The organism is Streptomyces sp. DT190 (genome assembly GCF_049846985.1).
Taxonomy (GTDB): Bacteria; Actinomycetota; Actinomycetes; order Streptomycetales; family Streptomycetaceae; genus Streptomyces.
On the sequence record NZ_JBNCNM010000005.1, the window covers coordinates 234,521 to 290,358 of the forward strand.

53 protein-coding genes (2 of these 53 running past the window's edge) are annotated in these 55,838 nt (G+C 71.9%); 16 read left to right on the forward strand and 37 right to left on the reverse strand.

Annotation, left to right across the window (positions count from 1 at the left end):
* Positions 1-626 carry the 3' end of an ABC transporter permease gene (locus ACPXCS_RS12450; protein ID WP_425946605.1) on the forward strand. 1,711 nt of this gene lie to the left of the window's left edge, so the window shows 626 of its 2,337 coding nt (coding positions 1,712-2,337); its start codon lies beyond the left edge, outside the window; it ends in the stop codon at positions 624-626.
* 25 nt (positions 627-651) lie between these two features.
* Here the strand turns inward: ACPXCS_RS12450 and ACPXCS_RS12455 are convergent, their stop codons facing one another.
* Positions 652-1,596 (reverse strand): LysR substrate-binding domain-containing protein, encoded by a 945-nt coding sequence (locus tag ACPXCS_RS12455; protein ID WP_425946714.1) that lies wholly within the window; start codon positions 1,594-1,596, stop codon positions 652-654.
* A gap of 139 nt (positions 1,597-1,735) precedes the next feature.
* Here ACPXCS_RS12455 and ACPXCS_RS12460 point away from each other — a divergent pair, with 139 nt between their 5' ends.
* Complete coding sequence (locus tag ACPXCS_RS12460) at positions 1,736-2,290, forward strand: peroxiredoxin (protein WP_425946606.1); 555 nt, start codon at positions 1,736-1,738, stop codon at positions 2,288-2,290.
* Between the two features lie 3 nt (positions 2,291-2,293).
* Positions 2,294-2,827, forward strand: coding sequence for an alkyl hydroperoxide reductase (locus ACPXCS_RS12465; protein WP_383324390.1), 534 nt, complete (start codon positions 2,294-2,296; stop codon positions 2,825-2,827).
* 73 nt (positions 2,828-2,900) lie between these two features.
* Here ACPXCS_RS12465 and ACPXCS_RS12470 read toward each other — a convergent pair whose 3' ends face one another.
* From ACPXCS_RS12470 to ACPXCS_RS12485, 4 genes are all read right to left on the reverse strand, one after another.
* Complete coding sequence (locus ACPXCS_RS12470; RefSeq protein ID WP_425946607.1) at positions 2,901-4,208, reverse strand: AI-2E family transporter; 1,308 nt, start codon at positions 4,206-4,208, stop codon at positions 2,901-2,903.
* Positions 4,209-4,346: 138 nt separating this feature from the next.
* A complete protein-coding gene (locus tag ACPXCS_RS12475; RefSeq protein WP_425946608.1) occupies positions 4,347-5,066 on the reverse strand; it encodes a transglycosylase SLT domain-containing protein in 720 nt (239 codons plus the stop codon).
* A 398-nt stretch (positions 5,067-5,464) separates the two neighbouring features.
* On the reverse strand, positions 5,465-6,790 hold the full coding sequence (locus tag ACPXCS_RS12480; RefSeq protein ID WP_425946609.1) for a PhoH family protein: 1,326 nt from the start codon (positions 6,788-6,790) through the stop codon (positions 5,465-5,467).
* A gap of 386 nt (positions 6,791-7,176) precedes the next feature.
* Complete coding sequence (locus ACPXCS_RS12485; protein WP_425946610.1) at positions 7,177-7,950, reverse strand: isoprenyl transferase; 774 nt, start codon at positions 7,948-7,950, stop codon at positions 7,177-7,179.
* A gap of 748 nt (positions 7,951-8,698) precedes the next feature.
* Between ACPXCS_RS12485 and ACPXCS_RS12490 the strand changes: the two genes are divergently transcribed.
* A complete protein-coding gene (locus tag ACPXCS_RS12490; protein ID WP_425946611.1) occupies positions 8,699-9,934 on the forward strand; it encodes a winged helix DNA-binding domain-containing protein in 1,236 nt (411 codons plus the stop codon).
* Positions 9,935-10,012: 78 nt separating this feature from the next.
* Here the strand turns inward: ACPXCS_RS12490 and ACPXCS_RS12495 are convergent, their stop codons facing one another.
* The 5 genes from ACPXCS_RS12495 to ACPXCS_RS12515 all read right to left on the reverse strand — a co-directional run bounded on the left by ACPXCS_RS12495 (position 10,013) and on the right by ACPXCS_RS12515 (position 14,265).
* The gene (locus ACPXCS_RS12495; RefSeq protein ID WP_425946612.1) at positions 10,013-10,840 is read right to left on the reverse strand and encodes a class I SAM-dependent methyltransferase; all 828 of its coding nucleotides are present in this window, start codon (positions 10,838-10,840) and stop codon (positions 10,013-10,015) included.
* 150 nt (positions 10,841-10,990) lie between these two features.
* A complete protein-coding gene (locus ACPXCS_RS12500) occupies positions 10,991-11,455 on the reverse strand; it encodes a GNAT family N-acetyltransferase (protein WP_425946613.1) in 465 nt (154 codons plus the stop codon).
* 148 nt (positions 11,456-11,603) lie between these two features.
* The gene (locus ACPXCS_RS12505; RefSeq protein ID WP_425946614.1) at positions 11,604-12,494 is read right to left on the reverse strand and encodes an LLM class flavin-dependent oxidoreductase; all 891 of its coding nucleotides are present in this window, start codon (positions 12,492-12,494) and stop codon (positions 11,604-11,606) included.
* Between the two features lie 98 nt (positions 12,495-12,592).
* Positions 12,593-13,558, reverse strand: a complete 966-nt coding sequence (locus ACPXCS_RS12510; RefSeq protein ID WP_425946715.1) for a hypothetical protein — start codon at positions 13,556-13,558, stop codon at positions 12,593-12,595.
* Between the two features lie 47 nt (positions 13,559-13,605).
* Positions 13,606-14,265, reverse strand: coding sequence for a hypothetical protein (locus tag ACPXCS_RS12515; protein WP_425946615.1), 660 nt, complete (start codon positions 14,263-14,265; stop codon positions 13,606-13,608).
* Between the two features lie 256 nt (positions 14,266-14,521).
* On the opposite strand from ACPXCS_RS12515, the gene ACPXCS_RS12520 reads away from it, so the two are divergent.
* Positions 14,522-14,905 carry a DUF192 domain-containing protein gene (locus ACPXCS_RS12520; protein ID WP_425946616.1) on the forward strand — a complete coding sequence of 128 codons (384 nt, stop codon included), beginning with the start codon at positions 14,522-14,524 and terminating at the stop codon, positions 14,903-14,905.
* A 31-nt stretch (positions 14,906-14,936) separates the two neighbouring features.
* Here ACPXCS_RS12520 and ACPXCS_RS12525 read toward each other — a convergent pair whose 3' ends face one another.
* The 16 genes from ACPXCS_RS12525 to ACPXCS_RS12600 form a co-directional block, all read right to left on the reverse strand.
* On the reverse strand, positions 14,937-15,659 hold the full coding sequence (locus tag ACPXCS_RS12525) for a hypothetical protein (protein WP_425946617.1): 723 nt from the start codon (positions 15,657-15,659) through the stop codon (positions 14,937-14,939).
* A gap of 41 nt (positions 15,660-15,700) precedes the next feature.
* Positions 15,701-18,256, reverse strand: coding sequence for a hypothetical protein (locus ACPXCS_RS12530; protein WP_425946618.1), 2,556 nt, complete (start codon positions 18,254-18,256; stop codon positions 15,701-15,703).
* Between the two features lie 247 nt (positions 18,257-18,503).
* A complete protein-coding gene (locus ACPXCS_RS12535; RefSeq protein ID WP_425946716.1) occupies positions 18,504-19,085 on the reverse strand; it encodes an OmpA family protein in 582 nt (193 codons plus the stop codon).
* Positions 19,086-19,159: 74 nt separating this feature from the next.
* Positions 19,160-19,741, reverse strand: a complete 582-nt coding sequence (locus ACPXCS_RS12540; RefSeq protein ID WP_425946619.1) for a hypothetical protein — start codon at positions 19,739-19,741, stop codon at positions 19,160-19,162.
* A gap of 16 nt (positions 19,742-19,757) precedes the next feature.
* On the reverse strand, positions 19,758-20,381 hold the full coding sequence (locus tag ACPXCS_RS12545) for a pilus assembly protein TadG-related protein (RefSeq protein ID WP_425946717.1): 624 nt from the start codon (positions 20,379-20,381) through the stop codon (positions 19,758-19,760).
* A complete protein-coding gene (locus ACPXCS_RS12550; RefSeq protein WP_190195693.1) occupies positions 20,381-20,614 on the reverse strand; it encodes a hypothetical protein in 234 nt (77 codons plus the stop codon). Before ACPXCS_RS12550 ends, ACPXCS_RS12545 begins: the two co-directional genes overlap by 1 nt.
* A 145-nt stretch (positions 20,615-20,759) precedes the next feature.
* Entirely contained in the window at positions 20,760-21,713 is a 954-nt protein-coding gene (locus ACPXCS_RS12555; protein WP_425946620.1) for a response regulator, read from the reverse strand.
* 26 nt (positions 21,714-21,739) lie between these two features.
* Positions 21,740-23,503, reverse strand: a complete 1,764-nt coding sequence (locus ACPXCS_RS12560) for a sensor histidine kinase (protein WP_425946621.1) — start codon at positions 23,501-23,503, stop codon at positions 21,740-21,742.
* Positions 23,504-23,518: 15 nt separating this feature from the next.
* On the reverse strand, positions 23,519-24,406 hold the full coding sequence (locus tag ACPXCS_RS12565; RefSeq protein WP_425946622.1) for a DUF5936 domain-containing protein: 888 nt from the start codon (positions 24,404-24,406) through the stop codon (positions 23,519-23,521).
* Positions 24,407-24,424: 18 nt separating this feature from the next.
* Positions 24,425-25,369, reverse strand: a complete 945-nt coding sequence (locus ACPXCS_RS12570; protein WP_425946623.1) for a type II secretion system F family protein — start codon at positions 25,367-25,369, stop codon at positions 24,425-24,427.
* A 9-nt stretch (positions 25,370-25,378) separates the two neighbouring features.
* On the reverse strand, positions 25,379-26,716 hold the full coding sequence (locus ACPXCS_RS12575) for a CpaF family protein (RefSeq protein ID WP_425946624.1): 1,338 nt from the start codon (positions 26,714-26,716) through the stop codon (positions 25,379-25,381).
* Between the two features lie 26 nt (positions 26,717-26,742).
* Positions 26,743-27,099: a TadE family protein gene (locus tag ACPXCS_RS12580; RefSeq protein WP_425946625.1), complete on the reverse strand. Its 357-nt coding sequence runs from the start codon at positions 27,097-27,099 to the stop codon at positions 26,743-26,745.
* Between the two features lies 1 nt (position 27,100).
* On the reverse strand, positions 27,101-27,427 hold the full coding sequence (locus tag ACPXCS_RS12585) for a pilus assembly protein (RefSeq protein ID WP_425946718.1): 327 nt from the start codon (positions 27,425-27,427) through the stop codon (positions 27,101-27,103).
* 148 nt (positions 27,428-27,575) lie between these two features.
* On the reverse strand, positions 27,576-28,826 hold the full coding sequence (locus ACPXCS_RS12590) for an AAA family ATPase (protein ID WP_425946626.1): 1,251 nt from the start codon (positions 28,824-28,826) through the stop codon (positions 27,576-27,578).
* 6 nt (positions 28,827-28,832) lie between these two features.
* Positions 28,833-29,540 (reverse strand): Flp pilus assembly protein CpaB, encoded by a 708-nt coding sequence (cpaB, locus tag ACPXCS_RS12595; protein WP_425946627.1) that lies wholly within the window; start codon positions 29,538-29,540, stop codon positions 28,833-28,835.
* 70 nt (positions 29,541-29,610) lie between these two features.
* Entirely contained in the window at positions 29,611-30,444 is an 834-nt protein-coding gene (locus ACPXCS_RS12600) for a hypothetical protein (RefSeq protein WP_425946719.1), read from the reverse strand.
* A 385-nt stretch (positions 30,445-30,829) separates the two neighbouring features.
* Between ACPXCS_RS12600 and ACPXCS_RS12605 the strand changes: the two genes are divergently transcribed.
* Genes ACPXCS_RS12605 through ACPXCS_RS12625 form a run of 5 tightly spaced genes read left to right on the forward strand, consistent with a single transcriptional unit; the run spans position 30,830 to position 35,513 of the window.
* A complete protein-coding gene (locus ACPXCS_RS12605) occupies positions 30,830-32,389 on the forward strand; it encodes a hypothetical protein (protein ID WP_425946628.1) in 1,560 nt (519 codons plus the stop codon).
* A gap of 20 nt (positions 32,390-32,409) precedes the next feature.
* Complete coding sequence (locus ACPXCS_RS12610) at positions 32,410-32,970, forward strand: hypothetical protein (protein WP_425946629.1); 561 nt, start codon at positions 32,410-32,412, stop codon at positions 32,968-32,970.
* 2 nt (positions 32,971-32,972) lie between these two features.
* Positions 32,973-33,404 carry a DUF3592 domain-containing protein gene (locus ACPXCS_RS12615; protein WP_425946630.1) on the forward strand — a complete coding sequence of 144 codons (432 nt, stop codon included), beginning with the start codon at positions 32,973-32,975 and terminating at the stop codon, positions 33,402-33,404.
* Entirely contained in the window at positions 33,404-33,793 is a 390-nt protein-coding gene (locus tag ACPXCS_RS12620; protein WP_425946631.1) for a hypothetical protein, read from the forward strand. The genes ACPXCS_RS12615 and ACPXCS_RS12620 overlap by 1 nt, the downstream gene beginning before the upstream one ends.
* Positions 33,794-33,824: 31 nt before the next feature.
* Positions 33,825-35,513 (forward strand): chitinase, encoded by a 1,689-nt coding sequence (locus ACPXCS_RS12625; protein ID WP_425946632.1) that lies wholly within the window; start codon positions 33,825-33,827, stop codon positions 35,511-35,513.
* Between the two features lie 16 nt (positions 35,514-35,529).
* Here ACPXCS_RS12625 and ACPXCS_RS12630 read toward each other — a convergent pair whose 3' ends face one another.
* The 4 genes from ACPXCS_RS12630 to ACPXCS_RS12645 form a co-directional block, all read right to left on the reverse strand.
* Entirely contained in the window at positions 35,530-36,843 is a 1,314-nt protein-coding gene (locus ACPXCS_RS12630) for an Nramp family divalent metal transporter (RefSeq protein ID WP_425946633.1), read from the reverse strand.
* Between the two features lie 157 nt (positions 36,844-37,000).
* A complete protein-coding gene (locus ACPXCS_RS12635) occupies positions 37,001-37,483 on the reverse strand; it encodes an ATP-binding protein (RefSeq protein ID WP_425946634.1) in 483 nt (160 codons plus the stop codon).
* Between the two features lie 80 nt (positions 37,484-37,563).
* Positions 37,564-38,466, reverse strand: a complete 903-nt coding sequence (locus tag ACPXCS_RS12640) for an anti-sigma factor RsbA family regulatory protein (RefSeq protein WP_425946635.1) — start codon at positions 38,464-38,466, stop codon at positions 37,564-37,566.
* A 40-nt stretch (positions 38,467-38,506) separates the two neighbouring features.
* A complete protein-coding gene (locus ACPXCS_RS12645) occupies positions 38,507-41,086 on the reverse strand; it encodes an ATP-binding protein (protein ID WP_425946636.1) in 2,580 nt (859 codons plus the stop codon).
* 272 nt (positions 41,087-41,358) lie between these two features.
* On the opposite strand from ACPXCS_RS12645, the gene ACPXCS_RS12650 reads away from it, so the two are divergent.
* Positions 41,359-42,711, forward strand: coding sequence for a M14 family metallopeptidase (locus ACPXCS_RS12650; RefSeq protein ID WP_425946637.1), 1,353 nt, complete (start codon positions 41,359-41,361; stop codon positions 42,709-42,711).
* Here ACPXCS_RS12650 and ACPXCS_RS12655 read toward each other — a convergent pair.
* From ACPXCS_RS12655 to ACPXCS_RS12675, 5 genes are all read right to left on the reverse strand, one after another.
* Positions 42,708-43,265, reverse strand: a complete 558-nt coding sequence (locus ACPXCS_RS12655) for a hypothetical protein (RefSeq protein ID WP_425946638.1) — start codon at positions 43,263-43,265, stop codon at positions 42,708-42,710. The genes ACPXCS_RS12650 and ACPXCS_RS12655 overlap by 4 nt on opposite strands.
* 65 nt (positions 43,266-43,330) lie before the next feature.
* On the reverse strand, positions 43,331-44,809 hold the full coding sequence (locus ACPXCS_RS12660; protein WP_425946639.1) for a GntP family permease: 1,479 nt from the start codon (positions 44,807-44,809) through the stop codon (positions 43,331-43,333).
* A gap of 115 nt (positions 44,810-44,924) precedes the next feature.
* On the reverse strand, positions 44,925-45,335 hold the full coding sequence (locus ACPXCS_RS12665; RefSeq protein ID WP_425946640.1) for a RidA family protein: 411 nt from the start codon (positions 45,333-45,335) through the stop codon (positions 44,925-44,927).
* A complete protein-coding gene (locus ACPXCS_RS12670) occupies positions 45,332-46,093 on the reverse strand; it encodes an IclR family transcriptional regulator (RefSeq protein ID WP_425946641.1) in 762 nt (253 codons plus the stop codon). Before ACPXCS_RS12670 ends, ACPXCS_RS12665 begins: the two co-directional genes overlap by 4 nt.
* Complete coding sequence (locus ACPXCS_RS12675; RefSeq protein WP_425946642.1) at positions 46,090-47,160, reverse strand: sugar kinase; 1,071 nt, start codon at positions 47,158-47,160, stop codon at positions 46,090-46,092. Before ACPXCS_RS12675 ends, ACPXCS_RS12670 begins: the two co-directional genes overlap by 4 nt.
* Positions 47,161-47,294: 134 nt before the next feature.
* Between ACPXCS_RS12675 and ACPXCS_RS12680 the strand changes: the two genes are divergently transcribed.
* Both ACPXCS_RS12680 and ACPXCS_RS12685 read left to right on the forward strand, forming a co-directional pair.
* The gene (locus ACPXCS_RS12680) at positions 47,295-48,572 is read left to right on the forward strand and encodes an amino acid deaminase (protein WP_425946643.1); all 1,278 of its coding nucleotides are present in this window, start codon (positions 47,295-47,297) and stop codon (positions 48,570-48,572) included.
* A 13-nt stretch (positions 48,573-48,585) separates the two neighbouring features.
* Positions 48,586-50,199: an N-acyl-D-amino-acid deacylase family protein gene (locus ACPXCS_RS12685; protein WP_425946644.1), complete on the forward strand. Its 1,614-nt coding sequence runs from the start codon at positions 48,586-48,588 to the stop codon at positions 50,197-50,199.
* A 22-nt stretch (positions 50,200-50,221) separates the two neighbouring features.
* Here ACPXCS_RS12685 and ACPXCS_RS12690 read toward each other — a convergent pair whose 3' ends face one another.
* Positions 50,222-51,145 (reverse strand): S1 family peptidase, encoded by a 924-nt coding sequence (locus ACPXCS_RS12690; protein WP_425946645.1) that lies wholly within the window; start codon positions 51,143-51,145, stop codon positions 50,222-50,224.
* Between the two features lie 664 nt (positions 51,146-51,809).
* The gene (locus tag ACPXCS_RS12695; RefSeq protein WP_425946646.1) at positions 51,810-52,589 is read right to left on the reverse strand and encodes a hypothetical protein; all 780 of its coding nucleotides are present in this window, start codon (positions 52,587-52,589) and stop codon (positions 51,810-51,812) included.
* 126 nt (positions 52,590-52,715) lie between these two features.
* Here ACPXCS_RS12695 and ACPXCS_RS12700 point away from each other — a divergent pair, with 126 nt between their 5' ends.
* The 3 genes from ACPXCS_RS12700 to ACPXCS_RS12710 form a co-directional block, all read left to right on the forward strand.
* Complete coding sequence (locus tag ACPXCS_RS12700; protein ID WP_425946647.1) at positions 52,716-53,927, forward strand: pyridoxal phosphate-dependent aminotransferase; 1,212 nt, start codon at positions 52,716-52,718, stop codon at positions 53,925-53,927.
* A gap of 111 nt (positions 53,928-54,038) precedes the next feature.
* Positions 54,039-54,455: a hypothetical protein gene (locus tag ACPXCS_RS12705; RefSeq protein ID WP_425946648.1), complete on the forward strand. Its 417-nt coding sequence runs from the start codon at positions 54,039-54,041 to the stop codon at positions 54,453-54,455.
* 411 nt (positions 54,456-54,866) lie between these two features.
* On the forward strand, positions 54,867-55,838 hold the start of the coding sequence (locus ACPXCS_RS12710) for an RHS repeat-associated core domain-containing protein (RefSeq protein ID WP_425946649.1). The gene runs 2,313 nt beyond the window's last position; only the first 972 of its 3,285 coding nucleotides appear in the window; its start codon is at positions 54,867-54,869; its stop codon lies beyond the right edge, outside the window.

Here is a 55,838-nt window from a genome sequence, read left to right on the forward strand (position 1 = left end):
AGGGCATCCGGCAGGCCGAGTCCCGCGAGGACCCGACCGGCACCGAACGCGGCGGCATCCTGATCACACCGGGCGCCGACTCCGCCCGGCTCGCCTCCCTCGCCCGCGACGAGCTCTACCTGAGCCTCTCCCCGAGCGAACCGGACGCCTACGAGTACGTGCGCAACACGGCGGCCCGCATCGACCCCACGGTCGACCCCGTCGTCTGGCACGCCGTGGAGCGCAACGAACGCTACGCCACCATCCGCACCGGCCTGTTCGTCGGCGCGGCGGCCGTACTGGCGCTGATCGGGGCGAGCCTGCTGGTCTCGCAGCTGGAGCAGTTGCGCGAACGCCGCAAGCTGCTGTCCGCGCTGGTGGCCTTCGGCACCCGGCGCCGCACCCTCGGCCTGTCGGTGCTGTGGCAGACGGCGGTCCCGATCGGGCTCGGCCTGCTGCTGGCCGCGACGGTCGGCATGACCCTGGGCGCGGTCCTGCTGCGGATGGTGAACGCTTCCGTGCGGGTGGACTGGCCGAGTGTGCTGTCGATGACCGGGATCGGCGCGGGCGTCGTCCTGGTGGTGACACTGCTGAGCCTGCCGCCGCTGCTGAAACTGATGCGACCGGACGGGCTGCGCACCGAGTAGGCCCCGCGGACGGACCGGGGCGGCGTCAGGCGTCCCGGTCCAGGACCCGCACGGGCAGTGGCCGCAGGGCCTGGCGGAGGGCGGCGGACAGTTCCTCGTACTCCGCGGCGCGGGCGGCCCCCGCCCGCATCGCCAGGGCGACCCGGCGGGTGGGGGCCGGATCGGCGAAGTAGCCGGTGAGGAGCTGGTTGCTGCGCGAGGTCTCGACCTTGACGGCCGTGCGGGGCAGCAGCGTGACCCCGAGCCCGCCCGCCACCAGCTGCACCAGCGTGGACAGCCCGGCGGCGGTCGTGGTGACGGGCACGTCGTCGCGGCCGGCCTCCCGGCAGATGTCCAGGGCCTGGTCGCGCAGGCAGTGCCCCTCGTCCAGGAGCAGCAGGTTCAGCTCGCGCAGTGCCTCGCGCGGGATGCCCTCGCGGCCGCCCAGCCGGTGGTCGAGCGGCGTGACGAGCACGAAGTCCTCGTCGAACAGCGGAAGTTCGACCATCCCCGGCACGCCCAGCGGCACGGCGAGCAGCAGCAGGTCGAGCCGCCCCCCGGCGAGGCCGTCGAGCAGGTTGGCCGTCTGCTCCTCGTGCACCTGCAGATCCAGGTGCGGGTAGCGCTCGTGGACGAGCCGCAGCACGGTCGGCAGCAGATAGGGCGCCACCGTCGGGATCACCCCCAGGCGCAGCACGCCGGTGAAGGGCGCCCGGACCGCCTCGGCCTCCTCCATCAGCGCGCCCACCTCGGCCAGGACCGCCTTGGCCCGTACGGCGATCCGCTCGCCCTCGGGCGAGAGCAGCACCTTGCGCGTCGTACGCTCGAGGAGCGTCACTCCGAGTGTCTCCTCCAGCGCCGAGACCGCGCCCGACAGGGCGGGCTGGCTCATGCCGATCGCTCCGGCCGCGTCCCGGAAATGAAGGTGCTCGGCGACGGCCGCGAACGCCCTCAGCTGCGCGAGGCTGGGCTGCCTGCGCTTACTACCCACCGTCACTGATAACTACCTCCGATCAACCCGACCGAGTGTAGCTATTTCCGTAATCAATCGACGCTGTGCCAACATCAACACCGTCCAACCCATGGGAAACGCCCGCAATCCGGGTGTTTCTTCGCTGCAAGGAGAGCGTGTGCTCACTGTCGGTGACAAGTTCCCCGAGTTCGACCTGACCGCCTGCGTCTCGCTGGAGAAGGGCAAGGAGTTCCAGCAGATCAACCACAAGACCTACGAGGGTCAGTGGAAGGTCATCTTCGCGTGGCCCAAGGACTTCACCTTCGTGTGCCCGACCGAGATCGCCGCCTTCGGCAAGCTGAACGACGAGTTCGCCGACCGCGACGCCCAGGTCCTCGGCTTCTCCGGCGACTCCGAGTTCGTCCACCACGCCTGGCGCAAGGACCACGACGACCTGCGTGACCTGCCCTTCCCGATGATGGCCGACTCCAAGCACGAGCTGATGCGCGAGCTGGGCATCGAGGGCGAGGACGGCTTCGCCAAGCGCGCGGTCTTCATCGTGGACCAGAACAACGAGATCCAGTTCTCCATGGTGACCGCCGGCTCCGTCGGCCGGAACCCCAAGGAGGTCCTGCGGGTCCTGGACGCGCTCCAGACGGACGAGCTGTGCCCCTGCAACTGGTCCAAGGGCGACGAGACCCTGGACCCGGTCAAGCTGCTGGCCGGTGAGTGAGGCATGTCCCTCGACTCCCTGAAGTCCCGCATACCGGACTACGCCAAGGACCTGAAGCTCAACCTGGGTTCGGTCATCGGCAACTCGGACCTGCCGGCCCAGCAGCTGTGGGGCACCGTGCTGGCGACCGCCATCGCCTCGCGCTCCCCGATCGTGCTGCGCGAGCTGGAGCCCGAGGCGAAGGCGAACCTGTCGCCCGAGGCCTACACGGCGGCCAAGGCCGCCGCCGCGGTGATGGCGATGAACAACGTCTTCTACCGCACGCGGCACCTGCTGTCGGACCACGAGTACGGCACCCTGCGCGCGGGCCTGCGGATGAACGTCATCGGCAACCCGGGCGTCGACAAGGTCGACTTCGAGCTGTGGTCCTTCGCCGTCTCGGCCATCAACGGCTGCGGCATGTGCCTCGACTCGCACGAGCAGGTGCTCCGCAAGGCGGGCATCGACCGTGAGGTCGTCCAGGAGGCGTTCAAGATCGCGTCCGTGATCCAGGCGGTCGGCGTGACGCTGGACGCCGAGGCGGTCCTGGCCGAGTAACCCCCGGCTGTACGCCCGTCGTGACAGGGCCCCGTTCACCCACCGGTGGACGGGGCCCTGTTCGTCGTGCGGGCTACTCCCGCGGCGCCTCGGGGGCCGGGTCGGCGCTCACCGCCGTGGCCCCGCGCGGCGGCACCGCGTGCCGCACGGCGGCCTTCCGCGAGTACGCCCGCAGGTATCCGGCGACGGTGTTCGTCACGGCCACCAGCGGCACGGCGACCACCGCGCCCCCGATCCCGGCCACCATGCCGCCGCAGGCCACCGCCAGCACCACCGCCAGCGGGTGCACCCGCACCGCCCGGCCCAGGATGAACGGCTGCAGGATGTGCCCCTCGATCTGCTGCACCGCCAGCACCACCACCAGCGTCATCACGGCCGTGAACACGCCCTGCGTGACCAGCGCGACGACCACCGCGAGCGCCCCGGAGACCACCGCACCCACCAGCGGGATGAACGCGAACAGGAAGATGAACACCGCCAGCGGCACGGCCATCGGCACGTCGAGGAAGTAGATCCCGAGCCCGATGAAGATCGCGTCGATCAGCGCGACGATCACGGTGCCCCGCACGTACGCCGTCAGTGTCCGCCACGCCGCCGGCCCGGCCCCGGCCATGCCCGGGCGCGCCGCCGCCGGCACCAGCCTCAGCGTCCACTCCCAGATGCGCTTGCCGTCGTAGAGCAGGAACAGCGTGCAGAACACGGCGAGCAGGATGCCGGTCAGCGCCTCGACGACGACCGTGACGCCTTCGAGGCCGGCGGAGGTGATCTGGTCGGTGTTCGCCCCGACCGCCTCCCGCAGGTTCTTGGCGATCTCGTTGATCTGCTTGTCGGTGACGTGGAAGGGGCTGTTCAGCAGCCAGTTCCGCAACTCGTCGATGCCGTCCTGGATCTGGCCCGACAGGTCGTCGATGTTCTCCATGACCTGCCAGGTCACGAACCAGCCGATGAGGCCCATGACGACGAACCCGAGGATCGCCGTCAGCGCGGTGGCCGGTCCGCGCGGCACCCCGTGGCGCCGCAGCCGCGCCACCGTCGGCTGCAGCATGGCCGTGATGAGCAGCGCGATGACGAACGAGAGCACCACCAGCTGGACGGCGCTGATGACCCGCATCAGCACCCAGAGCGTGCCCGCGAGGACGAGCAGCCGCCAGCCGGCCTCCGCCGCGACCCGCACCCCCCACGGCACCGCGAGCGCCGGATCGGGCCGGGCCGGGACGTCGGGGGCGTAGTCGGGGGGCGGCGGCACGTACTCGTCGGCCCGGGGGACGGACTCGGCGTCGTCCTGCTCCCGTTCGGCCGCGGCACGGCGTTCGTTGTACCGCTCGCTCATCTCGGTCAGTCCGGCACCGAGCCGGCCGAGCCACCCTGGCACTCGCGACATGATCCGTCCTCTTCCCCCGTCCGTGCGCACCACTCCCCCCGGGAGCCGTCCGCGTCCGACCGTACATGGCGCGAGCCCCGCACCGTACGACGGTGCGGGGCTCGTGCGAAGGAGAGGATCGGCCGTGGGCCGGTCGGCTCAGTACCAGTGGTTGGCCTGCCAGAACGACCAGGCGTCACACGGGCTGCCGTAGCGGTCGTTCATGTAGTTCAGGCCCCACTTGATCTGGGTGGCCGGGTTCGTCTGCCAGTCGGCGCCGACGGACGACATCTTGGAGCCGGGCAGGGCCTGGAACAGGCCGTAGGCACCGGAGGAGGGGTTGACCGCCTTGTAGTTCCAGTCGGACTCGTGGTCCACGATGTTGCTGAAGCACTGGAACTGACCCGCCGGCACCATCTGCCGTGCCATCGCCTGGATCTGCGCGATGGAGTAGGAGGACGCGACGGGGAAGTCGGAGATGTCCTTGGAGCGGGTGGCCGCTGCCTTGGCCTCCGCGCGCTCCTTGGCTTCCTCGGCGGCCTTCTCGGCGGCCTCTTCGGCGGCCTTCTTCTTCGCGATGGCCGTCTCGGCGGCTGCCTTGCGGGCGGCCTCCTCGGCGTCCTTCTTCGCGCTCACGTCCGCCGCGATGGCCTGCGCGTCGGCCTGCTGCGTCAGGGACGCGGTCTGCACCTGGGCCTGCTGGCCCGCGGGGATGTCCGCGAGCAGCGTGGCGCCGCTTGCCGTCGCTTCCGCGTCGTTGTTCTGCGCGGTGCTGCCCGAGGCAACGCCGACGACGCTTCCGACAGCGGTGACCGCCGTGGCCGAGGCCACTGCGAATCCCCGGACCGAGATCCGGCTCACACGGTTTCCTTCCAGCATCGCCCGCTTCGGTGACCCTCGCGGACGCAATCGTGCCCCTGGCACTGGCCTCCCCAACTGCGGGGTCACGGGAGGCGCGGGCCCGGTGGGCAACTCCCGCGAGGGGAGTGCCGCGTGGTGCTCGGGCGGCATACGACATCGCTATGGAGTTGGTGCTGTGCTGTGGTGCCGTACCGCTGGGGGTACAGGTGTGTCGTATGCGGGGCCTGACAGGAGTGAGACTCTGCCGCAAGCCGACGGGGCAAGGCAATTCTGTGCTGCGTGTGAAAGCTCACATCCCGTTTGGCGCGGGAGATTCACAGGAAAGGCCACACGCGAAGGCGCCGCCCGGCTAGGCTCTTCGCCTTTCCGGACGGCGCCAACTGCCGCCTGTTTCCCCCCTTGTCAGGGCGGGACGGTCACATCTGCCCGTCTTCGAGCATTTCGGTCACAAGGGCAGCGATCTGTGACCTCTCGGACCGGGTCAGGGTCACGTGCGCGAAGAGCGGATGACCCTTCAGTTTCTCCACGACGGCGACGACACCGTCGTAGCGGCCGACCCTGAGGTTGTCCCGCTGGGCCACGTCATGGGTGAGGACCACCCGCGAGTTGGCCCCGATCCGGGACAGAACGGTGAGAAGTACGTTCTTCTCCAGGGACTGCGCCTCGTCCACGATGACGAACGCGTCGTGCAGCGAGCGTCCGCGGATGTGCGTGAGCGGCAGGACCTCCAGCATCCCGCGCGCGGTGACCTCCTCGATGACCTCCCGGCTGGTGACCGCGGACAGCGTGTCGAACACCGCCTGCGCCCAAGGGCTCATCTTCTCCGCCTCGGTACCGGGCAGATAGCCGAGCTCCTGCCCGCCCACCGCGTACAGCGGACGGAAGACCATCACCTTCTGGTGCTGACGGCGCTCCAGCACGGCCTCCAGGCCCGCGCACAGCGCCAGCGCCGACTTGCCGGTGCCGGCCCGGCCGCCCATGGACACGATCCCGATGTCCGGATCGAGCAGCAGGTCCAGCGCGATGCGCTGCTCGGCGCTGCGGCCCTTGATGCCGAACACCTCGCGATCCCCGCGCACCACCCGGACGTTGCCCTCGGGTGTGACCCGCCCGAGCGCCTTGCCGCGCTCCGACTGGATCATCAGACCCGTGTGCACCGGCAGATCGGCCGCCTCGGGGACGTGGACCTGCCCTTCCTCGAAGAGGATGTCCACCTGCTCGCCGGGCAGGGTCAGTTCGGACATTCCGGTCCAGCCGGAGGAGTCCGTGATGGCGAGTTCCGCGCGGTACTCCTCGGCGAGGAGTCCGACGGAGGACGCCTTGATCCTGAGCGGGAGGTCCTTGGAGACGACGGTGACGTCGAACCCCTCGGCCTGCAGGTTGCGGGCGACCGCGAGGATGCGGGAGTCGTTGTCCCCCAGGCGGTAGCCGCTGGGCAGCACGCTGGGGTCCGAGTGGTTGAGCTCGACACGGACGGTCCCGCCCAGGTCTCCCATGGGGATGGGGGCGTCGAGGCGGCCGTGCCGCACCCGGAGGTCGTCGAGCAGGCGCAGGGCCTGCCGGGCGAAGTAGCCGAGTTCGGGATGGTGCCTCTTCGCCTCCAGCTCCGTCACCACGACGATGGGCAGCACGACCTCGTGCTCGTCGAAGCGGTTCAGGGCGTTCGGGTCGGCCAGCAGGACGCTGGTGTCGAGGACATAGGTGCGCCGGTCGGGCTTGTGGCGCTTTGTGCTGGTCACCACGGAAGGACGTACCCCCTCGGATGAGGTCGGGGAGCGACGGAGTGGAGCTGGACCGGTTGTCGGCCGCCCTGCACGGGCCGAGAACCGGCCCTCCGCCTGCGTCCGTGCTGTGACCGCACGATCGGGCTGGTGCAAAGGGCCTCCCGGGCGGACGGCCCCGTGCCGTCCGCTGAGATCCGACACCCGTGGTTCGGGCGTCGACCTGACTGGGTTATGCCCTCGAACGAGCGTCGCCATGCCACGGCATATGACGGCGCGCGGGTGAACTCCGTGTGACGTGCGTCTTCGGTGGGGTACCAGGGAGAGTTACGACGTGGGACGTCCGGCGTCCGGGCCCGTCCCCGCGGGCGTGCCCCGGACCGTCGCGTGATGTGTGCTCGGCCTGCTCAGCCGCCGTAGCGGCGGTGGCGGGCGGCGTAGTCACGCATCGCGCGCAGGAAGTCGACCTTGCGGAAGGCCGGCCAGAACACGTCGCAGAAGTAGTACTCGGAGTGCGCGGTCTGCCAGAGCATGAATCCGGACAGCCGCTGCTCGCCGCTGGTGCGGATGACCAGGTCGGGGTCGGGCTGGTCGCTCGTGTAGAGGTGACGCCCGATCATGTCGGTGTCGACGGCCTCGGCGAGCTCCTCCATCGAGGTGCCCTTGTCCTGGGCGTCGAGCAGCATCGAGCGGACGGCGTCGGCGATCTCCTGGCGGCCGCCGTAGCCGATGGCGACGTTGACCAGTATTCCCTCGACGTGCGCGGTGGCCTCCTCGGCCTCCTTGAGGACCGTCTGCATCCCGGAGGGCAGCAGGTCGGGCGTGCCCACGTGGTGGACGCGCCAGCGGCCGTCGGCGGCGAGGGTGCGCACGACGTCCTCGATGATGCCGAGCAGCGGGACGAGCTCGTCCTGCGGACGGTCGAAGTTGTCCGTGGACAGCAGCCAGAGGGTGACGACCTCGACGTCGGTCTCGGTGCACCAGCCGAGGAACTCCTCGATCTTCTCGGCACCGGCCCGGTGTCCGTGGACGGTGCTGGATCCGGCGGCCTTCGCCCAGCGCCGGTTGCCGTCCATGATGACGCCGATGTGCTTGGGCACCTGAGCGTGGTCCAGGTGGCCTTCCACCCGGCGTGCGTACAGCCTGACCAGCAGGCCACGCAGCTTGTCGCGCAGGTTCACGTGATTGTCAGCCCCTCCGTACGGATCGGACAGGCCGCGGCGTGCGGCCCGGTCGTGGCCGCGGGCGGTCCCCGCCCGTTGGCAGTCCCCGGAGGCGAAGCCTACCCCCGCCGCCGCCCTGGGCGACCCTTGGGTGCGGAACGTAAGGTTCCGGCCGCTGGTTCGAGCCGCCCGGCGGGAGAAGGAAAACGGGCCGGTCCGTGGGGGGGGAGACGGACCGGCCCGAGGGGGGGGGTTTCCACCATAACCCTTTGTAAGTGATGCTGCGTGCATCGGCGTGCCACAACTACTCTCCGGAGCCGTCCGGCGACGCGGCGATGACAGCGGAACCTCAGATTCACGGCTCACGCCTGGCCGAAACGCGGCCTGTACGCAGGGGATTCGGGCGATCTGGGGCAGGATCCGCAGGATTTGCCGCGGCTTGGGCGCCGTCCGGCGACTTGTCCGGCCGTCCCCCTGACGGGTGAACCCGGCCGTGAACGCCCGCTTGACCTCCCACACCCTCTTCGGGGAGAGGTTCTGGCACCGCGCAGCCCCCTCCACTGCGCGGTACCGCCCGCGCAGCTTTGCTCACGCGAATTACCTTGGTCCGAACTTACGCGATGGGGCGTCCCGGAAGCGAGCCGGGGTCGATAACGATGTGAAAACCCTGGTCGTGCGATGCGCAAGAGATGTGAGTGGACGGAGTGGCACGGCACGCGACCCGAAGAGGACAGGATCTGTCCTCGTTCCCTCCTACGGTCACATCATGACGAACACCGTGAGCATCACTTGGGACGCGGCGAGCGCGCGGCGGGCGCAGCGGCAGTTTCCGGCCGGGGCGGTGGAGACCGGGTCGACGGCCGGGTCGAGGACCGGGTCGGCGGAAACCGGCGGCGTGGCCGAGGTGCGTGACGCGGCCGACGTGGTCGACGTGGTCGCCGCGATGAGGGGGGCGCATGCGCAGGTGCTCTCCGCCGCCGAGGTGTCCGTCGGGATCCGGGCGGCGGGCGGGGTGACGCGGACGGACGTGCGGTCCGCGCTCTGGGAGGAGCGGTCCCTCGTCAAGACGTACGGCCCGCGCGGCACGGTCCACCTCCTGCCCGCGCGCGAACTTCCCCTGTGGTCCGCGGCCCTGACGGCCGTCCCGGCCGGCCCGAGTCCCTTCCCGCCCGACGTGCGGCTCACCGACGAGCAGGCCGGGCAGGTGGTCGCGGCGATCGGCGACGCGCTCGACGGCAGGTGCCTGACCCTGGACGAACTGACCGAGGAGGTCGTCGCCCGTACGGGCCCCTGGGCGGGTGACCGGGTCATGCCCGCGTTCCAGGACATGTGGCCGCGCTGGCGCCAGGTGATGCACCGGGCGGGTTGGGCGGGCATGCTGTGCTTCGGCCCGAACCGGGGGCGCAAGGCGACGTACACCACGGACGCCGGCGGGGCCGGGGTGGGGGGAACCCGGAGGGCGGAGGAGGCGCTGTCCGACTTCGTCCGCCGTTACCTGCACGCCTACGGACCGGCGACCGCGGCGCACTTCGCGCGGTGGCTGGCGACACCGGCCGGCTGGGCCGCGCAACTGTTCCGGGAGCTGGCCGCGGCAGGGGCCGTCGAGGAGGTCGCCTTCGAGGGCGAACCGGCGTGGGTGGCGGCGGGTGACACCCGGTTTCCCGAGGGTCCCGCGCGGGGGGTGCGGCTGCTGCCCTACTTCGACGCGTACGTGATCGCCGGGCAGCCCCGGGAGCGGCTGTTCCCCGGAGAGGCGTACCGGCGCGCCCTCGCCGGCGGCCAGGCCGGCAATCACCCCGTGCTGCTCGTCGACGGGGTGGTGGCCGGGGTGTGGCACCAGCGGCGCCGGGGCCGTCGTACGACCGTCACCGTCGAGCCGCTCGTCCGGCTGACGGCACGGCAGCGGCGGGAGCTGGGCGAGCAGGCGGAGCGGGTGGGCGAGGTGCTGGAGGCGACGGCGGAGCTGGTGCTGGGGAAGGTGACGGTGGGGCCGCACGCGTGAACGCCGGGGCCGCACCCGTGAACGCCGGGGCCGCACCCGTGAACGGTGGGGCCGCACGCGTGAGTGGGCCGCCGCTGATCACGCGGGAGGTGCCGGCCGGCCCGGCTTGCGTGCCTCGACGAGGTGGCGGGTGCTGTGCGCGACGAAGGGCCCGTCGGCCAGGATCCGCTCGTGCAGGGCCCGCAGGCGCGGTTCGTACGCCTCGACGGTGAAGCCGGGGACCATCCACACCACCTTGCGCAGGAAGTGCACGACCGCGCCGATGTCGTGGAACTCCATCCGCAGCCGCTCCGCCCGCAGATCGACGACCTCCAGTCCGGCGGCCTCGGCGTCGGCCCGTTCACGCTCGGGATGACGGCCGCCGCGCACCTCCTCCGGCTGGGGGCCGAGGAAGTACTCGACGAGTTCGAAGACGCTGGCCGGGCCGACGTGCTGGGCGAAGTACGTGCCGCCCGGCCGCAGCACGCGGGCGATCTCGTCCCAGTGCGGCCGGACGGGATGACGGCTGACGACCAGGTCGAAGGCGCCGTCGGCGAAGGGCAGCGGGGCGTCCTCGGCGGCGGCCACGACAGGGACGCCGTGCGGCCCGAGGAGGGCGGTGGCCTGGGCGACGTTGGGCGGCCAGCCCTCGGTGGCGACGGTGAGGGCGGGTCGCGTGCTCGCCTCCGCCAGGGCGAAGGCGAGCACTTCACCACCGCCGGTCTGCACGTCCAGCACGGCACTCGCCCGGCTCAGCCGCCCGGCCATCGACACGGCGTACCCCCACGAGGGCCGTGCCTCGGTGGCCCGCCCTTCGAACCAGGAGAAGTCCCAGCCTTCCGTGGGCACGGAGGCGCCTTCGGCGAGAAGGGCTTCGAAGGAGGGGGGCGTGGAGGACTCGGGGGGTGGGGTGCGGTGCTCGGCCATGGGGGGATGGTGACAGGGCTGGGGCCGGGGAGGCGCGGCATTTTCGCGTGTGGGCGGGGGTGCTGCCGCATGGCTGCGGCTGGGGTTGCGGCTGCGGCTGCGGCTGCGGCCAGGACTGGGGGTCGTGGGCGCCGGCCGCTTGCGGGGGCGTCAGTGGAGGACCAGGAGGATGTGCGTGTCCTCGCCGTGCCGGATGGTGCCGCTCCGCTGGAAGCCGGTCTTCTCCAGGAGCCGTACGGAGCCGGTGTTCCCCTCGAAGGGGTCGGCGTACAGCGGCCGGTGCGTCTCGCGCTCCAGGAAGAGGCGCAGGGCCCTGCCGCCGATGCCGCGTCCCCAGTACGGGCGCCCCAGCCAGTAGCCGATGAAGCGGCGGTCCTCGTCCCACCAGGCGACGAAACTGCCGGCGACCTCACCGCCGTCCACGGTCACCGTCTGCACGAGGTTGGCGGGGTCGCCGAGGACCGTGGTCCGCCAGTGCCGCAGGAACGCGTCGCGCGGGCGGGGCGTGAACCGCGAACGCCGGGCGGCCTCGGGGTCGTGCTCGAAGGCGAGGAAGAGCTCCAGGTCGGCTTCCACCACGTCACGCAGGCGTACGTCCAGATCGTCATCGCTCATGCCGCGAGTGTGGCAGGGACCACTGACAGTCGGCCCTGCCGCACACCGGGGGGCCTCTGCGACCCCGGTGCAGCCCCCTGGGCCGACGCGGCCGTCACGCCTGGCCCGCCCGCGCCGGCCCGGTTCCGCCCGGGGTCTGCCCGGGGCCTCACCCGACCAGGGGACGCACCTCCTCGGCGGCGAACCGTACGAAGCCCTCCGGGTCGGGCTCGTCCCCGGTCGGCTGCAGCACCACCGTGTCGGCTCCGGCCTCGGCCAGCCGCGCGACGGCCTCGGCGACGGCACCGGCGTCCCCGGCGACTCCCAGGCCGGGGACGGAGGCCACCCCCTCGGCGGCCAGTTCGGCGCGCAGCCGCGCCTCGGCGCCGGGCCCGGTGGCGGCGAGGAGGTACACGACGACGTGATGCGGCTCGGCCTCGCGCCCGGCGGCCTTGCGCCCCTCGTGGACGAGCTGCCGCGCCGTGCGCACGCCGTCGGCGTCGGTGTTGGCGGTGAGGATGGTGCCGTCGGCGGCCTCGCCGGTGAGGCGCAGGGAACGCGGCCCGGTGGCCCCGGCGAGCACCCCGGTCCCGGCCGCGCTGCCCATCTCGATCGGGGGCCAGTCGAGGGCGACGTCGTCGAGCGTGACGTACCGCCCGCCGGTGGTGACCCGCTCCCCGCGCAACAGGGCACGCAGCGCGAGGAGATACTCCCTCAACAGCGTGACCGGCGACTCGACCCGGGCCCCGACCTGCCCCATCCAGTCCTGCACGCCGTGCCCGACGCCGACGACGGCCCGCCCCGGGAACATCCGGTGCAGCGAGGCGACCTCCATGGCGGTGAGGGCGACGTTCCGCAGGGGCACGGGCAGCAGCCCCACCCCGACCCGCACCCGCTCGGTCCAGGCGAGGGCGGCGGCGGCAGTGGAGACACCGCCCTCTCTGAAGCAGTCCTCCCACAGCCAGAGTTGTTCGAGCCCTGCGGCGTCGGCGGCTTCGCAGACGGATCGCAGGCGTTCGGGGGCCAGTTGGGGCCGGAACACGGCGCCTAGTGCGGTCATGGGAAGTTCCTACCCACGTCCCCGGCCGCCGGACAACACCTTTTGCGGGTCGTCGTCGCGCGGGCAGGGGCCGCCACCCGGCGCCCCCTGCCCGGGTGTCAGCGGTTGACCGCCTGGATCTCCTGCACGACCACGTCCTGGGTGGCGCCGAACGTGCCGTCGGGCAGGTCGCCGCCCGCGCCGCCCGTGCCGGTCCAGTCGATCTCCCAGGTGACGGTGGCCTGGAGCGGGTACGTGCCGTCACCCGAGGAGCGCAGGTAGCGCACTCCGCAGGGTGGGGTCCGGTCCGCCTTGCCCTTGGCGTAGGGCTCGCCGATGCGGCCGTCGTCGATCTGGCAGACGCCGGACGCCGGGTAGGTCACGGCGTCCTCGGTGCCGGGCTGGATCCTGAGCGACACCGGCCGGGCCGTGGCGGTCGCGCTGATGCCGATCACCGGTACGGACGCGGTGACGGACACCGGCTTGAAGTCGGCGGCGTCCAGCCAGGCCCAGGTCGGCAGGTTGACCTTGGTCGCGGCGGCGGGGGCCAGGGTCACCTTCGTGCTGGGGACGCGTATCTCGGCGTAGGCGAGTTCGGCGAGGATCTCGGGCGTGACGGCGTTCTCGATGTCGGCGGGCGGCGGGTCGCCCTGGTCGACCCAGAAGGGGGGTTCCTCGCAGGAGTCCCAGCCCGGGGGGAAGTCCTCGTTGACGAACGAGTCCCAGAAGTAGCCCTCGCCGGTCTTGTCCTTGTTGAAGTCCTTGTAGGGCTTGCCGTTGACGTAGCGGTCGCGCTGCGCGGCGTCCCACTCGTATCCGGTCGAACCGGCGTCCCAGATGGGCTCCAGCTCCTTCTGGAGCTGCTCCGGCGTGTACTTCGGGGCGTACCAGCAGGGCGGGGGCGTCCAGGACGTGGCGGCCGTGAGCGCGCCCGCGGAGTTGCCGCTGCCGTTCTTCGAACGGTCGAAGACGACGCCGCCGACGGTGACGGAGACGGTGCCGTCCTTGCCGGATTCGGCCTCCTGCGTGGCACCGTCGGTGCCGCCGAATCCCTTCTCCGCGTGAGCGGGGCCGGCGGTGGCCAGGACCGCGGCGAGAAGGCCCGACGTGAGCAGCAGGTACCTGGAACGGATCAAGGCCGGCACTTGGCACTCCCCCGCTGCGAGATCAGTCGCTCGGTGACCCAGACGCCCTTGTCGTTCTTGCGCAGGGTGCCCGCGTAGACGACGTAGCTGTCCTCGGTCACCGGCGTGACATCCGTCTTACCGGTCTTCAGGAACTTGTTGAACGCCTTGCTCTGGTCTTCGCAGTACACGAGAGCTGCCGTGCCGTCGTCCTTGACGGTCACGTTCTCGTTGTAGAAGCGGGTCAGTCCCGTCGTCCGTGCCTTGTGGTCGACGAACTCCTGGATGTACTTCTGACTGGCGGCAGCGGCCGTGCCGTCCGAGTAGAAGCGGTAGGCCTTGTCGAGCGGGTCCTGCCGTGCGATGGCCATGTCGACGGCCTTGATGCGCTGCTCGGCGTCACCGAGCACGGCGTCTTTGTCGGCGTCGCCGGTCTTCTTCCATTCGAACCTGTAGGTCACGTCCGAAGGCAGCTTGATCGTGGGGCGGTCGCCCGCGTCCGCGGCACTCGGGGTCGCCGAGGCCGATGCCTTGTCTCCCGTGTCGGCTCCCGCGATCTTGTCGCTGTCCGTGGCCTTGGAGCTGTCATCGCTCCCGCACGCGGACAGCGTCAGGGCCGCAGCGGCGGTCAGCGTGAGCGCTGCGAGGAGGGTGGGGCGGCGGTTCACGGTCGGCTCCCGGTCAGAGGCGAGGCTTCTCTTGAGCGAACCCAAGCTATCCAGCGGTGTGGGGCGATACCAGGGCGAAGCTTGTGAACGGGCGGGGTGTATGGGGAGGAATCGGTGGCCTGTCGACCGGTTCGAGCCGTAACGGTTGCGTAACACGTATGCCGGTTCGTCAAGTGCCACCCGGCCGCGGGCGTTTCAGTCAGGAAGCAGCAAAGGCAAGAGCCTCGATGGTGAAGGGGCCGGGACGGGAGGGCCGATGGGGCGGCGGTGGCGGGACGGGCGGGGCGAACTGGTGGTGCACGCGGAGGGGCGGGCCGCCGTGCGCGTGCCCCTGGAGATCGCCACGTCCTATCGGGCCCGGACCCGGGGGCTGCTGGGGCGGGAGTCCCTCGACGGGGCGATGCTGCTCTCCCCCGCCGGCAGTGTGCACACCTTCCGTATGCGCATGGCCATCGATGTCGCCTACCTCGACCGTGACCTGAGAGTCATCGCCGTGCGCACCATGCGGCCGGGCCGGCTGGGCATGCCTCGGCTGCGGTCGCGGCACGTGGTGGAGGCGGAGGCCGGGGTGATGGGTGGGTGGGGGGTGCGGGACGGGGTGCGGGTGGAGGTCGTCGTCAGCTCGGGCGGGGCCGGGTAGGCGTCCTCGGCCCGGACTGCGGCGCCTCCGGTCAGCGGGGCGTGTCCTCGCCACCCAGCTCGAAGAGCACGCTCTGCGCCGCCTCCGCGTTGTCCCAGCTCGCCGGGCCGTCCGGCTTCGCCGACAGGCGCTCCAACGCCGCCCTCGCCGTCCTCGTGCGCATCGCGCCCAGCAGTTCGAGCGCCGAGTCGGCCCCGATGTCCTCCGTGACGCAGCGCTCGGCCAGGTCGACCGCCCACTCGGCGAAGCGACCCGGGTCCGGGTCGAGGGCCAGCCAGCGGAAGACCGAGTCGGCGATGTCGTCCCGCAGCGACGGGATCAGGGCCAGCATCGCCGCCTCGACGTGCCGTACGACGTGCCGCTGCAGCGGATACAGCCTCGGCCGGTCCTGCCACGCGCGGACCAGCTCGTCCACGCCGGACCACGTGACGTCGCCCGTGCGGGGCATGCTCTCCCCCACGGCTCGGTGGAAGTCCTCCCAGACGTGCCACAGCAGGCCGGGCGACGGCGGCCGGGGCACGCGGGGAGACAGTTCCGGGTCTTCCAGGAGGACGGTGACCACCCTGCGCGCCTCGGCCAAGCGGTCTTCGGTACGGGGCAGTTCCGCGATCCGGCTCCAGTCGCCCGCGTCCCAGGGGTGCGGCAGGGACCGCAGAGCGCGGGGCAGGACGTAGTCGCCCTCCGGATCGTGCCACCGCGGCACCTGTGGGTCCCACCGTTCCTCGGCGCCCGGCTCCCTGTCCGGCTCGGTCATTCCCGCCGTCCCGTCACGCTCGTGCCTCCGTCGTCGTCCGCTCAGCCGATCCCGAGGTACGCCTTGGCGCTCTCCGGGTCCTTCATCTTCGCCCAGTCCATGGTGCCGTTCGCGGACCGTTCGTCGATGGCGCGCTGCATCCTGCCGAGCTCGTCGGCGGACAACCCCTGGCCGGCCACCCGCACGTCGACACCGTTCTTGGCCATCTCGCCGGCCGCCGTCCTGGTGTCTTTCGCCGGTTTGCCGTTCCGGGCGGGCTTGAACTCGCTGAAGATCGACGTCCAGCGCTCCGTCGTCTCGATCTCCACGGTGGCCTTGCGGCCGGGCTCCTTGCCCGCCCACTTCTTCAGCCGTTCGACCTGGTTGGCGAAGTCCGCCTTGCGCGTGGCCGAGCCGGCGTTCTTGACCTCCTTGACGTGGACGGTGCCGTTCTTGTCCTTGTAGACCACGTCGGCGTCGGGGATCTCGTCGAGATTCACCTTCTCCCCGTTGCCCAGGTCGGCCTCCTGCCGGTTCATCTTGCCGCCGACACCGGCGTCCACCGTGGTGCCGGGGGCCGCGTCGTCGGCGGCTCTGCGTACGGCGTTCAGCTCCGCGCGCGCTTCCGCCAGCTTGTTGGCGTCGGAAGCGTTCACGACCTTGCCCTGCAAGGCCGCGGCGGCATCGCGGTTGACGTTGCCGCGGCGGGCCAGGTCGGTGATCTCGTCGAGCGCGTCAGCCGCGTCCTTCCTGCTGATCTCCCCCTTGTTCGGATCCGGGTTCTCCTTGGCCCGGCCGACGAGCCCGTCGATCTGGTCGTCGGGAACGGAGGAACCTTGCTCCCGCAGCGCTGCCTTCGCGGCCTCGGCGCGGGCCTCGAGCGTTTGCAGCTCCGCCTCGTCGGCCTTCTTCCGCGCCTCCTGAGCCTGCTGCTTGGCCTCCTCGTCACAGCCGTCGGCGGCGAGCACGACGTACGGCGTGCCGTCGGCGCGTACGACATGCCCGGCCGGCAGGCCGGCGGCCAGGACCGTGGTGCCCGTGCCGGAGGAGCCGGTGAGAGGCGCCGGGGCGCGCGTGGTGCCGCCGCCGTAGGGGGTGCCGCCGTCGTACGGGGTCCTGCGGGGCGGGGCGGCGATGGTGCAGCCGGATTCGCGCGCTTTCCGCTCGGCCTCGTCCGCCGCCTCGTCTGCCTCCTTCGCGGCCTTCTCGGCGCCCTTGACGTCGCCCGCCTTGGCGGCCTTCCCGGCGTCCGCCGCCGCGTCCGTAGCCTTCTCGGTGAGCTTGCCCAGATCGCCCAGTTTGCCGAGCTTCCCCAGCTTGCCGAGTTTCCCTGCGAGCTTGGCCTCGCCGTAGCCGGGGATGAAGAGGGAGCCGACGTTCCAGACGACCGTGGTGACGGCGCGGGTCTCGTTGCCCTGGTTCCACTGGTCGCGGACGTCCTCCCCGATGAACACGTCGTCGAGGACCTTGCCGCCGGAGTTCAGGGTGGCGCCGCCCCAGTCGGTCACCGCGTCCCAGTAGTCGCCCTCGGCCCACTTGTCGCCCGCGTCCTTGGCGTCCTGTGACCACTGGTCGGCGATGACACCGCCGTAGTCCTTCAGGCCGTCCAGGGTGTCGAGCGGGCTGGTGACGGTGTCCCACATGCCTTTGAGGTCGCCGCCGATGCCGTCGACGACGAGACCTTCGCCGACCTGCTTCAGCTGGTCGCCGGTGCAGCCGAAGAAGGCGCCCACGCCGGAGAAGCAGCCGTCGTCCGCGTCCTTCTTCTCGTCGCCGGCGGCACCCTCGTCGGCGGTGTCGCCCCGGCCGCCTGTGCCGTCCTGACCGTCGGCCTCCTCCTCCGTGGTGTCGTCTTCCCCGGCTTGGCCTTCCGTGCCCTCGGGGCGACCGTTCTCACCCGCTTCGGGCCTGGGTGCCGGGCCGTCCGCCGTGTCCGGGCGGGTGGCCGTGACGTCCGTGTCACCACCGTCGGCGGCCGGGGCCGAGCAGGCCGTGCCGGTGACCTTGCAGACCGCGGACTGCAGGCCGCCGAGGATCTGGGCGCCCAGGCCGCTGACCAGGAGGGCGGTGACGACCGCCGCGACGACCGCGATCAGGCCCGCGTACTCCACCGCCGTCTGGCCCTCGTCGCGCCGCCAGCGGATCATCCGGGACAGGGAGAAGGGGCGGCGTTCGGCGCGGTCCGGGGCCGGGAGGCGGTACCAGGCGCGGCTGTCCTCGCGGGTGAGGAAGTAGAGGACGAGGAGGGGGAGGAAGAGCTGGGTGAAGCCGCGCGGCGACCCGCCGGCGATGTTGGATACCGAGCCGGCGATCAACCAGGCCTGTACGGCGATCAGGCCGGCGAGGACCCTGGTGCCGCCCTGCCAGGTGCGCCGGGCCAGCCACCAGCCGAGGACGCCGGGGGCCGCCGCGTAGGCGGTGAGGGCGAGGAGACCGCCGTCGACGGCGTCGTACGAGGACGCGGTGAGCAGGACGCCGAGTCCGCCGAGGACCGTGATCGCGAAGAGGGTGTGGACGAGGACCAGCGCGGTCGCGAGCGAGCCGGGCAGGGGCCGGCGCTCCCTGCCGCCCGGCGGCCACCCGAACCCGGCTCCCGGCACTCCGCCGATCGAGGTCATGCCCCCACCTCCGCCCTCGGTCTACGACACGGCCCGAGGGTAGGGAGGGACGGGCGGGGCGGGATGGGTCCCTGGCCCCAATTCGGGGCCCAAGTGCGGGGCCGCACGTCTCAACGGCAGGCGGTGTGGCCGTGGTGCCGCGCACCGCCGGGTTCGGCCTCTGCGGCCGGGTCCGGCGGTGCGCGGTTCCGTCGTTGTCCGGTCACGGGGTCTGCCGCCCGCGACCGTCGGCCGGGCCGGCCGTCCCTCAGCTCTCCGAGCGGGGGAAGGAGACTTCGACCCGGCGGTTCTTCTTGCGGCCGGACTCCGTGGAGTTGTCGGCGATCGGGTACTGCTCGCCGTAGCCGCGGACCTCGTACGTGACGTCGGCCGCGGTCAGTTCCTGGTCCAGGACGTTCTGAACGGCGTCGGCGCGTTTGCGGGACAGGACGTCGCCGTGGGCGGAGGAGCCGAGGTTGTCGGTGAAGCCGAAGACGCGGATCTTCGTCGCGTTCTGCGTCTTGATCTCCTCGGCGATGGCGGCGATGCGGGCCTTCGCCTGGGCGCTGAGTTTCGCGCTGTCCTTGCCGAAGAGGACCTCGGCCTGGAGGGCGAACTTGACGTCGGCGTTGGTGTCCTCCCGGCGTTCGTCGCCGCTCTGGTCCTCGACGACCTGCTTGATGTCGAGGACCTTGGGTTCGGCGAGGGTGGCGCCTTCGGGGAGTTTGAGGTCGGGGTCGTTGGCGTCGACCTCGACGGGGGCGGAGGCGGAGGCCTCGGTGCCGGGGGGAACGCCGGGGGATTCGTCGGCGTGGGCCGACACGGCGCCGTAGACGTTCGTCGCGACCATGAGGCCTGCGGCGGTGAGGACCAGGGCGAGGCGTGGAGTCGCCGTTCGAGGGTGCGTACGGGGCATGACCGGCCTCACCCGGAGATCTTGATGGTGCCGCTGGAGAACGTCGGCAGTTGCAGGGCGACATCAGTGGTGTCGGCTGGTGGCGAGGGGAACTGCATGAACACGGGGAGCCTCTGCCCGGCCTCGAGTGTCGTGAGTCCCGTCGTCGTCAGCGGACGCCCGTCGGTGTCGCGGAGAACGTAGTAGCGCTTCTTCCCCTTGGAGTCCACGAGGGTGGCACCACCCAGCGACTGACCGTGTTTGATGACCTCGGTCTCGTCACCACTCGTCTGAGCGGGGATGGCCACCGACTCCGCCCCGTCGTTCTTCAGGTTGCCGCTCACCGTGACGAAGCCGCCGGCGTCCCTCTGGGCAGAAGTGACCTGGAGGAGGAGTCCGTCGGTTCCCTTGAGTTCGGCGAGAGGTGTCTCCGCCTCACCGTCCTGAGCACTCGGTTCGGACCCACGGTCCTTGGGGGCGGACGACGACGGGCTCGGCTTGTCGTCGTTGTCGCCACCGCCGCCGCAGCCGGCCACACCGAGGGACAGTCCGGCCGCGATGGTCAGCGCGACCATCCCCCTGCGGGCCTTCGCAGTGAACCGAATGCTCATCACTCTGCTTCCTTCATCACTCGTCGTTCGCTTGTGAGTCGGCCAGGTGGACGTCGAAGAGGTCTTCGGGCTCCGGCAGGACATCGATATCGTCCGGCTTCAGCTCCCACTCCACACCGCCTTTGCACAAAAGCTTCGGCAGTACGTCGGGTTCGGCATCACCGATCGGGAGGTCGAAGTCGCAGCGGGGCTCGATCACGGCCTTGGCCGTCGCGTTGGACTGCCGCTCCTCCGTGCCGGGGACGATGGACTCCCCCACGGACTTGTTGGTCTCGACCTCGACCGTGAAGCCCAGGAGACCATCCGGAACGCAACCGACACCTACCAGCCGGGCATCGTTCCGTGCGGCCAGTTCCTGCGCACGCCAGCACGAAGGGTCGAGTCCCTCCGCGCTGCCGTCGAAGATCTGCTGCCACTTGGCCGGGTCCAGCACGCTCTCGACCCACGCGTCCGCGAGTTGGTCCCGCCTGTCCTGCGCTGCCGCGAGTGCCGCCGCATCGGCTGCTGTCTGGGCGCCGTTCCTGTTCGCCGCGGCCTGGCCGACCGCGAAGTAGGCGAACGCGAGAAAGAGCAGGCCCCCCACCACCGTGATGTAGATGGGGAAGGCCTGCCCTGCGTCGCCGTAGCGGCGAGCTCGGATCAAGGAGCGACCTTGGCGATCTGCGCCTGAATCTTCGTGAGAATCGTCTGACCGATGTTCGTGCCCGTGATCGCCAGCACGATCGCCACCACCACCGCGATGATGCCCAGGTACTCGACCGCCGTCTGCCCCTTGTCGCCGGCGCGGCGCTGCATCGCCTCCACCGTGGTGTTCTTCCAGCCGTTCACGCGGACCTTGGTCGCGACGGCGGTCTTCAGCATCAGGTCGCTCATGGTGTTCCCCTCCGGTTTCGGCTGTGCCGCTTTCGACACGAGGAACGTACGGCGGAACCGGGGCTCCGCCAGAGGGTCCCAGGGCCCAATCCCGGGCCCAATCGCCCGGGCCCAAACGGTGTTCCGTCCACGGCGTCACCTGGCGTCACCCCAGCCCTCGGGGTGAGTCCGGTGCCGTGCCGATCCACTTCGCGGCGGCCTCGGAGCGGCTGGTGCTGTGGAGCTTGGCGAAGATGCGGTTGATGTGGTTCTTGACGGTCTTCTCGCTGATGAAGCAGGTGGCGGCGATCTGCTGGTTGTTCATGCCGGACGCGATGAGGTCCATGATCTCCGCCTCCCTCGTACTCAGCTGGAACCGCGACCTGTCGGGAGCGGCCGGGCGGCCGCTTGTCCACCCAGACGAAGACTGTCCCACATCCGGTTGCATTCGCGAAAGGTTTTCTGAAGAAGTAGGAGGGTGAGGGAGGTGGTGAGTCGCGAAGTTGACTGGCTGCCGCGGTTCTTGCGGATGAGTATGCGGTTGCCTGGAGTCGGAAATTCCGTATGCAGTCGCACCCATCGACTGCCCCAGGCCCTCCGGCAGGGGTGTCGCCGCCGGTGCCTGGGTCTGGCGGAGCTGGGTCAGGAGCGCGCCCGCCGCCGTCGGTGTGAAGTGCGGCCGGCCCTCCTTGATGTCCCGTACCGCGTCGACCAGTTGGTCGGCGGTGAACTCGCCGTGGACCAGGTAGCCGCCGGCCCCCCGGCGCAGGGCCTCCTGGACGATCTCCGACTCCCTGCTGTACGTCAGCATCACCACCGGCGCGATCTGCACCAGGTACGGCAGGGCCGAGATGCCGTCCACGCCGGGCATGCGGACGTCGAGCAGGACGACGTCGGGCCGGTGCCGGTGGGCGGCCTCGTAGGCCTGGCGGCCGTCGGCCGCCTCGGCCACGACCTCGATGTCCGCGCGGCCCGAGAGCAGCGCGGTGAGGCCGGCGCGGACCACAGGGTTGTCGTCCGCCACGACGACCCGGAGGCGGTGGGTCGGCGGCGCGGCGAAGGGGATCTGCGGGGGCGGCGGCTGGGGTACGCCGGGGTGTGGGGTGGTCGGGTCCGGCATCGGGGCCTCCTCTCGGGTCGTGGGGGTCAGGCGGTGGGTGTCGTCAGGGCGGCCAGGGGGAGTTCCAGGCGGACCTCCGTGCCCTGGGCGTGGCCGCCGCGACCGATGCGGATGCGGGCGCCCACGGAGGCGGCGCGTTCGACCATGCCGACGAGGCCGAAGTGGCCGGCGCGGCGCAGTTGTTCGAGGGTGGTGCCCGGGGGCAGGCCGCGGCCGTCGTCGTGGACGCTGATGCGGAGCAGGTCGCCGTGGACGCCGGCGCTGACGTCCACGCGGGTCGGTCCGGCGTGGCGGTGGGCGTTCTCCATGGCTTCCGAGGCGATGGTCAGGAGCTGACGGGCGACGGCGGGCGGGACGGGGGGCACGGCGTGGTCGCCGGTGGGCCGGTAGACGGCGGGCAGGCCGGTGCGGCTGCTGAAGTCGCGGGTGCGGGCCGCCAGCTCGACCAGGACGTCGGTGCCCTGGCCGGGGTCCGACTCGCGACGCAGGTCGGCCAGGAGCTCGCGGGACTCGGCAGCGGCGCGCCGGGCCGAGCGGGCGACGAGGGCGGCCTGCTGCCGGACCAGGGCCGGGTCCATGCGTTCGGCGCCGGCCGAGCCGGTCAGGCCGTCGGCGGCCAGGGCCACGCCGTGCAGGGTCTTGGCGACCGAGTCGTGCATCTCCCGGGCCAGTCGGGCCCGTTCGGCGCTCACCGCCTCCGTGACGGCGAGGCGGGCCTGGACGGTGGTGAGGGCCTGGGTGGCCGCGCCGAAGCGGAGCATCAGGTTGCGCAGGCTGGAGCCGACGGCGCCGGCGATGACGCACAGGCCGGGCAGCAGGGTCGACTCCGCGATGCCGGGGGCCGGGTCCTCCTGGGCCGCGAGGACGAGCAGGAGCAGCAGGGCCTGGAGGGAGGCGAAGACGGCCGCGCCTCGCCAGCCGTACACCAGGCCGGCGAGGAGGGGGGTGCAGACGCTGACGTAGGCGAGGGTGCTGTCGGGGCCCGCGGAGATGAGCAGCAGGGCACCGAAGAGGGTGTCGGCGGCGAGGAGGCTCGGGTGGCGCAGGAGGAGGGGGCCGAAGCGTTCCCAGTCCCTGAAGAGGACGTAGGAGGTCATGAAGGTGACGACCACGGCCGCGCCGACCAGGCGGGTGGGCAGGCCCTCGTTGGCGTTGACGAGTGCGGTGGGTGTCGCCAGGGCGATCATGGCCAGCCGGAAGCCGAACACCTGGCGGCCCATGGCCTGGAGGGCGTTGACCTGGATGTCGATCGCGGGGTGGGTGGGTGAGGTGCCGCCGATCCCGCCTGCCTCCTGGCCGGGGCCCTCGGCCGGAGCGGGGCGCCCGGCGGGGCTGACGGCCGCCGCACCGCCCGTCGTGCTCGCGTCGTCCCGTCCGGCTGGGGGTGGGCCCTGCGGGGATGGGCCCTGCGGGGATGGGCCCTGCTGAGGTGCGACGGCGCCGGCGGCCGGCCGGCCGTTCGCCTCCCCCTCCGGGCGCTGCCCGGGAGCGGCCGTGCCTCCCTGCGCGGCCTGCGCGGGAGCTCCTGCCGGAGAAGGTCCGGGGACCGTGCCCGCCCGGCGCCCGGGCCCCTTGATCCGCAGCGTCCGCTCGCCGCCGACGCCGCCCGCCTCCGCCTCCCATCCCGGCGGCAGCGCGGGGGTCACCGACGTCACCGGGACGTCCGGCGCGCCCGTGCGGACATGGGCCGGCAGGACCGTCCCCGCCGGCGGCGTCGTGATCTCCGGCGTCGCCTGCGCACGGCGGCGGCGACGGCCCAGCAGGCCGCTCCGCTCCCCTGTCATCGCCATGGTGCCGCCCCTCCCCTACTTCCCCGTCACCGAGCCGAAGTCCGTGCCGGAGCCGAGAATCAGGCCGGCGCCGAGCAGCAGCATCGTGGCCGGGACCATGAAGGTCGTGATCATCATCGTGGCCTTGGGAACCGCCCGGGCCGCCTTCCTGCGGGCGTTCTGGGCGTCGGTGCGCCGCATGTCCTTGGCCAGGGACACCAGCGTGTCGACGATCGGCACCCCCAGCTCCTCCCCCTGCTGCAACGCCGTCACGAACATGGCGACCTGCTCGGAGTCGTTGCGGCGGCGCAGTTCCGCGAAGGCGTCGCGGCGGCTCATGCCGAGGTCCATCTGGCGCAGGGTGATGCGCAGTTCGTCGGCCCACGGGCCCTCGTACCTGGACGCCACCCGGTCCAGGGCCTGGCGGAAGCCGAGGCCCGCGCTGACCACGACCGCCAGGACGTCCAGGAAGTCCGGCAGGGTCCGTTCGATGACGTCCTTGCGCAGACGGATGGCCGACCAGATGCCGACCTCCGTCCAGAACGCCCCGAAGGCCAGCAGGAGCAGCGCCACGAACAGCTGCCCGCGCATGAGGAAGACCAGGCAGCCCACGCCGCCCAGGGCGCCGTAGACCGCGCGCCGCGCCGCGTAGCGGTCGATGGTGAGACCGCCCGGGTTGCCCGCCAGGTCGATCTTGCGGCGGTACTTGGCCACCTGCTTGGGGCCCATCAGGCGCAGCACGGCGGGCGCGTAGCGCATGCCCATGCGGTCGACGAGCGAGTCGACCGCACCGGTCCGCGTGGCGCCGACCTCCAGGGCGAGGGCGAGGTCGCCGGGGAGTTTCGCCTCGGCGCGGTACATGCGGATGCCGGCGAAGACGCCCCAGACGCCGATGCCCATCAGCAGGGCGAGAAGCAGTCCCATGGTGTGCCTCCGGGCTTCTCAGATGTCGATGCGGGACAGGCGGCGGATGAGGACGAAGCCGACGGCGTAGAGCGAGAAGGCGATGATGACCGCCGCCTGGCCGAAGGCGGAGCCGGTCATGCGTTCCAGGGCGCCGTCCTTCACGCCGTCCATGAGGAAGAGCGAGCCGACGCCGAGGACGGGGACCGCGTACGAGGTCATGTTGACCTGGGAGAGCTGGGTGCGGACCTCGCGCCGGGTCTCCTTGCGTTCCTCCAGGGTCTCGGTCAGGTTGCGCAGGGCGCTGACCACCTGGCCGCCCGCCCGGTTCGACAGCACCAGGGTCGTCACCAGCACGACCAGTTCGCGGGACGGGAGGCGGTCCGCCAGCTCGCCGAGCGCCTCGTCCATCGAGGCGCCCACGGCCAGCTGGGCGGAGACCTTGCCGAGTTCCTCGCCGGCGGGGGCCTCCATCTCCTCGGCGGCCATGCCGATCGCGGTGCGCAGGGCGAGGCCCGCCTGGGTCGCGTTGGCGAGGATGCGGGCCATCTCGGGGAGCTGGTTGATGAACTTCTCGATGCGCTTCTGGCGCTGCCAGTTGAGGAACTGGACCGCCACCCCGATGCCCAGCAACCCCGCCAGCGGCCCGAAGAACGGTGCCAGTGCCGCCTGGCCGATCAGCCACAGGCCCGCCACCGTGGCGAGCATGTAGACGAAGAACTCACCCGGGGTGATGTCCAGGCCGGTCGCCGCCAGGCGGAGTTCCAGTTTCCTGCCGAGCTTGGTGCGGCGCAGGCGGCGGTCGATGCCGCGGAAGTGGCGGCGGCGGCCGACGACCGGGATCTGGCCGGTCGTGGACAGGCGGTCGACGAGGGCCTGGCGCTGGGCCTTGCCCATGGCGTAGGAGTGCAGGCCGATGACCGCGAGGACGCAGGTCAGCAGAGTGATGCCGGTGGTGAGCGTGATGAGCTGGTGCAGTTCCATCGGTCGGTCCTACCTGGCTTCTCGGGTGGCTAGCTGGTCCGCGGTCCGGGCGATGCCGAAGGCCTGCGGGATGGGCTGGCTCGCCATGTAGAGGCGGTCGGCGGTGCGGCGCGGGAGGGGGTGGTACTCGAAGTTGCCGTAGACGCGGCCGTCGGCGGCCATCGGCTGCGCGTGGAAGCGGGCGACCGTGACCAGCCGGTACGGATCGCTGCCGTGGCTGTCCATCAGCGCGATCTCGGTGATGCGGCGGGCGCCGTCCGCGAAGCGGGTCAGCTGCACGATGACGTCCACGGCGCTGTTGATCTGGTCGTGCAGGGCGACGAAGGGGATCTCCACGTCCGACATGGAGGCCAGGGTCTGCAGGCGCATCAGGGCGTCCTCCGCGCTGTTGGCGTGGACGGTCGCCAGCGAGCCGTCGTGTCCCGTCGACATCGCCTGGAGCATGTCGAGGGACTCGCCGCCGCGGACCTCACCGACGACGATCCGGTCGGGCCGCATGCGCAGGGAGTTGCGGACCAGGTCGCGGATGGTGACCTGGCCCTTGCCCTCCACGTTCGGCGGGCGCGACTCCAGGCGGATGACGTGCGGCTGCTGGAGCTGGAGTTCGGCGGAGTCCTCGATGGTGATGATGCGTTCGCCCTCGGGGATGAGCCCGGAGAGCGCGTTGAGCAGCGTCGTCTTTCCGGTGCCGGTCGCGCCCGAGACGATGATGTTGAACTTCGCCTGCACCAGGCCGGCCAGCAGGTACAGCATCGACTCGTCCAGCGAACCGAGGCCGATCAGCTCCTGGAGCGTGAAGGAGCGCGGGAAGCGGCGGATGGTGAGGGTCGCGCCGGTCAGGGACAGCGGCGGGATGATGACGTTGACGCGCTCGCCGGAGGGCAGGCGGGCGTCGACCATCGGGTTCGACTCGTCGACCCGGCGGTTGACCGTGGAGACGATCCGCTCGATCGTCTGCATGAGCTGGTCGTTGGAGGCGAAACGCAGGGGCAGTTGCTCGACGCGGCCGCCGCGCTCCACGAAGATCGCGTCCGGGCCGTTGACCATGATCTCGGTGATGGACGCGTCCTCCAGCAGCGGCTCCAGGATGCCCAGGCCGAGGGCCTCGTCGACCACCCTGCGGATCAGCTGCGAGCGCTCCACCGTCGACAGGACCGGGCCCTCGCGGCTGATGATGTGCCCGAGCACCCGCTCCAGCCGGGCCCGGCGCTCGGCGGCGGCCAGCGAACTCATCTCCGCGAGGTCGATCTCCTCCAGGAGCTTGGCCCGGTAGGAGGCGACCATGTGGCCGTCCTCACCCCGGTTGCCGTTCTCCTCGGGGGTGTTGATGCGTGCTCGCAGGCTCATGAGTCCGGTGCTCCTCGCTCTGTTGCTCAGTGGTCGCGCGGCATCGTGGCGGTCTTGACGGCGGGGTCGAAGTCCCAGCCCGGCACGACGGACGGGATCTGCACGGTGGCCGTGACCGTCACCTCGTCGCCGCCGAACGACGCCGGGCAACTGGTCCCGTCGGCCAGCCAGTTGCTGACCGCCGCCCGGCAGTCCGCCTCGTGCGGGCCGTCGAGCGACGCGCTGCGCGCCCCGGCCCGGGCCGCCGTGCCCGCCTGCTGGGCGGTGTAGGCGATCAGCCCGAGCTGCACGGCCGCCATGGCGACCAGCAGCAGGACGGGCAGGAAGCCGATGTACTCGATGGCGACCTGGCCGCGGTCGCGGACCCTGCGGTTACCAGCCATGTCAGTCCGTCTCCTCCTCGACCGCGCCGGCGTGGCCCTTGACGGCGTACGGGAAGGACAGCGTGCCCGGGAAGAGGATCGGGACCTCCAGGCGCACGTCGGCCGTCACGTAGCCGGAGCCGCCGCAGGTGACGGTGGCGCCGGACCGCCATGCCTGCGACAGGTGCCTGAGGCCGGCCTCCTCGCACGCGCCCTGCCGGGCGCCCGGTTCCGCGGCCGTCGCCTGCCGTACCGCTTCGTCGGCGGCGTTGCCCGCGAGGACGAAGGTGTAGCCGACGAGGACCACCTGCCACAGCGCGATCAGCGTCACGAGGATCGTCGGCGTCATGCCGAGGAGCTCGATGGTCACCTGACCCCGGTCCCGGCCGCGCGCACCCCTCCCGTGCGGCGTCCGATCCCCGTCCCGGCCCCGCCCGCCCGACCGCTCGCCGGGCGGACCGCCTGACGGCCTCCTCAAAGCTTCGATCCCGCGCACGTCACCCCTCCCTCCTCCGCCGGAGGCTCACCGCACCCCGGTCGCCGCCCCGGAACCGGCCCTGCTTCCCGGCGCCCTCGGGGACCTTGACCAGGCCCAGTTCGGCCGCCAGCCCCCACAGGGCCTGCTTCACCGAGCTCTTGTTCTCCAGTTCGTGCATGCGGCCCGCGTCCACGACGCTCTGCAGTTCCTTGAAGTTGGCGGGGACCGCCGTGGCCGCGACGGCCGTGCCGGTGATCTTCTGGATCAGGGGCGGCTGGATCTCCGTGGCGCGGGAGTGCCGGTTGACGACGACGGTCGTCTCCTCGGCCTTGCGGATCTGCAGCCGGTCCCACATCCGCACCGCCCGCTTGGCCCCCCGTACGGCGACCACGTCCGGGGTGGTGACCAGCAGGGCCCGGTCGGCCATCTCCACGGCGGCCGCGCCCGCGCCGCCCATCTGGGCGCCGCAGTCGATGACGACGACCTCGTAGCGGGAGCGCAGGGCGCTGACGATCTGGCGGGCGGCGCGGTCGGTGACGTCCTCGCCGCGTTCCCCTTCGGCCGGTGCGAGCAGCAGGGCGAGGCCGGTGTCGTGGCGGAAGACCGCGTCGGCCAGGACGCGCGGGGAGATGTCGGTGATGGCGGCCAGGTCGACGACGGAGCGGCGGAACTGGACGTCCAGGTAGGAGGCGACGTCGCCGGTCTGCAGGTCCAGGTCGACCAGGGCCGTGCTGCGGCCGGAGGCCTGGGCGGCCAGGGCCAGCTGGATCGCGGTGAGCGTGGTCCCGACACCGCCCTTGGCGCCGCTGACGGTGACCACGGTGCCGCCGACGCCGGTGAAGACGTCACCGCCGGCGCCCAGGTGCCGGCGTACGCCGACGGACCACTGGGCGACCGCCTGGACGCGGCTGGCGAGTTCCTCGTAGCTGAGCGGGAGGGCGACCAGGCCGCGGGCGCCGTAGTCCATGGCGGCCTGGAAGAGGCCGGGGCTCGCGTCGGAGGTGACGAGGATGACGCCGACGGCCGGGAAACGCAGGGCCACTTCGCGGATCAGTTCCAGCGCGGGGACGGGGCCGATCCGCTCGTGGACGATCACGACCTCGGGCAGTTCGTCGACCGACTCGGCGGCCAGGCGGGCGAGGGTGTCGACGAGCTGGGTGGAGTCGACCACCGGGGCGACCGGTTCGGCGTCCGGGAGCTGGCTGAGCAGCGTGGTGACGGACCGGACCGCGTCCGCGTCCCCGACCGCCGGGAGGATCCTCGTGGGCATGCGCTCTCACTTGTCCTTCGCGAGTTCGTACGTCCGGTCCCGCTCGGGGACGGTGGTGTCGCTGCCGGGCGCGACGAGGGCGAGCCGGACCCGCTTGGCGAACGACTCGGCGTAGGTGATGCGCTGGGCGTCCAGGGCGGACAGCGCGAAGGTGATGGGCACGGCGTCGGTGGGCTGCTGGCTGCGGTTGCTCTCGTCGGGGTTGAGCGCGGTCAGCTCGCCGACGTCGAGGACCTTGGCGTTGGTCACGATGATCTTCGACTGGTCGGGGTCGCCCTCGCGCGCGCCCTCGAAGGTGGCGTAGACGTTGACCGCGGCCCCCGGGGTGATCTTGCCGGCCACACCGGTCGCCGCGTCGATCATGATGGCGACCTCCTGCTGGCCGGGCTGGAGGGCCGGCTGGCGGACGATCATGTCCGACTGGAGCAGGGAGCCCGCCTTGAGGGTCGTGACGGCGATCTTGCCCTGTATCTCGCGCAGGTCGGTGACCGCGTTGTCCGACAGCCAGCGTTCGGGCATCTCGATCTTCTCGAACTGGCCGGTGCTGAGGGTGGTGTAGGGCGGCACGTCGGACTTGAGCCGGTAGGCGGTGACCTCGGGTCCGACCTTGGACTCCACGTCGCTGATGACGGACAGCACGCCGGCGAAGGCGCCGAGGGCGCAGACGACCGACAGGAGCAGGAGAATCACGCCGCGGCGCTGACGGGAATTCATGAACCGTACAACCTCGTTGGGGATATCGGTCGAGCGGGACGGGAGCGGTGCTGACGGGCGGTGCGCGGGCTCACCCGGCGGCCGTCCGGTTCTCGAGCTGCTTCGGTGGCGGGCTGTCGTGGACGGGCGGCGTGGCGGAGCAGAAGACGCAGCGGTCGCCGATGACGTCGATGCCGCACCAGTGGCAGCGGCTGCGCCGTACGGAGGTGACCAGCTGGTAGAGGACGGACAGGTCGGGCAGATAGCTGCAGAACTCGATCAGCTTGCCGGTGCCCCACCAGGCCGGCGACTCGGCCGGAAGCTGCGTCTCGCGCAGGCCCTGCACCTTCCAGGCGGGGGCGAGGGTGGCGCTGACCCAGTCGGACTGGAGCTGGCCCTTGGCGACCAGCATCCAGGTGCCGAACTCCGGCCCGGGCAGCAGGGCTTCCGGGGTGATCTTCACGAGTTTCGGCTCGGGGTGCGCGAGGACACCGAACTGGCTGCCGGGCACCCAGGACTTGGCGTGCGACTTCAGGCCGACGGGGACGCGGTCGAGCCGGGCGACGGAGTTGAGCAGCGCTCCGGCGTGGATGTAGTGGACGAGCAGCCGGCCGGCCGAGGCGAGCACGCCCGGGCTGAGGTCGCAGGAGGCGAGCTGGCGCAACTGGCGGGCCAGCACGGCCAGTCCGAGGGGCGGCAGGTCCGGCCGGAACAGGGCGACGCGGTCGGTCTCCATGAGGGAGCGCAGCGTGTGCAGGCGGCGCTGCAGGGCGGTGGGCGCGGCCGGCGAGCAGACCACGATCACGTGCCCGTGGTGCTCGACCAGGGCCTGGAGGTCGGCGAGCGCCTGTTCCAGAGGGCGCTCGGCGACGTCCCGGAGCACCACGGCGGGCAGGGTGCGTTCGTCCTGTGGCGGCAGTGCCATGTCGGCACTGGTCACGGCAATGGCAGTTGGCACGCGCAGCTCCCCGTTTCCCCATGCCCGTCGGAACGCCGGGTGTCACTCCGGCGCACCGTGTCGACTTCACTGCGTGACTACCTCAGCACTGTATCCACGGCTCTGTGACCGGAGAACAGCGTTTGTGTAGCTGGTGAGCAACTGCCGTTGCACAAGATGCGTCAAAACGGGGCACGTTGAGCATCTCGCCGGTCATCGGAGGCGCCGGGCCGGGCCCGGGCGGGGGGCCCAGCGGGCCCAGAGTTGACGGTGGGCCTTCGTTTGGGCCCTGAGGCCCACGCCCGGGACGCCGGTGCGTACCTAATCTCGCCGTCCACGCACACAGGTGTCACGGGGCGAGGAGGGGTGCCGTATGACGGACGGGGGCGGCATACGGGCGTACGGGCGCAGACCGGTCTTCGACGACCGCGGCGCGACCGGGACCGAGTACCTCGGGATGGTCGTCGTCAGCGCGGCGATCGTCCTCGCCCTGTCGGCGACCGGGGTCGGGCAGCTGATCTACGACAGGATCGCCGCCCAGGTCTGCCGGGTGGCGGGCGGCGGCGACTGCGGGGCGGCGTCCCCCGGCCCGGGCAAGCCGCTCACCGACGCCGACTTCGAGCCGGCGCTGTGCCAGGTCTCCTCCGTCACCGACAAGGCGGGCTCCAAGGCGAAGATCTTCTTCTGGGAGATCGGCAAGGAGTACGGCTTCCAGGAGCAGCACCTGAAGGCGAAGACGGACGTCAACGGCGACGGCAAGGTCGACGACAGCGACCAGCTGGTCTACCTGACCTTCACGGACGCCGCCTCGGTCGCCGCCAAGAAGGACTTCAAGCCGGGCATGAAGGTGGGCCGGTTCGGCGCCGACAAGGTGGAGCTGGGGCTCGGCATCAAGGTCACCAACGGCGACACCTGGGTCTTCGAGAGCCCCGAGGAGGCCCAGCGCTTCCGGGACGACGTGGAGAAGCTCCAGATGTACGAGATGCGGCGCACCATGCCGGGCGGCGCGGAGGCGAGCGTCGGCGACAGCATCCTGTACCTCTTCGGCACCGGCCCCCTCAAGGACGAGGAGGACACCCAGAACCGGATCAAGGAGCACCTCGGCGACAACCGGAAGATCACCTACGGCAAGGTCGGTCTGGAGGCCTCGGCGTCGGCGGGCCTGAAGATCTCCGCGGGCGACGAGAAGAAGCTCAGCGCCGCGCTCGGCGGCAGCTTCAAGTACGCCCCCGAGGTCACCTGGACCGACAACGCCTACAAGAACACCAAGTCGTACACGTACTCCTCGTCCATCGAGTACGGCTCCAAGGTGGGCTACGAGGCGGGGCCGCTCAGCGGCGAGTACACGGCGAACACCACCCAGACCGGCACCATCACGGTCACCTACGACAAGAAGACCGGCAAGCTGGTCCGCGTCGACATGACCCGCACGGTCGAGAAGGGCGGCCAGAAGGACGGCGCCAAGGCGGGCGGCGACAACGGCCGGACGGACGGTGACAAGCGGGGCGGGAACGCCGGGGTGAAGGGCACCGACTCGCAGACCGGCATCGAGATCGTCACCAACACCCTCACCTTCGACCCGGGTCCGGCCGGGGACCGGGACCGGGCGGTCGCCGAGCAGTGGCTGGACAGCAGCAACGAGCAGCTCGCCACGCCCTTCCAGTACATGTTCTCCGACCACGCGCCGACGTCCCGCCCGGGCGCCGACGACCCCTTCGGGCAGCTGATGTTCGACCAGGGCAGGTCGAGCCGGATGACGTACACGGGCGATGTGAACGCGGCCGAGTACGGCTTCGAGTTGAATCTCGGGCTCAGTCTGGGCATGACGATCAGCACGGAGAAGAAGTCGGAGACCCTGACCGGTGCCCAGTTCCTGGGTGCGCCCCGCGGGGACGGTCGCTCCTATCTTCCCTACAGCTACTGTGCGAACTGACGAAACGGGAGCCCGAAGCGATGAAGACCCGCCGTGCCCGCCTGGCCGCCGCCCTGCTGACGACCGTCGTGGCCCTGACCGGTTGCGGGAGCTCCGGCTCCGGCGCGGGCTCCGTGCCCGAGGGCTGGGGGACGCTGAAGACCAAGGGCGTGGACGTGTCGTACCCGAAGGGGTACGAGGAGCAGAGCGCCGCCGAGCGCGGCCGGCACAACGCCGCGGCCGCGGTGCGCACCGAGGACGGGCGGAAAGTCTCCGTCATCACCGTGCAGCTCGGCTTCACCGAGGCGAACTCGGCGGAGCAGGCCGCGATCGCGGCCGAGGCCGGCATCCAGCTGGGCGCGAAGGTCGCGGGCCAGAAGGACGTGGAGCTGGCCGGCGCGGACGAGGCGAAGCGGATCGACTTCTCCTTCACGGCGACCGGCGAGGACGGCGGCCCGGCCAAGGGCACGCCGGTCGAGGGAGTGATCCTCACCGGCCTCGACTCGTCGGACACGACGTTCGCGATCCGCGTCGACGCCCGGCAGGGCAGCCTGCCGGACGGGGACCTGGACCGGATCATCGACTCGGTCGAGGTGCACTAGCCGTGCAGGTGCCGGGCGCCGGATACGTCGTCCTCGCCCTGCTGGTGGCGCTGTTCGGGGCGCTGTCGTGGCGGTACGCGCGGCGGCTGGTGACGGTCGCGCGGGTGCTGCGGCGCGGGGTGTGGGCCGGGGGCGAGTGCGTCCGGGTGGAGACCGAGCCCTACGGCCGTTCCGACGCCCGGCGGCACTTCTTCGCCTTCCGCACGGCCGACGGCACGCGGGTCGAGTTCGAGGACCTGGCCGGTGCGTCGACGGTCAGGGGCACGCCGGTCAGCGTCACCTACGACCCGCGTGACCCCGAGGGCACGGCGACCGTGGCGGGCCGGGGCAGCTGGTCCCCGGTGCTCCAGGCGCTGGCCCTGGTGGCGGGCTGCGGCATGGCCGCGCTGGGCTTCGCCGTCCTGCTGTACTTCGAGATCTTCGGGGGGAAGTGATGACGCTCGTCCGCTCCTGGGCCGTCGGCATCCTGGTGCTCGTCGCCGCCGAGTACGTCCAGATGACCCTGGTGTACGGCCCGTTGGTGGGGCCGGAGGGCGTCGGCTCGTTCGGGGCCGCGCTGGCTCTGGTGCACCTGCCGAACCTGGTGTGCGTGGTGCTCGCGACCTGGGCGGCGGCGCGGGTGCATCCAAAGCCGTGGCGGGAGATGCCGGTGCGGCATCTCGTGGCGGCGTGCGCGGTCCCGGCGGCGGCGCAGGTGCTGCTGCTGACGCTGCGGCCTGACGTGCTGGACCTCGCGGGACCGGCGTTCTGGATGTCGACGGGCGTGCTGCTGGCGGGATGCGCGGTGGGGCTGCTGCTGGACCGGTTGGTCTGGACCTCTTGACACCAGCTTTGGTCTGGACCACCTTCTTGTCATGTCCAGACACAGACGATCCCTGCGGCTGTGGTCGGGCGCCCTCACGGCTGCCCTGGCCCTCACTGTCACGACCGTCGGCCAGGCGTCCGCCGCCGACGTCAACAACGTCCGGAACGCCGGCTTCGAGTCGGGCCTGAGCGACTGGACCTGCTCGGCGGGCAGCGGCACGACGGTCTCCTCGCCGGTGCGCACCGGCACGGCCGCGCTGCAGGCGACCCCCGCCGGTCAGGACAACGCCCGGTGCAGCCAGACCGTGCGGGTGAAGCCCAACTCCACCTACCACCTGGGCGCCTGGGTGCGGGGCGGCTACGCCTACCTGGGCGTCACGGGCACCGGCACGACGGACGTGTCCACCTGGACCCCGGACTCCGCCTCCTGGAAGCAGCTGTCGACGAGCTTCACCACGGGCGCCTCGACGACCTCGGTGACCGTCTACACGCACGGCTGGTACGGCCAGGCCGCCTACTACGCCGACGACGTGTCCGTCTTCGGCCCCGACGGGGGCGGCGGCACCGACCCGGGCCCCACGGTCCCGGCCGCTCCGGGCGGGCTGCGGGTCTCCGGCACGACGTCCTCGTCGGTGTCGCTCGCCTGGAACACCGTCTCCGGTGCCACGGGCTACACCGTCTACCGCGACGGCACCAAGGTCACGGCGGTCTCCGGCACCTCGGCCACGGTGACCGGCCTCGCGGCCTCGACGTCGTACTCCTTCCAGGTCACGGCGACCAACGCGGCCGGTGAGTCGCCGAAGTCGGCGGCGGTCACCGGGACCACGAACAACACCACCGGCCCCGGCCCGGCCCTGCCGAAGCACGCGGTGACCGGCTACTGGCAGAACTTCAACAACGGCGCGGCCGTGCAGCGGATCTCGGACGTGCCCGCCCACTACGACATCATCGCGGTGTCCTTCGCGGACGCCACGAGCACGCCCGGCGCGGTGACGTTCACCCTGGACTCGGCCGGGCTGAACGGCTACACCGTCGACCAGTTCAAGGCCGACGTGAAGGCCAAGCAGGCGGCCGGCAAGAAGGTCATCATCTCGGTCGGCGGCGAGCGCGGCACGGTGAGCGTGAACGACGCCGCCTCGGCGACGAACTTCGCCAACAGCGTCTGGTCCGTGATGCAGGAGTACGGCTTCGACGGCGTCGACATCGACCTGGAGAACGGCCTCAACGCGACCTACATGACGCAGGCCCTGCGCGCCCTGTCCGCGAAGGCGGGCCCGTCGCTGATCATCACGATGGCGCCGCAGACCATCGACATGCAGTCGACGTCGAACTCGTACTTCCAGACGGCGCTGAACATCAAGGACATCCTGACCGTCGTCAACATGCAGTACTACAACAGCGGTTCGATGCTCGGCTGTGACGGCAAGGTCTACAGCCAGGGCACGGTCGACTTCCTGACGGCCCTGGCCTGCATCCAGCTGGAGAACGGCCTGGCCCCGTCCCAGGTCGGGCTCGGCGTGCCCGCCTCCACCCGTGCGGCCGGCGGCGGCTACGTGACACCGACCGTGGTCAACAACGCCCTGGACTGCCTGACCAAGGCCACCAACTGCGGCAGCTTCAAGCCGCCGCGGACCTACCCGGCCCTGCGCGGCGCGATGACCTGGTCGACCAACTGGGACGCCACCTCCGGCAACGCGTGGTCCAACGTCGTGGGACCGCACGTGGACGCGCTGCCGTAGCCGGCGTCCCGTCCTCCTAGAAGAACTCCCCCCACGGCTGGTCCCAGATCTGCTTCACGCACAGGATCAGGAACAGCAGCCCCGCGGCGGCGAGCATCACGTTGCTCACCGGGCCGTTGCGCCACTCGCGGGGCGTGCGGGGGGAGTTCAGGAGCCAGATCAGCGTGCCGGCGAGGAAGGGCAGGAAGGCCGCGCCGAGCACGCCGTAGATGATGATCAGCCGGAACGGCTGGCCCTCGAACAGCAGGATCATGGGCGGGAAGGTCAGCCAGAGCAGGTAGCCGCGGAACGGCCAGGAGCGTTCGCGCTCGCCGGAGGCGACCTCCTCGCCCTTGGCCTGGCCCCGCCCCGACAGCCGGGCCACGAAGTCGGCGAACATCAGGCTCACGCCGTGCCACACCCCGATCAGCGAGGTGAAGGACGTGGCGAAGAAGCCGATCAGGAAGAACTTCGCCGTCGCGGCGCCGTACTCCTCCTCCAGGATGTCGCCGAGCTGGATCAGGCCCTTGTCGCCGCTGGCGATGGCGACGTTCGCCGAGTGCAGCAGCTCGGCGCCGACGAACAGCATGGCGATGACGAAGATGCCGGTGGTGGCGTAGGCGACGCGGTTGTCCAGGCGCATCACCTTCATCCAGCCGGTGTCGGTCCAGCCCTTGGCGTTGACCCAGTAGCCGTAGGCCGCCAGGGTGATCGTGCCGCCCACGCCGCCGATCAGGCCCAGGGTGTTGAGGATCGAGTCCTTCTCGTCCGGCAGCACCGGCAGGAGCCCGGCGAAGGCGTCCCCGAGGTTCGGCGTGACCCGGATCGCCAGGTACACCGTCACCACGAACATGACGCCCACCAGGACCGTCATGACCTTCTCGAACACCGCGTACTTGTTGAACCAGACGAAGACCAGCCCGACCAGACCGCAGGCGATCCCCCACCACTTCAGGTCCATCACGTCGGGGAAGAGCGCCTGCAGCGGCAGCGCGCTCGACGACATCGCCGCGGCGCCGTAGACGAAGCCCCACACCACGACGTAGATGGCGAAGAACCAGGTCGTCCAGCGCCCGAGACTCGCCCAGCCGTCGAACAGGGTGCGTCCCGTGGACAGGTGCCAGCGTCCCGCCGCCTCCGCCAGGGAGATCTTCACCAGACAGCCGATGATCGCGGCCCACAGCAGGGTGTACCCGAAGTTGCTGCCCGCGATGAGCGTGGCGACCAGGTCCCCGGCCCCCACTCCGGTCGCCGCGACGACGATCCCCGGTCCGATGTACTTCCAACTCGCCTTGCGCATGGGGGGTTGCCGGTGAGCCTGGTCCGTGGTGTTGCCCGTGGTGTCCGCCATGCAGATCAAGAAACCGCAAGCAGCCCGGTCGGACAAGAGGGCGCGAGCGCAACGACTTCAGGGGCGCGGGGAACTGCGCGAGAAGCACGGCCGGCCCGCGGCCCGAAGCCGGGCCAAGGCGGCACGGCATACCGCCATGGCCCGGCCCAGCGGAGCGTCACGGCTGTCGCCGACCGCAGCCGTCCGCCCCGCACGTGCCGAGCTCGAACCACACGGTCTTGCCCGACCCGTCCCGGTGGCAGCCCCAGCGCTGGGCGAGCGCGTCCACCAGGAACATCCCCCTGCCGTTCTCCCCGGTGCCCGCCCGGAGCACCCGCGGCACCCGCCGCTCCCGGTCGGCGACCTCGCAGCGCAGCACGCCGTGCGCGGCGAGAAGCGTGAGCCGGAAGCGGCTCCCGGCGTGCACGAGGGCGTTGGTGGCGAGCTCGCCGACCAGCAGTTCGGCCACATCCGCCACCTCACCGCGCTCCGCGATCCCCCATTCCTCCAGCTGCCGGCGCACCTGGGCGCGTGCCTGGCGGACGGCGGAGGGCCGGGGTGCGTACTCGACACTCAGGTGGCCGGCTCCCAGGGGAGGTTGCGGGAACGGACCGTAGTGGGCGTCGGGGTCCGGGAGGTGGCGCCCGGAGAGTTGCAGCATGCCTCCAGGGTGATCCCCGGGGGGTGCCCGGCGCAGGGGGAGGACTACCCGTTCCCCTACCTGCTTGTGCAGGTGGGGGGCTACGCGTACTGCAGGCGGACCGTGGCGCCGGAGCTGTCGTCGCGGATGTCGACGTACGCGCACACCTGCCGCGCGTACCACAGCCCCGGGGCGGGCTCCGGGCCGTCGGCCGGGGGCGGGACGAAGCCGGCGAGCGGGTCGGCGACGGGGCGGGCCGCGCGCAGTTCGCAGACGCAGGCGGGCCCCTCGCCCCACAGCAGGGCGGGGCCGTCGAGGGGGGCCAGGGCGGCGGCGGCCTCGGTGACGGCGCCGGCGAACAACTCGGCGTCGGCGGCGGGCAGTCCGCGGCGCTCCGCCCGGCTCCGCACGGCCGCCGCGTGCAGCTCGGGGAGGGACTCGGCGCCGTCCGGGGGCAGCGGCAGCGGTACGGCGTCGAGTTCGGCGACGAGCCGGAACGGGTCCTCGTACACCTCGGTGCCCGGGTGGGCGCGGCGGGCCGCTGCGACGACGGCGGGCCCGGCGGTGCGGGTGTCGTAGGCGCACAGGGCGGTCGTCGCCAGGGGGCCGAAGAGGGGGTTGGCGAGGGCCTCGTAGCGGATCCACTCGGTCGTCTCGCGGGTCGAGCGTCCGGCGCGGCCGCTCCACACGGGTTCCATCAGCAGGTGGATCCGGCCGCCCGGGCCGGCGTGGGCGGTGAGGTGGGCGGCGGCCCGGGCGACGGCGTTGGCGGCGGAGCCGGTGTACCACTCGGTGTGCGGCACGCAGGTGATCTCCTTGGCGTCGCCGCCGAGGGCGTCGCGCAGCAGGTCGAGGTGGTGCGGGGCGGCGATGGCCACGGGCGGGGGTTCGCCGGGGGCGGCGAGGCCTGCGCCGAGGAAGGGCAGGGCGGCCGCCACGAAGGCGTCGTCGGAGTCGAAGACGGCCATGCGGTGGTCGAACGGGACGGTCTGTCCGGTGGTCATGTGATCCCCTCGGGTGGGTGTGGACGAAAGGTGCGGGCGGTCAGCGCTGTGCGGTCACCCAGGCGGCGATCTGGCTGCGGTTGCTGAAGCCGAGCTTGCTGAGGATGCGTTCCACATGGCCTTCGGCGGTGCGGCGGGCGATGACCAGGCGGTCGGCGATCTGCTGGTTGGCGAGCCCTTCGGCGACGAGCCGGGCGACCTCGCTCTCACGGCGGGTCAGCCGGACCCCGGTGTCCCCGGACGGCGGCGCGGCGGCCGGCCCGGCCGCGGCCGGCTCCTGCAGCGCGTGACCGATCAGCTCGGCCAGGCCCAGGGCCGATCCGCGCCGGTGGGCCCGTTCGAATCCCTCGCGGCCCAGGGCCCGGCTCGCCCGCTCCTCGCTGTCCCGGCGTGCGGAGGTCAGGGTGCGGGCGCCCCAGCGGCCGGCGTCGATGTCGGTCCAGACGCGGTCGGCGCCGCCCAGCAGCACGGCCGCGTGCTCGTGGGCGCCGCGCCCGACGGCGATCGAGGCGAGCAGGTCGAGGGTGAGGGCGATCCCGATGACGTCGTGGAGGGCGAATTTCAGCCGCAGCGCCTCGCGGGCGTGGCGCTCGGCGCGGGCCGCGTCGCCGCGCACGGTGTGCGCGAGGGCGAGCATGCGCAGCACGTACGACCGCACCCACTGCTCGCCGTGCCGCTCGCACAGCCGCAGGGCCCGCTCGCACACCTCGACGGCACGGTCGGCCTCGCCCAGGAAGTTGAGCGCGCAGGCGAGTTCGACCTGGTCGAGGCCGAACAGGCCGAGGTGCTGCCCGGGCACGGGGCCGCGGGCGACGGTGGCCTCGAAGTGCCGCAGGGCGCCGGGCAGGTCGTCGCCGAACAGCCGGAGGACACCGATGACGTACTCGGCGTGGGCGGCCTCGGCGCCGTCGCCCAGGGTGCGGGCCAGGGCGAGGGCGTCCGTGGCGAGCCGGCGGCCCCGGGGGAGGTCCTGGGTGGCGGCGACCAGCAGCCCGGCGACCCACAGGCCGCGGGCCCGCTCCCGGGTCGGTTCGGGGTGGGCGGCCAGGGCCCGGTCGAGCCAGTACAGGCCCTCACGGGAGGCGCCGCAGGCGTGCCAGTGGAACCAGAGGGTGCCGGCCAGGTGCAGGGCGGCGCGTGCCTCGCCGGGGTCGGCGAGGCTGAAGTCGAGGGCGGCGCGCAGGTTGTCCCGGTCGGCGCGCAGCCGGGCCGCGATCTCCGGCTGCCCGGGCCCGAACCAGCCGCGTTCGCACTCCTCGACCCGTGCGAGCACCCAGTCCCGCTGCCGGCGCCGGGCGGCGGTCTCCTCCCCCGCGGTCCGCCGCAGTTGCTCCAGGCCGTACTGGCGCAGGGTGTCCAGCAGCCGGTAGCGCACCCCGTCGGGGCCCGGCTCCCGGCAGAGCACGGACTTGTCCACGAGCCCGGCGACGGCCTCCAGCACGTCTTCATGCGTGAGCCGGGCTCCCTCGGTCAGCCGCGCGAGCTTCCCGAGCTGCGCGTACTCCCCGAGCTGCATGGGCTCCACGGTCCGGGCCGGTTCCACGGTCCGGGCCGGTTCCACGAGCCCGGCCGGTTCCACGAGCCCGGCCGGTTCCACGAGCCCGGCCGGTTCCACGAGCCCGGCCGGTTCCGCGGGCCGGGTCGGTTCGGTGTGCCGGAGCTGGGGCGGAAGAGCCCTTCTCCCGTCGGCCGGCCGGGCGGCGCCTCCCCGCGGGGTGTCGTCCGCACACACCGCCTCCGCCGTCTCCAGGTCGAAGCCGCCCGGGAGCACCGACAGCCGGGCCCACACCGTCTGCTCGGTCCCGGTGCACAGGTCGTGGCTCCAGGCGACCGCCGCACGCAGCGTCTGGTGGCGGGGCAGGGCGGCGGGGCTGCCCGTGGTGAGGTACCGGTAGCGGTCGTCGAGCCGGTCCAGGAGCTGGTCGACGCCGAGGACGCGCATGCGGACGGCGGCCAGTTCGATGGCGAGGGGCAGGCCGTCCAGGCGCCGGCACAGCCGGGCGACGGACGCCAGGTTGGCCGGGGTGAGGCGGAAGCCGGGGGCCACGGCGGCCGCCCGGTCGGCGAACAGGGTGAGGGCCGGGTAGCCCTCGGCGGCGGACAGGTCGCCGTCCGGGTCGGGCACCGGCAGCGGGCGCACCTCCAGCAGGTGCTCCTCCGTCAGGCCGAGCCGGTGCCGGCTGGTGGCGAGGATCCGGACGCCCTCGGTGCCGTGCAGCAGGGCCGCGGCGAGCCGGGCGCACGCCCCGGCCAGGTGCTCGCAGTTGTCGACGACGAGCAGCAGCCGCCGGTTGCGGACCTGCTCGACGAGGGCGTCCAGCGGCGGCTGGGCGGAGTGGTCGTGCAGACCCAGCGCGTCGGCGGCGGCCAGCGGGACCAGCGCCGGGTCGTGCAGTCCGGACAGGTGCACGAAGCGCACGCCGTCCGGGAAGGCCCGTTGCACCCGGGCCGCGATGCGCGCGGCGAGCCGGGTCTTGCCGACGCCGCCCGGCCCGGTCAGCGTCACCAGCCGTGCGCGGGACAGCAGTTCGCGTCCCTCGGTCAGTTCGCCACGCCGGTCGACGAAGCTGGTCGTCTCGACCGGCAGCCGGTGGTCCCGTCGTGGCGCTGATCCGCCCATGATCAGCCAGTCCTCTGGGGGTGTCGTCCGGGGGGCCGGACATTCCGGATCCCCTTGCGCGGAGCCCCACCCTCCCCCGTTCCGTACATATATGCACGTGCGGGTCACACCCCCGGGTGGACTTCGACCGCTCCCCCTCGGCCTTCGCGCCACACGCGTACACTGCGCGGCTGCTTTCCATCTTGACCTGCTCATGCCATTGGCAGAACGATGTGCGCCACCCGCACCACGCACGTCGCACGGAACAACCCCACCTCCCACAAGGAGATTTCATGCGACTTCGCATACGAGGCTCCGGTGCCCGCACCGGCAGACGCACCGCCGCCCTCGCCGCCGTCCTCGCGCTGGCCCTCGCCGCACCCCTGTCCGCGACGGCGCCGGACGCCACCGCCGACAGCGCGGCGAAGGCCGCACCGGCGGCCGACGACATCCGGCAGTACGAGGTCCACCTGCACTCGACGGCCGAGGACCGCACGGCACTTCAGCGCACGGGCGTGACCGTCGACGAGGTCCACGGCCACGGGGTCGTCGTCTCCGGCCGCGCGGACCAGATCAAACAGCTGCGCGCCCGGGGGTACGAGGTCACCCCGCTCGGCGCGGTGCCCGACCGGTCCGCCGGCGAGGACGACGTCCGGCTCTTCGACTTCCCCTCGGGGGACTCGAAGTACCACAACTACGCGGAGATGACGAGCGAGATCAACACCCTCGTCTCGGCCAACCCGTCGATCGCGAGCCAGCGCGTGATCGGCAGGTCGTACCAGGGCCGGAACATCGTCGCGATCAAGATCAGCGACAACGTGGCGACGGACGAGTCCGAGCCGGAGGTGCTGTTCACCCACCACCAGCACGCGCGTGAGCACCTCACCGTCGAGATGGCGCTCTACCTGCTGCGCGAGCTGACCTCCGACTACGGCTCCGACGCACGGGTCACCAACATGGTGAACAACCGCGAGATCTGGATCGTGCCGGACATCAACCCGGACGGCGGCGAGTACGACATCGCCACCGGCTCGTACCGCTCGTGGCGCAAGAACCGGCAGCCCAACTCCGGTTCCTCGTACGTCGGGACGGACCTGAACCGCAACTGGAACTACCGCTGGGGCTGCTGCGGCGGCTCCTCGGGGTCGGCGTCCTCGGACACCTACCGGGGGCCGGCGGCGGAGTCCGCGCCCGAGGTGAAGGTCGTGGCCGACTTCGTGCGCAGCCGGGTCGTCGGCGGCAAACAGCAGATCCGGGCCGGCGTCGACTTCCACACGTACAGCGAGCTGGTGCTGTGGCCGTTCGGCTACACGTACTCCGACACCACGACCGGGATGACCGCGGACGACAACGCGGCGTTCAAGGCGGTCGGGCAGAAGATGGCCGCGAGCAACGGGTACACGGCGGAGCAGTCGAGCGACCTGTACATCACGGACGGCTCGATCGACGACTACCTCTGGGGGGTGCACAAGATCTTCGGCTACACGTTCGAGATGTATCCCCGGTCCGGCGGGGGTGGGTTCTACCCGCCCGACGAGGTGATCGAGCGGGAGACCTCCCGTAACCGGGACGCGGTACTGCAGTTGCTGGAGAACGCGGACTGCATGTACCGGTCGATCGGCAAGGAAGCGCAGTACTGCGGCTAGTCCGCGTCCTTGTCCGTGCTGTCCGCCGCGCCGTCCTGTGCGCCGTCCTGGACGCCGTCGTCGAAGTAGGCGTCCAGGACCGCGTCCAACTGCTCGTCCCACTCGGCGAAGCGGCTCCTGGCCGGCGCCTCGATCTCGATCGGGTACCAGCGCCGGTCAGGGGTGTGGACGGTGACGGTGTACCGCTTGCCGAAGCGGGCCGTCTCCGTCTCCACCGCGCCGATCTCGTCCCAGCGGAACTCGCACTCCTGGTCGTCCAGGCAGAGCCGGACGCCTCTGCGGTCGGCGACGATCCGCGCCCGGCGGTCGGACGCCTCGAAGACGGGGCCGTCGGCCGCGGCGTCCTCCTCCGGCTCCACCGGCTCGGCGGGGGACGCCGTGTCCGTCTCCTCCGCCTCGGGGGCGGTCTCCTCGGCCTCGGCGGCCTCGGGCTCCTCCGCGGGCTCGCCGTCCTTCGTCCGTGGGGACGCGGGTGACGTGAGCCCGGGGATGAAGGCCGGGTCGAACCCGGCGCCTTCCAGGGGCTGGCTGCTCGAACCTATGCGCTGCTCCACAGCGCAGCAGTATGGTCGACAAACCCGTGCCGCACACAGCCGGGCCCGACTTCGTTATCAGACCCCTACACGAACAGGCTCAGGACGGCCGCGACCACGAACCCCGCCACCGACAGCACGCTCTCCAGCACCGTCCAGGTCTTGAGCGTGTCGCGCTCGCTGATGCCGAAGTACTTGGCCACCATCCAGAAGCCCCCGTCGTTGACGTGGGAGGCGAAGATGGAGCCCGCGGAGATGGCCATGATGACCAGGGCGACGAAGGCCTGGGAGTGGTCGCCCTCGGAGAGCAGGGGCGCCACGATGCCGGCCGTGGTGACGATGGCGACCGTCGCCGAGCCCTGGGCGACCCGCAGCACCACGGAGATCAGGTAGGACAGGACGATCACCGGCAGGCCCACGTCGTTGAACGTGTCCGACAGGGCCTGGGCGACGCCGCTGGCCTTGAGGACGGCGCCGAAGATGCCACCCGCACCGACCACCAGCAGGATGTTGCCGACCGGCTTGAGGGACGCGGTCGACACCGTCTCCAGGGACTTGCGGGACCAGCCGCGGCGGATGCCCAGCAGGTAGTACGCGAGGAACAGCGCGATCGTCAGCGCCACGAACGGGTTGCCGAAGAACTCGATCACCGAGCGCAGCGTGGAGGGGTCCAGGGCGATCGAGGAGAAGGTCGCGGCGAGGATGAGCACCAGCGGGGTGCCGATGATGCCGAGGACCGTGCCGAGGGGGACCGGCTGCTCGCTGGGCGCCACCCCGGCGGCCCGCTGCTCGTCGACGACGGCCTGCTTGGCCTCCTCCGCCGCCTCGACCATGTCCTGCGGCACGGCGACGAAGATGCGGCGGCCGATCCAGGCGGAGTACGCCCACGCGGCCACCACGGCCGGCAGACCGCAGACCACGCCCATGAGGATGACCCAGCCGAGGTCGACGTGGAGCAGACCGGCGGCGGCCACCGGGCCGGGGTGCGGCGGCAGGAAGGCGTGCGTGACGGACAGGCCGGCCAGCAGCGGCAGGCAGTAGAGCAGGATCGACTTGCCCGAGCGCTTGGCGGCGGCGTAGACGATGGGCGCCAGGACGAAGATGCCGACGTCGAAGAAGACCGGGATGCCGAAGATCAGGCCGGTCAGTCCCATGGCGAGCGGGGCGCGCTTCTCGCCGAACAGGCCGAGCAGACGCCTCGCCAGCACCTCGGCGCCGCCGCTGACTTCGAGGATCGCGCCGAGCATGGTGCCCAGGCCGATGATGATCGCGACATGGCCGAGGATGCCGCCCATGCCGGACTCGATGGTGGAGACGGCGTCCGACCTCTGGACCGTGCCGAAGAGTTCGGTGACCGACAGGCCGGCCGCGAGGCCGACGGCTATGGAGACCGCCAGCAGGGCGACGAACGGCTGGAGTCTGACCTTGATGATGAGCAGGAGCAGCAGCGCGATGCCGAGCGCGGCGGTGAGCAGGAGTCCGGCGGTGCCGTCGACGAGGAGGAGCAGTCCTCCCGTGTGGGGCGGTGCCTCGGCGGGGGCGGACGCGGCGAGCGGATGGGACATTCGGGGGTCCTCTGCCTAAGTGCATACAGCTTCTGGGTAGGGGGGAGCGCGACGCGGCGCACCGGGGCGCCGCGCCTCACGGGCGTGCGGGAGTTTTCTCGGGGGGTGGGGTCGGTCAGCCGAGGACGGCGAGCGCGTCGATCTCGATGAGGAGGCCCGCGGGAAGACCGACGTAGACGGTCGTGCGCGCGGCGGGCGGCTGGGTCAGGCCCTGCTCCTCGAAGTACGCGTTGTAGAGCTCGTTCATCTCGGCGAAGTGGTCCACGTCGGTGAGGTAGACGCGGATCATCATCACGTCGTCCCAGCCGGCGCCGCCCTCTTCGAGGATCGCCTTGACGTTGGCCAGGGTCTGCAGGGTCTGCTCGCGCAGGGTCGGCCCGGCGGGCGTGGGCGGCTTGCCCTCCTCGGCGGGCAGGAAGCCGACCTGCCCGGCGACCTGGAGGATGTTGCCCTTCCTCACCCCGTGCGAGAACTTGGCCGGCGGCGTGGTGTGGGTCTTCGGGGTGAGTGCGATCTTGTCCGTCATACGGTGCCCTTCACTGGTGTTCTGCCGGAGTACTCGCCGCTGATGGCGTCCGCCGTACGGCGCACCAGCGGCAGGAGGGTGAGGAGTTCGTCGGCGGTGACGACGACGTTCGGCGCGGAGACCGACATCGCGGCGACGACCCGGCCGTCGGCACCGCGGATGGGCGCCGCGACGCAGTTGATGGACTCCTCGTGGCCGCCGAGGTCGGTGGCCCAGCCCTGCTCGCGCACCTTCTCCAGCTCGCGCAGGAACGCGCTCGCGTGGGGTGTCGAACGGGCCGTGTAACTGGGGTAGTCGAGCTTCTCGGCGATCGCGCGCCGCTCGTGCTCGGGCAGGTCGGCCAGGAGCAGCTTCGCGACCGCGGCGACCGTGATGGCGACGGGCTTGCCGATGCGGGAGTACATCCGCACCGGGTAGCGGCTCTCGACCTTGTCGATGTAGAGGACCTCGTTCTCCTCGTACACGGCCAGGTGCACGGTGTGCCCGCAGCTCTCGTTGAGGCGGACCAGGTGGGGGTGGGCGATCTCGCGGACGTCGAGGTTCTCCATGGCCTCCTGGGCGAGCGCGAACAGCCGGGCGCCGAGGCGGTAGCGCTGGTCGGCCTGGCGGTAGACCAGGCCGTGCTCGTGGAGGGTGCGCAGCAGGCGCAGGGCCGTGGACTTGTGGACGCCGAGGCGGTCGGCGACCTGCCCCAGGTCGGCGGGTCCCTCGGCGAGCAGCGGCAGGATGCTGAGCGCGCGGTCGACGGTCTGGCTCATGGCGTACGTACCTCCTCGTCGGCCCGCCGGACGTCCTCGGTCCAGCCGGGGCCGAGTCGCAGTCTCCCCCATGCCGCGTCGTCCAGGGCGACGAGCCGGTCGGCGTGCTCCCGGGCGGGCGGGGCGGCGAGGTCGCCGGGCGCGGTGAGGGCGGCTGCGGCCATGAGGTGCCCGTGCCGCAGCCGGTCCCGGACGGGCAGTCCGCGCAGGGTGGCGGAGAGGAACCCGGCGGCGAAGGCGTCACCGGCGCCGACGGCGGCGACGACGTCCACGCGCGGGGCGCGGACGAGGGTGGCCGTGCCGTCCGCGTCCTCCGCGTCGCCGGGGTCCCTGTCGAGGGCGACGGCGCCGCCCGGGCCCATCTTGACGACCACGAGCTCGGGCTCGGGCAGCGCGTCCCGGACGGCGGACGCGCCGTGCAGTCCCCAGGCGTCGAGGGCCTCGTCGGAGCCGACGAAGACGAGGTCCGCGCGGCGGGCGAGGTCCAGCAGGACCCGGGGCCCGTCGGGGTCGGACCACAGGCCCGGCCGGTAGTTGATGTCGAAGGAGACGAGCGGCCGCCGCGGGCCCGGCTCGGTCAGTTCCCACAGCAGGTCCAGGCAGCTGCCGGAGAGCGCCGCGGTGATCCCCGACAGGTGCAGCACCCGCCCGGCCCGGGCGGCCGTCAGGTCCACGGTGGCGGCGGACATCGCCGAGGCGGCCGATCCGGCCCGGTAGTAGGCCACCTCGTGGGCGTCGGTGGCCCGGTCCCCCGCCGTGCGGAAGTAGATGCCGGTCGGCCGCGTGGGGTCGCGCCGCACGGACGCGACGTCGACGCCGTAGGAGCCGATCTCCTCGACGAGATGGTCGCCGAAGCCGTCGGCGCCGACCGCGCTGACCCACCGCACGGAGTGCCCCGCCGCCGCCAGCACGCACGCCACGTTGGACTCGGCCCCGCCGATGCCCCGCTCGAACGACGGCACGTCGGCGAGGCGGCCGGGCCGGGAGGGCAGGAACGTGACCATGGACTCGCCGAGCGCGACGACGTCCACGACGTCGGGGGCGTTGCAGGGTCCGGTGGGGGTCACGATGCTCGTAGCTCCTCGGCGGGGTCGGCGGGTGGCGGTTTCATTGACCGGCGGTGGCCGAGATGTTAGACAGCGTTGAGCGATATACGCAATGCAGGTTGCAAGCAGTGCAACACCGCTGATCAGGAGGCTCCATGACAGCCGACACCGCCGCCGAGGCCTTCGCCCGGCTCGCCGCAGAGCGCGTCGACCACCGCTTCAAGGGCCTCCCGCCGGACGCCGACGGGCTGACGGTCGGCGAGCTGGCCGCCCAGCGCCGCGACCTCTTCACCGGCGGCTTCGCCACGCCCGTGCTCGCGCTGTCCGCCGAGCGCCTGGAGCACAACCTGAGGCTCATGGAGACGTACGCGGCCCGGCACGGCCTGGCCTTCGCGCCGCACGGCAAGACCTCCATGGCCCCGCAGCTGTTCCGGCGGCAGATCGAGCACGGGGCGTGGGGCATCACGCTGGCGGTGCCGCACCAGGTGCGGGTGGCGCGCGCGTTCGGCATCCGGCGCGTGTTCCTGGCGAACGAGCTGGTCGACGCGGCGGCGCTGCGCTGGATCGCCGCCGAGCTCGACGCCGACCCGGACTTCCGGTTCGTCTGCTACGCCGACTCCGTGCGCGGCGTCGAGCTGATGGACGCGGCGCTGCGGGGCGCCGCCCGGCCGGTGGACGTCGTGGTCGAGCTCGCCGCCGGGGAGGGCGCCCGGACGGGCGTCCGCACGGAGGCGGAGTGCGCGGCGGTCGCCGACGCCGTGGCCGCCACGCGGACGCTGCGGCTGGTCGGCGTCGCGGGCTACGAGGGCGAGGTGCCGAAGGCCGACACCGGGCGGGTGACGGCGTGGCTGCGGCGCCTGGTCGCGCTCGCCGCCGACTTCGACCGGGCGGGGCGCTTCGCCGGGCTGGACGAGATCGTCGTCAGCGCGGGCGGCAGCGCCTGGTTCGACGCGGTCGCCGACGTCTTTGCGGAGATCCCCGAACTGTCCGCCCCGGTGCTGAAGTTGCTGCGCTCGGGCGCGTACGTCTCGCACGACGACGGCCACTACCGCAAGCTGACCCCGTTCAACCGGGTGCCCGGGGAGGGCGCCCTGGAGCCCGCGTTCCGCCTCTGGACCCAGGTGGTGTCGCGCCCGTCCGCCGAGCAGGCCTTCGTCAACGCGGGCAAGCGGGACGCGGCCTACGACCTCGACCTGCCGTTCGCGCAGGTGATCCGCCGGGACGGCACCGAGCGCCCGGCCACCGGCGTGACGGTGACGGCCCTGTCCGACCAGCACGCCTGGCTGAGCACCACGCCGGAGGCGGACCTGGAGGTCGGCGACTGGGTCGGGCTGGGGCTGTCCCACCCGTGCACCTCGTTCGACAAGTGGCAGCTGATCCCGGTCGCCGAGGCGGACGGCACGGTCGTCGACTACGTCCGTACGTTCTTCTAGGAGGCGGGAAGCGATGGAAGAGCTCGTCATCCGGGACGCCGACGTCGTCGACGGCTCCGGCGCGCCCGCGTACCGGGCCGACGTCGTGGTCGACGGCGGCCGGATCACGGGGATCGTCAAGGAGGCCGCGGCGGCCGGCTGCCAGCGGCCGAGGGCCCGCCGGGAGCTGGACGCCGAGGGGCTGGTCCTGTCCCCCGGCTTCGTCGACATGCACGCCCACAGCGACCTGGCCCTGCTGCGCGACCCCGACCACGGCGCCAAGGCCGCGCAGGGCGTCACGCTGGAGGTGATCGGCCAGGACGGCCTGTCGTACGCGCCGGTCGACGACCGCACGCTCGGCGAGGTGCGCCGGGCGATCGCCGGGTGGAACGGGCCCGGTGACGACATCGACTTCGACTGGCGCACGGTCGGCGAGTACCTGGACCGGCTGGACCGGGGCATCGCCGTCAACGCGGCCTACCTGATCCCGCAGGGCACGGTCCGGGCGCTCGCCGTCGGCTGGGAGGACCGCCCGGCCACCCCGGCCGAACTGGAGCGGATGCGGCGGCTGGTCGCCGAGGGCATGGAGCAGGGCGCCGTCGGCATGTCGTCGGGGCTGACGTACACGCCCGGCATGTACGCGCGGCACGCCGAACTGACCGAGCTGTGCCGCGTGGTGGCGTCCTACGGCGGCTACTACTGCCCGCACCACCGCTCCTACGGCGCCGGCGCCCTGGAGGCGTACCGGGAGATGATCGCGCTGACCCGCGAGGCGGGCTGCTCCCTCCATCTCGCCCACGCCACCATGAACTTCGGCGTGAACAAGGGCCGGGCCCCGCAGCTGCTGGCCCTGCTGGACGAGGCCCTGGCGGCCGGGGCGGACATCAGCCTCGACACCTACCCCTACACCCCGGGCTGCACGACCCTGGCGGCCGTGCTGCCGAGCTGGGCGAGCGAGGGCGGCCCGGAGGAGACCCTGAGGCGGCTGGCGGACCCCGGCACGGCGGAGCGCATCCGCCACGACCTGGAGGTCACCGGCTCGGACGGCTGCCACGGCGTGCCGGTCGAGTGGGAGACCATCGAGATCTCCGGCGTGAACGACCCGGCCCTGGCCGGGTTCGTCGGCCGGACGATCGCGGAGTCGGCGGCGCTGCGGGGCGAGGACCCGTGGGTGACCGCGCGCGGCCTGCTGCTGGCCGACCGGCTGGCCCCGACGATCCTGCAGCACGTGGGCCACGAGGAGAACGTCCGCGCGATCATGCGCCACCGGGTGCACACGGGCGGCTCGGACGGCATCCTCCAGGGCGCCAAGCCGCATCCGCGCGCCTACGGCACGTTCCCGCACTATCTCGGGCACTACGTCCGGGAGTTGGGGGTGCTGTCGCTGGAGGAGTGCGTCGCGCACCTGACCTCGCGCCCGGCGGCGCGGCTGAGGCTGCCGGACCGGGGCCTGGTCCGTGAGGGGTACGTGGCCGACCTGGTGCTCTTCGACCCGGCGACGGTCGCGGCGGGCTCCACGTTCGCCGAACCCCGCAGGCTCCCGACGGGCATCCCGTACGTCCTGGTCGGCGGCCGGTTCGTGATCGAGGACGGCCGGCGCACGGACGTGCTGGCGGGCCGGGCGGTCCGCAGGACTGCTCCCGCGTGACCGCCCGCCCCGGCACCCTGCCCTACGGCTTGGGCAGGGTGCAGCCGCTCGCGCTCAGGTCGAGCTTGTTGTCGATCCCGAAGCAGGCGGGGATCTGGTAGGTCTGCTGGGCGTAGTTGATGCCCTTGCGGACGGTCACCGTGCCGTTCGCGTCGACCTCGCACGGGTTGTTCACCGTGCAGCGCTCGCCGGACTCGTTGCCGGTGTTGTTGACGGCGACGACCTTGTTGGTGGCCTGGTCGACGACGGGCGAGCCGGAGGTGCCGCCGATGGTGTTGCAGGCGGAGGTGTAGCGGACCGAGTCCTTCCAGCTCCAGTCGCCCTCCTTCAGGGTGGGCACGAACCCGTCGATGGAGCAGCTGTAGATCCGCTTCCAGTAGCCCGAGGGGATGGAGATCGCGGTGCCGGCGACCGGGTGGGTGTCGTTCAGCGTCAGCGGATTGATGTTGTACGAGCTCTTGATCTGCGCGTACGTGGTGGTGAGCTGGTACAGCGCGACGTCCGTGTCGGTCATCGTGCCGTAGGCGAGCTTCGCGGCGCGCAGGGTGGCGACGCGGGAACCGGAGGCGTTCAGCAGGCTGAAGGTGCGGCTGGACGCCTTGTCGACGAGGACCTCGCCGGGGCCGGGGAAGCCGGACTCCAGACAGTGGCCGTTGGTCATGACGAGCGCCGGGTCGTCGCTCTCGGAGTCCGGCATCCGCACGACCGAGCCGGAGCAGTTGCTGAGCGCGACGGTGCCGGCGAAGTTCACCGCCTTGGCCGACGGGTTGAGCCCGGCCAGCGTCTGCTCCACGGACGTGACCACGTCCGCGACGGCGGACGTGGCCGGGCCCGTGTCCGCGGCCTTGCCGACGCCCGTGGGGGCGGCCTCGGCAGCGGTCGCGGGAGCCGCGCCGGCCCCGGCTATCGCCAGGGCGAGGAACGCGGCGGCGAGAGGTTTTCTCATGGGGGGTCCCCTCTTGCGACGGAGGCGGCCGGAAAATCTCCGGCCGCCCGCACGATTGTCATGTGCATTGTGATCGTCGCAGGGCGGACCGCACAAGAACCCGTTCCCCAACCGGTACGTCGGCGTCCCGCACGGCCCTGCTCAACGAGCTGGAGCCGTACGCCAGTTGAGGCAAGCCGCGCCCGTGCGCCGGAGCGCGATCGAGCGCCGACACGCCGCCCTGCCCGCCGCGAGGCGGACGCCGCCTTCCACCTCGGCGCCGGCACTGGCACTGGCGCCGATACCGGCACTGGCACCAGGCCCGGATCGGAGGCCGGGCCGGGGCCGGGATCGAGGCCGGGACCGGGGCCAGGGCCGGGACCGAGGCCGGGGCCGGGGCCAGGGCCGGGATCAGGGCCGGGGCCGGGACCGGGGCCGAGGCCGGGACCGGGGCCGAGGCCGAGGCCGGGACCGAGGCCGGGGCCGGGGCCAGGGCCGGGATCGAGGCCGGGGCCGGGATCAGGGCCGGGACCGGGACCGGGGCCAGGGCCGGGATCGAGGCCGGGGCCGGGACCGAGGCCGGGACCGGGACCGGGACCGGGGCCGGCGACCGCTGGGACGGATCGGGCGGCGCCGCGGGCAACACCGCCCTTGAACCCGCCACTGGGGCCGCTCAATGGGCCCGCTACTTGGGCCCCTTCGTGCCGCCCGGGCCGTGGCCGGGCTTCCCGTCCCCGCGCCCCCGGGGCTCCGTCGTGGAGGGCGCCTGCGTCGTCGGGGTACCGGCCGTGGGGCTGTCCGCCGGGGGCTCGGGCGTGTCCGTACCCCCGGCCGAGGGGGTGGCGTCCGCCGCGCTCGACGGGGCGGCGGAGGTGCTGACGGAGGCCTCGCCACCGTTCGCCGCACCGCCCGCGGGCGCCCCTTCCGGAGTCGAGGCGCGCACGCCGCCCGAGGACGGCGCGTCCGGGGTCTCCCCCGCCGTCGGGGCCGTACGGCCGCCCTCGCGGGCTCCCGGCTCGTCGGAGGACGTGCCCGAGAAGGAGAACCCGGCGATCAGCGCGGCAGCGGAGACGGCGCCCACGGCCCCGGCCGCCATCGCCGCCCGGCGCGTACGCCATGCGGGGGGTTTGCGCCGGGAACCGCGCCCCCCGCCGGAGCGGGCCCGGTCCGGCACCACCGGGAGCTCGCGCGTGGCACCGGCATCGTCCGCGCGCTCCCCGGCACCGGGCCCGTCCGCGCTGCCCGGGAGGCCCTCGCCACCCGTACGCCCCTCGCCGCCCGGGTGCCCATCGCCGCCCGGGGCGACCGTGCCGTCGTCGTAGACGTCCTGCCATCCGTGGGCCGCGGCCGGGTCGGCGTACGCGTCGTACTCCGGGGGCGGGGCGCCCTGCGGCACATAGACGGGCGGCACCCCCTGGGGCCCGCCGCCCGTCGCTCCGTCGGCGTACTCGAATGGCTTGAACATGGCGGCGCATTCTAGGGACCTGAGGTGCTGGTGGGACAGCCGACGGTGATATCCCCCCAAACCGACCCGTCTCACGTGGCGGAAAACACGACCCGTGACGCGTTACCGGGCCGTAAGCTCCCAGACATGCAGGTGATCCAGTCGACCAAGCTCGCCAACGTCTGTTACGAGATCCGGGGCCCGGTGCTCGAGGAGGCGATGCGGCTGGAAGCGGCCGGTCACCGGATCCTCAAGCTGAACACCGGCAATCCGGCGGCGTTCGGCTTCGAGTGCCCGCCCGAGATCCTGGAGGACATCCTCCGCAACGTCTCCTCGGCGCACGGCTACGGGGACGCCAAGGGTCTGCTGGCCGCCCGCCGCGCGGTCGTCATGCACAACCAGACCCTCGGCATCGAGACGGACGTCGAACACGTCTTCATCGGCAACGGCGTCTCCGAGCTGATCGTGATGGCGATGCAGGGCCTGCTCGACGACGGCGACGAGGTCCTCGTCCCGGCCCCCGACTACCCGCTGTGGACGGCAGCCGTCTCCCTCTCCGGCGGCACGGCGGTCCACTACCGCTGCGACGAGCAGTCCGACTGGATGCCGGACCTGGCCGACGTCGAACGCAAGGTCACCGACCGCACCAAGGCCATCGTCATCATCAACCCGAACAACCCCACGGGCGCCGTCTACGACGAGGCGATGATCAAGGGCCTGACCGACATCGCCCGCCGCCACAACCTGCTGGTCTGCTCGGACGAGATCTACGACAAGATCCTCTACGACGACGCCGTGCACACCCCGACCGCCAAGGTCGCCCCCGATCTGCTCACCCTCACCTTCAACGGCATGTCGAAGGCATACCGGGTGGCCGGCTACCGGGTGGGCTGGATGTCGATCTCCGGGCCCCGCGCGCACGCCGACTCCTACATCGAGGGCCTGACGATCCTGGCGAACATGCGCCTGTGCGCGAACATGCCGGGACAGCACGGGGTCGTCGCCGCGCTCAGCGGCCGCCAGACGATCAAGGACCTGGTCCTGCCGGGCGGGCGGCTGCGCGAACAGCGGGACGTGGCCTACGAGCTGCTGACCCAGATCCCGGGCGTGACCTGCGTGAAGCCGAAGGGGGCGCTGTACCTCTTCCCGCGCCTGGACCCGAAGGTCTTCAAGATCAAGGACGACCGGCGGATGGTCCTGGACCTGCTCCGGCGGGAGAAGATCATGGTCGTCCAGGGAACCGGATTCAACTGGCCGGAGCCGGACCACTTCCGGGTGGTGACCCTGCCGACGGTCGGGGACCTGCGGGACGCGGTGGGACGGATCGGGCACTTCCTGGACGGCTACGGCCAGCACTGACCAGGACCCCGTTCACGTTGTGTGTGCGTCCGGTCCGATCTTGTGAACAACTCAACTTTAGACGAAATCTAAGCTAGGATGGTTTCCTGTTAGCACTCAGGAGGCCCTCCCATGTACGAACCGATCCGCACCAAGTCGGTCCACAGCACGCCGGACGGCCCCAACCCGGACTTCCCCCACCGGTCCCGCGAGGAAGAGCTGGACATCCAGCTCGCGGGCCATCTCGCCGCCCTGCTCGCCGTCACGGACGAGCTGCGCGCGCTGGAGGGCTCGGCCGACCTGGACGCGGCGGCGGAGCGGCTCGCCGAGCAGGTGGGCCGACTGAGGGGCGGGCCCGCCCCGGCCCGGGTGTCCGGAACCCGGCGCGAGCGGAGCGCCGCCGCCCTGCACCGGCGGGCGCACGCCCTGGCGGGCCGGGCGCTGGTCGTCGCCGCCTCCCGCGCCGACACGGCGGCCGCGATCCTGGCCGCCGAGCGGATGGACGCCCACACGGCGGCTCTGGAACCCCGCGAACTCGCGTCCCGCTGAGCCCTGCCGGGCTCCCCCTGACGGCCCCGGTCCGCGTGCACCCGCAGCGACGCGCGGACCGGGCGCCATGAACCCCTCCGTGAGGGCCACCGGGTACCCATACCCGGTGGCCCTCACGCGCGCCCGCCCAGCGCGGCCGCGAAGCCCCACGCCGAGCCTTCACCCGAGGTCCAGGTTTCGGCCGACGTGCCCCTCACAAGGGAGAGCAGAACCGCGCATTCCACCCACGCCGCGCATCAGTTGACGCGGTATCGCCCTGGTTTGACCGGGGGAAGCGGCAGGGCTCATTCCGACCCGCATGCAGAGGGCATTCGGGGGCACGCCGCGTCGATTTGTGTGGTTCTTGCGACAGGTTGTGTGGCTGAAGTGACCGTATGGGTCACTCGTGGCTGACTTCCGTGGGGGAAGCTGATGCATTCACGTGCGCAGAGCACGTCCCTGTGGCGTGCCCGAAGAACACACATAACCGCTCTCCTGTCCGCGCTCACGGCCGCCGCCGTGGTGCTCTCGGCGGCACCGGGTCTGGCCGCGCCGCCCAAACCGGAGTTACCCGAGCCGGAGAGCCCCTGGACGAGACCGACGAAGGTGGAGGCTCCGGCGACTCCGGCCGGATCCGTCAAGGCACCGGAATCCCAGGCGGAGGCCGAGCCGTCGGCGCAGGTCGCCGCGTGGCGGGCGGCGCAGCGGGCCCGTACCGCGGGCGGCAAGGCCGGCGCCGAGCGGGCGGGGGCCGCGGCCACCCCGTTCGTTCCGGAGGGCCAGGGCGAGGTGCCCTGGCACCGGATCACCGACACGCGCCTGAACGACGCACTCGTGGCACGGGTGAACCTCTCCAACGGCAACCTGATGCTCGCCGCGACGGACTTCGACATCGCCGGCGTGGGCCAGAAGCTCCAGCTGACGCGGACGTACAACTCCCTGGAGGCGCCCTGGGGGAAGGTGTCGCAGCGCTGGTGGCAGGCGTACGAGCGCTACCTCCAGTTCGGCGACGGGGAAGTCATCGTCTACGACTCCACCGGCGACGCCCTCCGCTTCAAGCAGACGTCCACCGGCGGCTACACCACGCCCACCGGCTACTCCAAGGACCTGAAGAAGAACGCGGACGGCACCTACACCCTGACCGACCGCAAGTCGGGTACGAGGGACACCTACGACGAGCACGGCACGCTGGCCAAGGTCACGGACAAGAACGACGGCACGATCACCGTCGCCCAGCACGACGAGGGCGGCGAGCACAAGGGCTTCAAGCTGACCGAGACCCGCTCGGGCCGCTGGATCGACCTGGTCAAGACCTTCCCGAACCAGTGGCAGGCCAAGGACCACACCGGCCGCACGGCCGTGTTCGACCTGGACCCGGCGGGCAACCTGGCCAAGGTCACCGAC

Coding starts and splice junctions, on each gene's coding strand:
- ACPXCS_RS12695 (WP_425946646.1), bottom strand. CDS start 52,589: ATGTTCAAGCCATTCGAGTACGCCGACGGAGCGACGGGCGGCGGGCCC.
- ACPXCS_RS12500 (WP_425946613.1), bottom strand. CDS start 11,455: ATGAGCGATGACGATCTGGACGTACGCCTGCGTGACGTGGTGGAAGCC.
- ACPXCS_RS12610 (WP_425946629.1), top strand. CDS start 32,410: ATGAAGACCCGCCGTGCCCGCCTGGCCGCCGCCCTGCTGACGACCGTC.
- ACPXCS_RS12565 (WP_425946622.1), bottom strand. CDS start 24,406: ATGGGACTGCTTCTCGCCCTGCTGATGGGCATCGGCGTCTGGGGCGTC.
- ACPXCS_RS12530 (WP_425946618.1), bottom strand. CDS start 18,256: ATGACCTCGATCGGCGGAGTGCCGGGAGCCGGGTTCGGGTGGCCGCCG.
- ACPXCS_RS12470 (WP_425946607.1), bottom strand. CDS start 4,208: ATGTCGCGAGTGCCAGGGTGGCTCGGCCGGCTCGGTGCCGGACTGACC.
- ACPXCS_RS12490 (WP_425946611.1), top strand. CDS start 8,699: ATGACGAACACCGTGAGCATCACTTGGGACGCGGCGAGCGCGCGGCGG.
- ACPXCS_RS12685 (WP_425946644.1), top strand. CDS start 48,586: ATGGAAGAGCTCGTCATCCGGGACGCCGACGTCGTCGACGGCTCCGGC.
- ACPXCS_RS12585 (WP_425946718.1), bottom strand. CDS start 27,427: ATGACGCCGACGATCCTCGTGACGCTGATCGCGCTGTGGCAGGTGGTC.
- ACPXCS_RS12680 (WP_425946643.1), top strand. CDS start 47,295: ATGACAGCCGACACCGCCGCCGAGGCCTTCGCCCGGCTCGCCGCAGAG.
- ACPXCS_RS12495 (WP_425946612.1), bottom strand. CDS start 10,840: ATGGCCGAGCACCGCACCCCACCCCCCGAGTCCTCCACGCCCCCCTCC.
- ACPXCS_RS12525 (WP_425946617.1), bottom strand. CDS start 15,659: ATGACCGAGCCGGACAGGGAGCCGGGCGCCGAGGAACGGTGGGACCCA.
- ACPXCS_RS12605 (WP_425946628.1), top strand. CDS start 30,830: ATGACGGACGGGGGCGGCATACGGGCGTACGGGCGCAGACCGGTCTTC.
- ACPXCS_RS12660 (WP_425946639.1), bottom strand. CDS start 44,809: ATGTCCCATCCGCTCGCCGCGTCCGCCCCCGCCGAGGCACCGCCCCAC.
- ACPXCS_RS12700 (WP_425946647.1), top strand. CDS start 52,716: ATGCAGGTGATCCAGTCGACCAAGCTCGCCAACGTCTGTTACGAGATC.
- ACPXCS_RS12540 (WP_425946619.1), bottom strand. CDS start 19,741: ATGAGCATTCGGTTCACTGCGAAGGCCCGCAGGGGGATGGTCGCGCTG.
- ACPXCS_RS12635 (WP_425946634.1), bottom strand. CDS start 37,483: ATGCTGCAACTCTCCGGGCGCCACCTCCCGGACCCCGACGCCCACTAC.
- ACPXCS_RS12630 (WP_425946633.1), bottom strand. CDS start 36,843: ATGGCGGACACCACGGGCAACACCACGGACCAGGCTCACCGGCAACCC.
- ACPXCS_RS12550 (WP_190195693.1), bottom strand. CDS start 20,614: ATGAGCGACCTGATGCTGAAGACCGCCGTCGCGACCAAGGTCCGCGTG.
- ACPXCS_RS12520 (WP_425946616.1), top strand. CDS start 14,522: ATGGGGCGGCGGTGGCGGGACGGGCGGGGCGAACTGGTGGTGCACGCG.
- ACPXCS_RS12640 (WP_425946635.1), bottom strand. CDS start 38,466: ATGACCACCGGACAGACCGTCCCGTTCGACCACCGCATGGCCGTCTTC.
- ACPXCS_RS12600 (WP_425946719.1), bottom strand. CDS start 30,444: ATGGCACTGCCGCCACAGGACGAACGCACCCTGCCCGCCGTGGTGCTC.
- ACPXCS_RS12665 (WP_425946640.1), bottom strand. CDS start 45,335: ATGACGGACAAGATCGCACTCACCCCGAAGACCCACACCACGCCGCCG.
- ACPXCS_RS12705 (WP_425946648.1), top strand. CDS start 54,039: ATGTACGAACCGATCCGCACCAAGTCGGTCCACAGCACGCCGGACGGC.
- ACPXCS_RS12465 (WP_383324390.1), top strand. CDS start 2,294: ATGTCCCTCGACTCCCTGAAGTCCCGCATACCGGACTACGCCAAGGAC.
- ACPXCS_RS12575 (WP_425946624.1), bottom strand. CDS start 26,716: ATGAGCCTGCGAGCACGCATCAACACCCCCGAGGAGAACGGCAACCGG.
- ACPXCS_RS12475 (WP_425946608.1), bottom strand. CDS start 5,066: ATGCTGGAAGGAAACCGTGTGAGCCGGATCTCGGTCCGGGGATTCGCA.
- ACPXCS_RS12505 (WP_425946614.1), bottom strand. CDS start 12,494: ATGACCGCACTAGGCGCCGTGTTCCGGCCCCAACTGGCCCCCGAACGC.
- cpaB (WP_425946627.1), bottom strand. CDS start 29,540: ATGAATTCCCGTCAGCGCCGCGGCGTGATTCTCCTGCTCCTGTCGGTC.
- ACPXCS_RS12590 (WP_425946626.1), bottom strand. CDS start 28,826: ATGCCCACGAGGATCCTCCCGGCGGTCGGGGACGCGGACGCGGTCCGG.
- ACPXCS_RS12555 (WP_425946620.1), bottom strand. CDS start 21,713: ATGCCGGACCCGACCACCCCACACCCCGGCGTACCCCAGCCGCCGCCC.
- ACPXCS_RS12670 (WP_425946641.1), bottom strand. CDS start 46,093: ATGAGCCAGACCGTCGACCGCGCGCTCAGCATCCTGCCGCTGCTCGCC.
- ACPXCS_RS12560 (WP_425946621.1), bottom strand. CDS start 23,503: ATGGCGATGACAGGGGAGCGGAGCGGCCTGCTGGGCCGTCGCCGCCGC.
- ACPXCS_RS12645 (WP_425946636.1), bottom strand. CDS start 41,086: ATGGGCGGATCAGCGCCACGACGGGACCACCGGCTGCCGGTCGAGACG.
- ACPXCS_RS12580 (WP_425946625.1), bottom strand. CDS start 27,099: ATGGCTGGTAACCGCAGGGTCCGCGACCGCGGCCAGGTCGCCATCGAG.
- ACPXCS_RS12650 (WP_425946637.1), top strand. CDS start 41,359: ATGCGACTTCGCATACGAGGCTCCGGTGCCCGCACCGGCAGACGCACC.
- ACPXCS_RS12535 (WP_425946716.1), bottom strand. CDS start 19,085: ATGGTCGCGACGAACGTCTACGGCGCCGTGTCGGCCCACGCCGACGAA.
- ACPXCS_RS12620 (WP_425946631.1), top strand. CDS start 33,404: ATGACGCTCGTCCGCTCCTGGGCCGTCGGCATCCTGGTGCTCGTCGCC.
- ACPXCS_RS12570 (WP_425946623.1), bottom strand. CDS start 25,369: ATGGAACTGCACCAGCTCATCACGCTCACCACCGGCATCACTCTGCTG.
- ACPXCS_RS12690 (WP_425946645.1), bottom strand. CDS start 51,145: ATGAGAAAACCTCTCGCCGCCGCGTTCCTCGCCCTGGCGATAGCCGGG.
- ACPXCS_RS12625 (WP_425946632.1), top strand. CDS start 33,825: ATGTCCAGACACAGACGATCCCTGCGGCTGTGGTCGGGCGCCCTCACG.